Annotated in this window: 57 protein-coding genes (2 of these 57 cut by a window edge); 20 read left to right on the forward strand and 37 right to left on the reverse strand. The window is 72.9% G+C overall.

The genetic code is table 11. The features are described 5' to 3' along the window. Positions 1-183 carry the 3' portion of an SRPBCC family protein gene (locus FJQ57_RS02205; RefSeq protein ID WP_139977606.1) on the forward strand. The gene continues 546 nt to the left of window position 1, outside the view, so the window shows 183 of its 729 coding nt (coding positions 547-729); its start codon lies beyond the left edge, outside the window; it ends in the stop codon at positions 181-183. 91 nt (positions 184-274) lie between these two features. Here FJQ57_RS02205 and FJQ57_RS23515 read toward each other — a convergent pair whose 3' ends face one another. The 4 genes from FJQ57_RS23515 to FJQ57_RS02225 are packed head-to-tail and all read right to left on the reverse strand — an operon-like array spanning position 275 to position 3,159. Next, positions 275-2,047 (reverse strand): hypothetical protein, encoded by a 1,773-nt coding sequence (locus FJQ57_RS23515; protein WP_139977607.1) that lies wholly within the window; start codon positions 2,045-2,047, stop codon positions 275-277. A gap of 1 nt (position 2,048) precedes the next feature. Then, positions 2,049-2,426, reverse strand: a complete 378-nt coding sequence (locus FJQ57_RS02215; protein WP_139977608.1) for a hypothetical protein — start codon at positions 2,424-2,426, stop codon at positions 2,049-2,051. After that, positions 2,410-2,727: a YbaB/EbfC family nucleoid-associated protein gene (locus FJQ57_RS02220; RefSeq protein ID WP_139977609.1), complete on the reverse strand. Its 318-nt coding sequence runs from the start codon at positions 2,725-2,727 to the stop codon at positions 2,410-2,412. Before FJQ57_RS02220 ends, FJQ57_RS02215 begins: the two co-directional genes overlap by 17 nt. A gap of 48 nt (positions 2,728-2,775) precedes the next feature. After that, positions 2,776-3,159 carry a DUF2256 and DUF3253 domain-containing protein gene (locus FJQ57_RS02225; protein ID WP_211348722.1) on the reverse strand — a complete coding sequence of 128 codons (384 nt, stop codon included), beginning with the start codon at positions 3,157-3,159 and terminating at the stop codon, positions 2,776-2,778. Positions 3,160-3,261: 102 nt separating this feature from the next. Between FJQ57_RS02225 and FJQ57_RS23520 the strand changes: the two genes are divergently transcribed. Continuing rightward, a complete protein-coding gene (locus tag FJQ57_RS23520) occupies positions 3,262-4,380 on the forward strand; it encodes a TerD family protein (protein ID WP_281284216.1) in 1,119 nt (372 codons plus the stop codon). A 136-nt stretch (positions 4,381-4,516) separates the two neighbouring features. Here the strand turns inward: FJQ57_RS23520 and FJQ57_RS02235 are convergent, their stop codons facing one another. The 9 genes from FJQ57_RS02235 to FJQ57_RS02275 form a co-directional block, all read right to left on the reverse strand. Beyond that, positions 4,517-5,128, reverse strand: coding sequence for a maleylpyruvate isomerase family mycothiol-dependent enzyme (locus tag FJQ57_RS02235; RefSeq protein WP_139978934.1), 612 nt, complete (start codon positions 5,126-5,128; stop codon positions 4,517-4,519). A 19-nt stretch (positions 5,129-5,147) separates the two neighbouring features. Beyond that, entirely contained in the window at positions 5,148-6,020 is an 873-nt protein-coding gene (locus tag FJQ57_RS02240) for an aldo/keto reductase (RefSeq protein ID WP_139977611.1), read from the reverse strand. Continuing rightward, positions 6,020-7,474 (reverse strand): NADP-dependent phosphogluconate dehydrogenase, encoded by a 1,455-nt coding sequence (gndA, locus tag FJQ57_RS02245; RefSeq protein WP_211348724.1) that lies wholly within the window; start codon positions 7,472-7,474, stop codon positions 6,020-6,022. The genes FJQ57_RS02240 and gndA overlap by 1 nt, the downstream gene beginning before the upstream one ends. Further along, positions 7,471-7,857 carry a LapA family protein gene (locus tag FJQ57_RS02250; protein ID WP_139977612.1) on the reverse strand — a complete coding sequence of 129 codons (387 nt, stop codon included), beginning with the start codon at positions 7,855-7,857 and terminating at the stop codon, positions 7,471-7,473. Before FJQ57_RS02250 ends, gndA begins: the two co-directional genes overlap by 4 nt. A gap of 74 nt (positions 7,858-7,931) precedes the next feature. Beyond that, positions 7,932-8,552: an alpha-ketoglutarate-dependent dioxygenase AlkB gene (locus FJQ57_RS02255; RefSeq protein ID WP_139977613.1), complete on the reverse strand. Its 621-nt coding sequence runs from the start codon at positions 8,550-8,552 to the stop codon at positions 7,932-7,934. A gap of 64 nt (positions 8,553-8,616) precedes the next feature. After that, positions 8,617-9,366, reverse strand: a complete 750-nt coding sequence (gene ppgK / locus FJQ57_RS02260) for a polyphosphate--glucose phosphotransferase (protein ID WP_139977614.1) — start codon at positions 9,364-9,366, stop codon at positions 8,617-8,619. Further along, the gene (locus FJQ57_RS02265) at positions 9,363-9,812 is read right to left on the reverse strand and encodes an SRPBCC family protein (protein WP_139977615.1); all 450 of its coding nucleotides are present in this window, start codon (positions 9,810-9,812) and stop codon (positions 9,363-9,365) included. Before FJQ57_RS02265 ends, ppgK begins: the two co-directional genes overlap by 4 nt. Positions 9,813-9,822: 10 nt before the next feature. Beyond that, the gene (locus FJQ57_RS02270) at positions 9,823-11,286 is read right to left on the reverse strand and encodes a HAMP domain-containing sensor histidine kinase (RefSeq protein WP_139977616.1); all 1,464 of its coding nucleotides are present in this window, start codon (positions 11,284-11,286) and stop codon (positions 9,823-9,825) included. Next, positions 11,283-11,972, reverse strand: a complete 690-nt coding sequence (locus tag FJQ57_RS02275) for a response regulator transcription factor (RefSeq protein ID WP_139977617.1) — start codon at positions 11,970-11,972, stop codon at positions 11,283-11,285. The genes FJQ57_RS02270 and FJQ57_RS02275 overlap by 4 nt, the downstream gene beginning before the upstream one ends. A 138-nt stretch (positions 11,973-12,110) precedes the next feature. Between FJQ57_RS02275 and FJQ57_RS23525 the strand changes: the two genes are divergently transcribed. The 4 genes from FJQ57_RS23525 to FJQ57_RS02295 all read left to right on the forward strand — a co-directional run bounded on the left by FJQ57_RS23525 (position 12,111) and on the right by FJQ57_RS02295 (position 16,916). Further along, positions 12,111-12,722 carry a hypothetical protein gene (locus FJQ57_RS23525; RefSeq protein ID WP_139977618.1) on the forward strand — a complete coding sequence of 204 codons (612 nt, stop codon included), beginning with the start codon at positions 12,111-12,113 and terminating at the stop codon, positions 12,720-12,722. Between the two features lie 41 nt (positions 12,723-12,763). Then, the gene (locus tag FJQ57_RS02285) at positions 12,764-13,534 is read left to right on the forward strand and encodes an ABC transporter ATP-binding protein (protein WP_139977619.1); all 771 of its coding nucleotides are present in this window, start codon (positions 12,764-12,766) and stop codon (positions 13,532-13,534) included. 4 nt (positions 13,535-13,538) lie between these two features. After that, complete coding sequence (locus tag FJQ57_RS02290; protein WP_139977620.1) at positions 13,539-16,076, forward strand: ABC transporter permease; 2,538 nt, start codon at positions 13,539-13,541, stop codon at positions 16,074-16,076. Between the two features lie 123 nt (positions 16,077-16,199). After that, entirely contained in the window at positions 16,200-16,916 is a 717-nt protein-coding gene (locus FJQ57_RS02295; protein ID WP_139977621.1) for a GntR family transcriptional regulator, read from the forward strand. 148 nt (positions 16,917-17,064) lie between these two features. Here the strand turns inward: FJQ57_RS02295 and FJQ57_RS02300 are convergent, their stop codons facing one another. Next, complete coding sequence (locus FJQ57_RS02300; protein ID WP_139977622.1) at positions 17,065-17,442, reverse strand: hypothetical protein; 378 nt, start codon at positions 17,440-17,442, stop codon at positions 17,065-17,067. Positions 17,443-17,534: 92 nt separating this feature from the next. On the opposite strand from FJQ57_RS02300, the gene FJQ57_RS02305 reads away from it, so the two are divergent. Further along, a complete protein-coding gene (locus FJQ57_RS02305) occupies positions 17,535-18,218 on the forward strand; it encodes a copper homeostasis protein CutC (RefSeq protein ID WP_246081546.1) in 684 nt (227 codons plus the stop codon). Continuing rightward, positions 18,215-18,484, forward strand: coding sequence for a DUF4031 domain-containing protein (locus FJQ57_RS02310; protein WP_139977623.1), 270 nt, complete (start codon positions 18,215-18,217; stop codon positions 18,482-18,484). Before FJQ57_RS02305 ends, FJQ57_RS02310 begins: the two co-directional genes overlap by 4 nt. Here the strand turns inward: FJQ57_RS02310 and FJQ57_RS02315 are convergent. From FJQ57_RS02315 to FJQ57_RS02370, 12 genes are all read right to left on the reverse strand, one after another. Next, positions 18,481-19,080, reverse strand: coding sequence for an HD domain-containing protein (locus tag FJQ57_RS02315; protein WP_246081547.1), 600 nt, complete (start codon positions 19,078-19,080; stop codon positions 18,481-18,483). The genes FJQ57_RS02310 and FJQ57_RS02315 overlap by 4 nt on opposite strands. Before the next feature lie 32 nt (positions 19,081-19,112). Next, a complete protein-coding gene (locus FJQ57_RS02320; RefSeq protein ID WP_139977624.1) occupies positions 19,113-20,216 on the reverse strand; it encodes a hypothetical protein in 1,104 nt (367 codons plus the stop codon). A gap of 69 nt (positions 20,217-20,285) precedes the next feature. Further along, positions 20,286-21,128: an oxygenase MpaB family protein gene (locus FJQ57_RS02325; RefSeq protein WP_139978942.1), complete on the reverse strand. Its 843-nt coding sequence runs from the start codon at positions 21,126-21,128 to the stop codon at positions 20,286-20,288. Positions 21,129-21,183: 55 nt separating this feature from the next. Next, the gene (serA, locus tag FJQ57_RS02330) at positions 21,184-22,383 is read right to left on the reverse strand and encodes a phosphoglycerate dehydrogenase (protein ID WP_139977625.1); all 1,200 of its coding nucleotides are present in this window, start codon (positions 22,381-22,383) and stop codon (positions 21,184-21,186) included. Between the two features lie 65 nt (positions 22,384-22,448). Next, positions 22,449-22,664 carry a hypothetical protein gene (locus FJQ57_RS02335; RefSeq protein WP_139977626.1) on the reverse strand — a complete coding sequence of 72 codons (216 nt, stop codon included), beginning with the start codon at positions 22,662-22,664 and terminating at the stop codon, positions 22,449-22,451. Positions 22,665-22,795: 131 nt separating this feature from the next. Continuing rightward, positions 22,796-23,290, reverse strand: a complete 495-nt coding sequence (locus FJQ57_RS02340) for a hypothetical protein (protein ID WP_139977627.1) — start codon at positions 23,288-23,290, stop codon at positions 22,796-22,798. 68 nt (positions 23,291-23,358) lie between these two features. Then, positions 23,359-24,033 (reverse strand): RtcB family protein, encoded by a 675-nt coding sequence (locus FJQ57_RS02345; protein WP_139977628.1) that lies wholly within the window; start codon positions 24,031-24,033, stop codon positions 23,359-23,361. A gap of 219 nt (positions 24,034-24,252) precedes the next feature. Next, a complete protein-coding gene (locus FJQ57_RS02350) occupies positions 24,253-26,295 on the reverse strand; it encodes a GAP1-N1 domain-containing protein (RefSeq protein ID WP_139977629.1) in 2,043 nt (680 codons plus the stop codon). After that, entirely contained in the window at positions 26,288-27,172 is an 885-nt protein-coding gene (locus FJQ57_RS02355) for a TRAFAC clade GTPase domain-containing protein (RefSeq protein ID WP_139977630.1), read from the reverse strand. The genes FJQ57_RS02350 and FJQ57_RS02355 overlap by 8 nt, the downstream gene beginning before the upstream one ends. Positions 27,173-27,180: 8 nt before the next feature. After that, a complete protein-coding gene (locus FJQ57_RS02360; RefSeq protein WP_139977631.1) occupies positions 27,181-28,242 on the reverse strand; it encodes a TRAFAC clade GTPase domain-containing protein in 1,062 nt (353 codons plus the stop codon). Further along, positions 28,239-29,246, reverse strand: a complete 1,008-nt coding sequence (locus FJQ57_RS02365; RefSeq protein ID WP_139977632.1) for a GTPase-associated system all-helical protein GASH — start codon at positions 29,244-29,246, stop codon at positions 28,239-28,241. The genes FJQ57_RS02360 and FJQ57_RS02365 overlap by 4 nt, the downstream gene beginning before the upstream one ends. A gap of 35 nt (positions 29,247-29,281) precedes the next feature. Further along, positions 29,282-30,676, reverse strand: coding sequence for a metallophosphoesterase family protein (locus FJQ57_RS02370; RefSeq protein ID WP_170219238.1), 1,395 nt, complete (start codon positions 30,674-30,676; stop codon positions 29,282-29,284). 339 nt (positions 30,677-31,015) lie between these two features. On the opposite strand from FJQ57_RS02370, the gene FJQ57_RS02375 reads away from it, so the two are divergent. Then, positions 31,016-31,585: a hypothetical protein gene (locus FJQ57_RS02375; RefSeq protein ID WP_139977634.1), complete on the forward strand. Its 570-nt coding sequence runs from the start codon at positions 31,016-31,018 to the stop codon at positions 31,583-31,585. Positions 31,586-31,760: 175 nt separating this feature from the next. After that, on the forward strand, positions 31,761-32,258 hold the full coding sequence (locus FJQ57_RS02380) for a hypothetical protein (protein WP_139977635.1): 498 nt from the start codon (positions 31,761-31,763) through the stop codon (positions 32,256-32,258). A gap of 431 nt (positions 32,259-32,689) precedes the next feature. Here the strand turns inward: FJQ57_RS02380 and FJQ57_RS02385 are convergent, their stop codons facing one another. Genes FJQ57_RS02385 through FJQ57_RS02400 form a run of 4 tightly spaced genes read right to left on the reverse strand, consistent with a single transcriptional unit; the run spans position 32,690 to position 36,873 of the window. Further along, positions 32,690-33,349: a tyrosine-type recombinase/integrase gene (locus tag FJQ57_RS02385; RefSeq protein ID WP_139977636.1), complete on the reverse strand. Its 660-nt coding sequence runs from the start codon at positions 33,347-33,349 to the stop codon at positions 32,690-32,692. Then, complete coding sequence (locus FJQ57_RS02390; protein WP_139977637.1) at positions 33,280-35,067, reverse strand: hypothetical protein; 1,788 nt, start codon at positions 35,065-35,067, stop codon at positions 33,280-33,282. Before FJQ57_RS02390 ends, FJQ57_RS02385 begins: the two co-directional genes overlap by 70 nt. After that, entirely contained in the window at positions 35,064-36,275 is a 1,212-nt protein-coding gene (locus FJQ57_RS02395; RefSeq protein ID WP_170219239.1) for a tyrosine-type recombinase/integrase, read from the reverse strand. Before FJQ57_RS02395 ends, FJQ57_RS02390 begins: the two co-directional genes overlap by 4 nt. A 28-nt stretch (positions 36,276-36,303) precedes the next feature. Further along, positions 36,304-36,873: an RtcB family protein gene (locus FJQ57_RS02400; RefSeq protein ID WP_139977639.1), complete on the reverse strand. Its 570-nt coding sequence runs from the start codon at positions 36,871-36,873 to the stop codon at positions 36,304-36,306. Positions 36,874-37,024: 151 nt separating this feature from the next. Here FJQ57_RS02400 and FJQ57_RS02405 point away from each other — a divergent pair, with 151 nt between their 5' ends. Next, a complete protein-coding gene (locus FJQ57_RS02405; RefSeq protein WP_139977640.1) occupies positions 37,025-37,735 on the forward strand; it encodes a hypothetical protein in 711 nt (236 codons plus the stop codon). A 57-nt stretch (positions 37,736-37,792) separates the two neighbouring features. Here the strand turns inward: FJQ57_RS02405 and FJQ57_RS02410 are convergent, their stop codons facing one another. Then, the gene (locus FJQ57_RS02410) at positions 37,793-39,433 is read right to left on the reverse strand and encodes a DNA repair helicase XPB (RefSeq protein ID WP_139977641.1); all 1,641 of its coding nucleotides are present in this window, start codon (positions 39,431-39,433) and stop codon (positions 37,793-37,795) included. A 237-nt stretch (positions 39,434-39,670) separates the two neighbouring features. Continuing rightward, on the reverse strand, positions 39,671-41,938 hold the full coding sequence (locus tag FJQ57_RS02415) for a helicase C-terminal domain-containing protein (protein WP_139977642.1): 2,268 nt from the start codon (positions 41,936-41,938) through the stop codon (positions 39,671-39,673). A 24-nt stretch (positions 41,939-41,962) separates the two neighbouring features. Between FJQ57_RS02415 and FJQ57_RS02420 the strand changes: the two genes are divergently transcribed. From FJQ57_RS02420 to FJQ57_RS02435, 4 genes are read left to right on the forward strand one after another with little or no spacing between them, the layout of a single operon-like run. After that, positions 41,963-42,784: a PP2C family protein-serine/threonine phosphatase gene (locus tag FJQ57_RS02420; RefSeq protein ID WP_139977643.1), complete on the forward strand. Its 822-nt coding sequence runs from the start codon at positions 41,963-41,965 to the stop codon at positions 42,782-42,784. Further along, entirely contained in the window at positions 42,781-44,355 is a 1,575-nt protein-coding gene (locus FJQ57_RS02425) for an FHA domain-containing protein (RefSeq protein ID WP_139977644.1), read from the forward strand. The genes FJQ57_RS02420 and FJQ57_RS02425 overlap by 4 nt, the downstream gene beginning before the upstream one ends. A gap of 11 nt (positions 44,356-44,366) precedes the next feature. After that, positions 44,367-45,524 (forward strand): RDD family protein, encoded by a 1,158-nt coding sequence (locus FJQ57_RS02430; RefSeq protein ID WP_139977645.1) that lies wholly within the window; start codon positions 44,367-44,369, stop codon positions 45,522-45,524. Continuing rightward, complete coding sequence (locus FJQ57_RS02435; protein ID WP_139977646.1) at positions 45,521-45,931, forward strand: SRPBCC family protein; 411 nt, start codon at positions 45,521-45,523, stop codon at positions 45,929-45,931. The genes FJQ57_RS02430 and FJQ57_RS02435 overlap by 4 nt, the downstream gene beginning before the upstream one ends. 172 nt (positions 45,932-46,103) lie before the next feature. Here the strand turns inward: FJQ57_RS02435 and lepB are convergent, their stop codons facing one another. After that, the gene (gene lepB, locus FJQ57_RS02440; RefSeq protein WP_246081549.1) at positions 46,104-46,967 is read right to left on the reverse strand and encodes a signal peptidase I; all 864 of its coding nucleotides are present in this window, start codon (positions 46,965-46,967) and stop codon (positions 46,104-46,106) included. A gap of 68 nt (positions 46,968-47,035) precedes the next feature. Here lepB and FJQ57_RS02445 point away from each other — a divergent pair, with 68 nt between their 5' ends. Next, a complete protein-coding gene (locus tag FJQ57_RS02445; RefSeq protein WP_139977647.1) occupies positions 47,036-48,652 on the forward strand; it encodes an AMP-binding protein in 1,617 nt (538 codons plus the stop codon). A gap of 417 nt (positions 48,653-49,069) precedes the next feature. Here FJQ57_RS02445 and FJQ57_RS02450 read toward each other — a convergent pair whose 3' ends face one another. Next, positions 49,070-49,651, reverse strand: a complete 582-nt coding sequence (locus FJQ57_RS02450; RefSeq protein WP_139977648.1) for a GNAT family N-acetyltransferase — start codon at positions 49,649-49,651, stop codon at positions 49,070-49,072. Then, positions 49,648-51,843 (reverse strand): S8 family serine peptidase, encoded by a 2,196-nt coding sequence (locus FJQ57_RS02455; RefSeq protein WP_170219240.1) that lies wholly within the window; start codon positions 51,841-51,843, stop codon positions 49,648-49,650. The genes FJQ57_RS02450 and FJQ57_RS02455 overlap by 4 nt, the downstream gene beginning before the upstream one ends. Positions 51,844-51,954: 111 nt before the next feature. Between FJQ57_RS02455 and FJQ57_RS02460 the strand changes: the two genes are divergently transcribed. Next, positions 51,955-52,608, forward strand: coding sequence for an HAD family hydrolase (locus FJQ57_RS02460; protein ID WP_139977650.1), 654 nt, complete (start codon positions 51,955-51,957; stop codon positions 52,606-52,608). 55 nt (positions 52,609-52,663) lie between these two features. Next, a complete protein-coding gene (locus tag FJQ57_RS02465; protein ID WP_139977651.1) occupies positions 52,664-53,059 on the forward strand; it encodes a cold-shock protein in 396 nt (131 codons plus the stop codon). Positions 53,060-53,091: 32 nt separating this feature from the next. On the opposite strand, the gene FJQ57_RS02470 is transcribed toward FJQ57_RS02465, so the two are convergent. Next, positions 53,092-54,534 (reverse strand): MFS transporter, encoded by a 1,443-nt coding sequence (locus FJQ57_RS02470; RefSeq protein ID WP_139977652.1) that lies wholly within the window; start codon positions 54,532-54,534, stop codon positions 53,092-53,094. A 101-nt stretch (positions 54,535-54,635) separates the two neighbouring features. Here FJQ57_RS02470 and FJQ57_RS02475 point away from each other — a divergent pair, with 101 nt between their 5' ends. Then, a complete protein-coding gene (locus FJQ57_RS02475) occupies positions 54,636-55,427 on the forward strand; it encodes a DUF3027 domain-containing protein (RefSeq protein WP_246081550.1) in 792 nt (263 codons plus the stop codon). An 86-nt stretch (positions 55,428-55,513) separates the two neighbouring features. On the opposite strand, the gene FJQ57_RS02480 is transcribed toward FJQ57_RS02475, so the two are convergent. Next, positions 55,514-55,807: a DUF2530 domain-containing protein gene (locus FJQ57_RS02480; protein ID WP_246081551.1), complete on the reverse strand. Its 294-nt coding sequence runs from the start codon at positions 55,805-55,807 to the stop codon at positions 55,514-55,516. Between the two features lie 115 nt (positions 55,808-55,922). On the opposite strand from FJQ57_RS02480, the gene FJQ57_RS02485 reads away from it, so the two are divergent. Further along, positions 55,923-56,242: the 5' portion of an NCS2 family permease gene (locus FJQ57_RS02485; protein ID WP_139978948.1), read on the forward strand. It continues 1,087 nt past the right edge of the window; the window shows 320 of its 1,407 coding nt (coding positions 1-320); its start codon is at positions 55,923-55,925; the stop codon falls past the right edge of the window.

A 56,242-nucleotide genomic window follows, 5' to 3' on the forward strand; every position in this document is an offset into this window, starting at 1 on the left:
GCCACCGGTACGCCGCCGCCGCGGCCGGCTGCGGCGCCTCGGCCGGCCCCGGCCGCGGCGCCCCAGGACGACAGCCTCGACCTGGGGGCCGCTGTGCTGCCGGTGCTGGCGCGGTCCTACTGGAAGCAGGGAGTCGCCGGCCTGGCCGTCGTCCTGCTGCTGTGGCGGCTGCTCCGGCGCTGAGCATTGCCGGACGCACGACGAGGGGGTCGGGGCCACGTGGCCCCGACCCCCTTGGTCGTCGTCGGTCGTCGTCGGTCGTCGGTCGACCTGGTCAGGCGCGGCCGCCGGCCGGCGTCCCGCCCCGCGGCGCGGCCGCGGTCTGCGCCAGCACGACGTCCTCGTCGTCGTCGTCCTCGGTGCCGTTGAGGCGGGCCAGCCAGTCGCCCTGACCGCCGGCCTGGGCACCGCCCTGGCCGCCACCCAAGCCTGCGGCTGCGCTGCCGCCCGCGGCGGGCGCGCCGCCGGAGGCGCCACCGGCGCCGGACTGGTCACCTCGACCGGACTCGCCGGGACCGCCGGGACCGCCGGCGCCGCCGCCCGCGCCACCGGCCGCACCTGCGACCTGCTGGCCGGCCTGCTGGCCGACCTCCTGCGCGGCCGGCCGACCGGCCTGCTCGCCCGGCCCCTCGGCCCCGCCGGGGAACGGCGCCGCGCCGAGCGAGGCCGCGCCGCCCGCGGCACCGCCCTGTCCGCCGCCACCGCTGGCACCGCCGCCGCCCTGGGCGTCGTACTGGCCGATCGGCTGCGCCGACAGTCCGCCACCGCTCGTGCCCGGGGCCGCGGCCCCGGCCGGCTCGCCCACGCCGACGGCGTTGGTCTCGCCGCCGCCCTGGTCGGTCTGCCCGGTCGCCTCCGTGCCGTCGCCGGGCTCGGTCACCGTGACCGTCTCGGTGACGGTCCCCTCGGCGGTCTCGGTGACGGTCTCGGTCGTGGTGACCGTCTCGAGCACGGTGCCGTCGGGGGCGGTCGTCACGGTCTCGGTGACGGTGCCGTCGGCGGTCTGGGTGACGGTCTCGGTGACGGTGCCGTCGGCGGTCTGCGTCACGGTCTCGGTCACGGTGCCCTCGGGGGTCTCGGTCACCGTCTCGGCGACGTTCTCCTCGCCCTCGCCGGGCTCCTCCTCGAGCGGGGTGGCCTGGATCTCCTCCGCCTCCTCGCCGGACTCCTCCGACTCCTCGACCGGCTCCAGCTCGGCCTGCTGGCCCTCGAGGGTCGACTGCTGGCCGGGCGCGAGCTCGCTGCCCGACGACGGCATCCCGCCCCCGCCCCCGCCACCGGACGGGGCACCACCGCCGCCTCCGCCGGACGGCTCGCCGCCGCCCCCGCCGCCACCGGCCGGGACGCTCGACGGGGGAGCGGCCGCGCTCCCCCCGCCGCCGGGGTTGGCCTCGCCCGGCTGCATGCCGCCGGGGGCCTTCGTGGTGGGCGGGGTCGCCGTGGGCGGCGGTGCGTCGTCGGGGTGCCGCACCGGCAGCACCTCCATCAGCTCCTGGGCCTCACGCAGCGCCTCGGCCAGGTCGCCGTCGATGATCTCGGCCGCCTGCTTCCTGAGCTCGTCGAGGTCCTCCCGGGCCCGCTCGACCAGCTCGTCGTCGCTGTCGGAGACGAAGTAGCCGACCACGGAGAAGCGTGAGGCGTTGCGCAGCGCGGCGTCGAGGCCCTCGAGCTCGTCCTTGAGCCACTCCAGGACGTCGATGAACCCTTCCTTGAGCTGGATCGTCACGTCGGCGACGCCGGTCAGGGACTCCGCGATCATCCCGGTGGCCTGCTTGTCCTGGTGCAGGTGGTCGCGTGGTCCCTTGCCGAGGCCGTCGGACCCACCCGAGTCCCACCAGTCGACGAAGCGCGAGGCCGCCGGCCCGTCGTTGTAGGCCGAGACGTGGTGCACCCCGTCGTAGGACATCTCGTTGACCCGCGTCAGGGAGTCGCCGTAGTCGGTCCAGGCCTCCGCCGCGTCGAGCATCCCGTCCTCGTCGGCCGGAGGCCACACCTGGCCGGTCTTGCTCAGGCACTCCGCCAGGTGGCCCGGCAGCTCGATCCCCATCTCAGGCCTCCCGGACGTCGTTGTTCATGCGGCTGGCCGCCTCGCGGTTGGTCTCCTCGGTGTCCTCGGCGTTCTTGGCCCAGTTGTCCAACCGCGTCTTGGCCGAGCGGAGCAACGTCTCGTGCGTGCCGATCGCCCGGTCGGCGTGCTCGATGATGCCGTTGTAGAGACCCTCGTAGGTGTAGCTGTTGATGTCGCCGCCCCAGGGGGTCGGCACCAGGGTGCCCTTGGCCGCCGTCCGCTGGTGGCCGAGCGTGTCGGCGGCCCACCCGACCTGGTCGGCGCCGTGCTTGATGGCCGCGGTGTCGGTGACGACCTCGGCCCCCCAGCTCTCGGAGATGCCGCCTCCGCCGCCTCCGCCGCTATGCGCGTTGACCATGGATCCTCCTCCTCAGCTCGCTGGCCCGGGCGGCTGCGGCGTCGAGGCGATCCCGCGCCGGCGCCAGGGCCTCGCTGGCGGCCGCGCGCCGCTGCTCGCGGGCCCGGTCGTCCTCGCCCAGGGCCGAGGCCCTGGTGCGCAGGTCGCGGAAGGCATTCTGGATGGCCGCGGCGAGGTCGTCGGTGTCGAGACGTCGGACGCGGGGGTCGAGGGTGACCTCGAGGTCGCCGTCGGCTCCCAGCTCGAGCACCACCATCCCGTCGGCGGCCTCGCCGCGCACCCGTGGCTGGTCTGGTGTCATGACGGCCGTCCTCCCCGGTGCGGCCCGGGTGGAAACCTGCGGGAGCCGTCAGCGGGCGCGGCGGACGCGCACCGGTCCCTTGGCCGTCGAGGGGTCCACGACCCGGCCCTGCTGGGTGACCTCGACGTCGCCCGCCGCGACCAGCCGTCGGGCTGCCCGCCGCGCCGGCTCCATCAGCTCGCGCCACTCCTCGCCGCGCCCCTCCGCCGCGGCGACGGCCCGTGCGGCCTCCGAGGGGCAGATCGTGGCCGTGGCCGCGCGCTGGGAGAGCAGGTCGAGGATGGAGGCCTCCAGCGCCCGGTCGGTCGGCCCGACCTTGCGTCGCCGGCAGGCGTCGGAGCAGTAGCGCACCTGGTCCCAGTCGCGCTCCCACTTCTTGCGCCACTCGATGCGGCGACCGCACGACTGGCACGTCTTGGGCTCCGGGGTCACCGCTCCAGGGTGTCCGGCCCGCGCGCCCCGGCGTACCACCCCCGGGGTGGCCCGCCCCGCCGGCGGGTGTCGGCCCGCGGCTGCGTGGATAGGGTCCGAGACATGACCGGCCTGCGCGACACCGGCCTCCCGGCCGACCACCCCCGCTCCGTGTACGTCGACCACCTGCGGGCCGACGAGACCGTCACCTGGTTCAGCGAGCAGGCTCCCGTCGACGCCCTCGTCGACTACGTCCTCGGCCTGCTGCAGGTGGGTCGCGGCGACTTGCGGGCCGACCCGCGCGGGTTCGCCCGCACCGCCGACGGCGCGCTGCGGCTGACGGCCGTGCAGGGCGGGCGCGGCTGTGCCCTGACCGTGCACGGTGCCGACGTCACCGGCGCGACCCGCATCAACGACGCCATCGCCCGTGAGTCGCACGCCATGATGGCCGCGCTCGGCCGCGGGGAGCCCGGTGGCAACCCGGTCCAGGCGCGCTGGGCCCCGGTCGTGCGCGGCGAGGTCCGCGAGGACTTCGTGGGCTCGCCGGTGCTGCAGGTGCTCGACGGCGCCGACGTCGTGCCCCTGGGGGGCGCGCCCGCGGCGTCCCCGGCCGCCCCTCCGCCGCCCCCGCCGTACGCCGGGGGAGCGGGGGCCGCGCCGTCGGCCGGTCCGGTGCGGTTGAGCAAGGGGGGCAACGTCTCGCTGACCAAGCAGGTGCCGGCGCTGGCGCAGATCCGGGTCGGCCTCGGCTGGGACGTGGCCGCGACGACGGGTCACGACGTCGACCTCGACGCCTCGGCGATCATGTGCGGCAGTGGCGGGCGGGTGCTCAGCGACCAGCACTTCGTGTTCTTCAACAACCTCACCTCGCCCGACGGCACCGTCCACCACACCGGCGACAACCTCACCGGCGAGGGCGACGGTGACGACGAGGTGATCGAGGTCGACCTCGCGCGGATGGCCCCGCAGGTCGAGCGCATCGTCGTCGCGGTCTCGATCTACGACGCCGACGCCCGGCGGCAGAGCTTCGACCAGGTCGCCAACGCCTTCATCCGCCTCGTCGACCGGGCCGACGGTCGCGAGATCGCCCGCTACGACCTGTCCGAGGACGCCACCGGCGAGACCGCGATGATCTTCGGTGAGGTCTACCGCCGCGACGGGGAGTGGAAGTTCCGGGCCGTCGGCCAGGGGTACGCCTCCGGGCTGCACGGCATCGCCAAGGACTTCGGGGTCAACGTCTGAGCCGGCGCTCGCGGGCGCCGACTCCCTCACCGCCGAACCCTCTTCCCCGCCCGAATGCGGGCGGGGGAGTGCGTCGGACGGTGAGTTGCATGCGTGACCGATGCCGACCGATGCCCCCGGGGGTGTCGAGGGGCGGTCAGTCGAGGCGGGTGCGGAGGCGGTCGGCGCCGGGGCCGGTGAGGTCGGCGGCGACGCCCGCGCGGCCGGCGAGGGCCATCAGGACGGCCTCGCCGGGGCCACGCGCCTCGGGTCCGCGGCCGTGTGACCAGTCGACGTCGGTCGCGACCAGGCGGACGCCGCGGGCGTGCCAGGCGCCGCGCACGGTGGGGGCGGTGAGGGTGAAGCCGAGGGCGAAGCGCAGCCGCTCCGGCGGTACGACGCGGGGCAGGCCGAGCGGGCGGCGTACGTCCTGGTGGTGGACCAGGGTGTCGGTCAGGCCGATGCCGCCGCCGAACCCGGCCGTCAGCCCCGTCGGCCGGGCGTGCTCGCGGAGCAGCCGCACGAGCTCGGCGGGGGAGGCGTCGGCGAGCGCGGCCAGGGCGAGGGCGTTCATCCGGTCCGGGGAGCCGAGGCCGCGGGCGCCGAGGCGCGCCAGGTCGGTGACGCCGAGGCGTTCGTAGCTCACGACGTGCGCGGCGACGTCGCGCACCGACCAGCGGGAGCACAGCGACCGGGTGGCCCACTGCGCGGGCGTCAGCGACTCGAGCAGGTCGGCCAGCTCGAGGCGCTCGGCGGTCGCCTCCGCCATCCGGTCCACGCCGAGGAGGCTAGTCGCCCAGGGCGGTCAGGGCGGCGTGCTCCTCGTCGGTCAGCTCGATGCCCGCGGCGGCGGTGTTGGTCTCGAGGTGCTCGAGCGACTTCGTGCCGGGGATGGGCAGCATGACGGGAGAGCGGCGCAGCAGCCACGCGAGCGCGAGCTGCGAGGGCGTGGCGCCGTGCTCGCGGGCGGCGTCGCCGAGCACGCCGTCGTCGCCGGACAGCTCGCCCGTGGCGAGCGGGAACCACGGGATGAAGCCGATGTCGTGGGTCTCGCAGAAGTCGAGCAGGTCCTGGGCGTCGCGGTGGGCGAGGTTGTAGAGGTTCTGCACCGTGGCGATCGGGGCGATGGCCTGGGCCATCTCGAGCTGCTCGACGGTGACCTCCGAGAGCCCGATGTGGCGGATCTTGCCCTCGTCGCGCAGCTTGACCAGCTCGCCGACCTGGTCCTCGAGGTCGACGGCCGGGTCGATGCGGTGCAGCTGGAAGAGGTCGATGCGCTCGACCCCGAGGTTGCGCAGCGACAGCTCGCACTGCTGCCGGAGGTAGGCCGGCACGCCGACCGGCGTCCACACGCCCGGGCCCTGGCGGGTCAGGCCGGCCTTGGTCGCGATGACCACGTCGTCGGCGTACGGGTGGAGGGCCTCCTTCAGCAGCGCCTCGGCCACGACGGGGCCGTAGGAGTCGGCGGTGTCGAAGAAGGTGATGCCGAGCTCGACCGCACGCCGCAGCACGGCGACGGCGTTGTCGCGGTCGTCGGGCCAGCCCCAGACCCCGTCGCCGGTGAGCTGCATGGTGCCGTAGCCGAGGCGTACGACGTCGAGGTCGCCGCCGATGCGGAAGGTGCCCGAGGCGCCCGCCGTGGTCTCGGTCGTGGTCGGCATCAGGCCTCGCTCTCGCTCAGGTCGCCCGCCCAGGCGGTGTGGAAGGTGCCCTCGCGGTCGATGCGCTGGTAGGTGTGGGCGCCGAAGTTGTCGCGCAGGGCCTGGATGAGCGAGGCGGGGAGGCGCTCGCGGCGCAGGCCGTCGAAGTAGGACAGCGAGGACCCGAACGCCGGGACCGGGACGCCGCCCTGGGCCGCGGTGGCCACCACGTGGCGCCAGGCGTCGACGCCCTCCTTGACCGCGTCGGCGAAGAACGCCGTGGTCAGCAGCGTGGTCAGGTCGGGCTCGTCGGTGTAGGCCTCGGTGATGCGACCCAGGAAGCGGGCGCGGATGATGCAGCCGTCGCGCCAGATCTTGGCCACCTGGCCGAGGTCGATGTCCCAGCCGTGCTCCTCGGCCCCGGCCTTGATCTGGTCGAAGCCCTGGGCGTAGGCGACGACCTTGGAGGCGTAGAGCGCGGCCTGGACGTCGTCGACGAACGCCTCGCGGTCGACGTCGACCCGCTGCTCGTCGGGGTCGGTGGTGAAGACCTTGCGCGCGGCGGCGCGCTGCTCGCCGTGGCCGGACAGGCTGCGGGCGAAGGTCGCCTCGGCGATGCCGGTGATCGGGACACCGAGGTCGAGGGCGCTCTGCACGGTCCAGCGGCCGGTGCCCTTCTGCTCGGCGGCGTCCTTGACCACGTCGACGAACGGCTGGCCGGTGCCCGAGTCGGTGTGGCGGAGCACGTCGGCGGTCATCTGGATGAGGAACGACTCGAGCTCGCCCTCGTTCCAGCGCCCGAAGACGTCGGCGATCTCGGCCGGCTCGAGCCCGCCGATCGAGCGCAGCAGGTCGTAGGACTCGGCGATGAGCTGCATGTCGGCGTACTCGATGCCGTTGTGGACCATCTTGACGAAGTGGCCGGCGCCGCCCTCGCCCACGTGGGCGCAGCAGGGCTCGCCGTCGACCTGCGCGGCGATGGACTCCAGGATCGGGCCGAGTCGCTCGTAGGCCTGGTCGGTGCCGCCGACCATGATCGAGGGCCCGTTGAGCGCGCCCTCCTCCCCGCCGGAGACGCCGGTGCCGACGAAGTGCAGGCCGTGCTCCTGCAGCTGCTCGGTGCGGCGCATCGTGTCGGCGTAGTGGGCGTTGCCGCAGTCGACGACGATGTCGCCCTCGTCGAGCAGCGGCACCAGGTCGTCGATCACGGCGTCGGTGCCCGGGCCGGCCTTGACCATGACCAGGACGACGCGCGGCTTCTCGATGGCCTGCACGAACTCCTCGAGCGACTCGGTGCCGACGAAGTCGCCCTCGTCGCCGTGCTCGTCGAGCAGGTCCTGCATCTTGGCCGTGGTGCGGTTGTGGACCGCGATGGTGTGGCCGTGGCGGGCGATGTTGCGCGCCAGGTTGCGGCCCATCACCGCCAGGCCCGTCAAGCCGATGGTGGCGCGGGCCGTGCCCGCCTGCTCGCTCACTTGCCCCGCTTGTTCTCGCGCTTGACCCGGCGGCGCAGCTGCAGGATGCGCAGGCTGCCGACCAGGGCCACGACGACCATGCCGGCGACCATCGAGATCAGCAGCGCGGCGGCGAGCGGGAACTGGCCGTCCAGCCACAGGAACTGGATGCGCGCGTCGGCGGTGTTCTGGAACACGAAGATGACCAGCAGCACGATGAGGACCGCGGCGGCGATGACCGCGGCGTACGCCCCGCTGATGCGCGAGCCGCGCAGCGGGTCGTCGTGGCGCTCCTCGGTGGGCGGCGGCGGGGGCGGCGGCGTGGTCTCGTCCGTGGGCTTCGTCGAGGCCGGCTCCGCGTCGGTCGGAGGGGTCAGCGCGGGGTCGGACGGGGTCTGGCTCATGCCTCCGACGCTAGACCTCGCCGTCGGGGGTCGGTCCACCCTCGCGGGCTGCTCGGGTCCTCGCGGGACGTGGGTCAGAACACGTTGAACGGGCGGTACTGCACGGAGATGCGGGGCCCGGCGTGGGCCACCTTGGGCACGGCGTGCTCCCACGTGCGCTGGCAGGACCCGCCCATCACCACCAGGTCGCCGTGGCCCATCTCGACCGAGGTGCTCGGGCCCCCGCTGCGCGGTCGCAGCTGCAGGCGTCGGGGGTCGCCGAAGGAGACGATCGCGACCATCGTGTCGTGCGTCGAGCCGCGGCCGATGGTGTCGCCGTGCCAGGCGACCGAGTCGCGGCCGTCGCGGTAGTAGCAGCAGCCGGCGGTGCGGAACGGCTCGCCCAGCTCGTCGGCGTAGTGGGCCGAGAGCGCGTCGCGGGCCTCGGTGAGCACGGGGTGGGGGAGCTCCTCGCCGATCATGTAGGTGTGCAGCAGGCGCGGCACGTCGACGAGGCGGTCGTACATCTGGCGGCGCTCGGCTCGCCACGGCACGTCGCGCACGAGGGTCTCGAGGACGTCGTCGCTGGCGGGCACCCAGCCGGGCAGCACGTCGAGCCACGCGCCCTGGCCGAGCACGCGGCGCTCGAGGCCGGCCAGCGCACCGACGGCGCTGCCCGGGGAGGGCGCCTCGAAGAGGGTGCTCTGGAAGTCCACGGTCCCGACGGTAGCACCTCCGTCGAACACGTGTTCGACGGATCGTCGGGTCAGGCCGGTGCCCTCAGCCCTCGCCGGCGGCGTGCAGGGCGGCGCCGACGATGCCGGCCTTGTTGCGCAGCACGGCCGGGATGATCGGGGTGTCGATGCCGATCATCGGCAGGAACTTGTCGGCGTGCTTGCTCACCCCGCCGCCGACGACGAACATCGACGGCGAGAGCAGGCCCTCGATCGTGCGGTAGTAGACGGTGAGCCGCTCGGCCCACTCCTCCCACGACAGGTCCTCGTCCTCGCGGACCTTGTTGGCCGTCCACTGCTCGGCGTCGTGCCCGTCGATCTCGACGTGGCCGAGCTCGGAGTTGGGCACCAGCACGCCGTCGTGCAGCAGGGCCGAGCCGATGCCCGTGCCCAGCGTGGTGACGACCACGAGGCCGTGCTGGCCGCGCGCGGCGCCGTACCGGCTCTCGGCGAGGCCGGCGGCGTCGGCGTCGTTGAGGGCGACGACCGCGCGCCCGGTGGCCCGGCCGAAGACGGCTGCGGCGTCGGTGCCGATCCAGGAGTCGTCGATGTTGGCGGCGGTGCTGACGACCCCGTCGCGCACGACGCCGGGCACGGTCACGCCGACCGGCCCGTGGCCCTCGAAGGAGGACACGAGCTCGGCGAGGACCTCGGCCACCGCCTCGGGCGTCGACGGGTCGGGGGTGGGGATGCGCTCGCGGTCGGCGGCGAAGTCGCCGCGCTCGAGGTCGACGGGTGCGGCCTTGATGCCGGACCCGCCGAAGTCGACGCCGAGCGGGTGGTCGGGGTGGCTCATCGGTCCTCCAGGGTGCGGACGATGCGGTCGACCGTCTCGTCGGCCAGGTCGTCGAGCCGGCCCCGTCGTACGACGAGGGGCGCGACGAGGCGCACCCAGCCGTGGAAGGTGAAGTCGGCGCGGTAGTGGATGCAGGTGGTCTTGCCACCGGCGTCGGTGAACGTCATCGAGTCGGTGGCGGTCGAGGCCTTGTTGCGACCGCGGACCTGCACGGCCTCGGGGCGGCGGAAGGTGATGGTCTCGTAGACCAGCCTGACCCGACGGCCCAGGAACTCCGACTCGTTGTCGTACGTCGTGCCGAGGCCGCCGTCGCCCGAGGTGCGGCGGGTGGTGACCGTGCCCGGGTCCCAGTGCTCGGTGTGCTCGAAGTCGGCCAGGAAGTCGAACACCTCGGCCACCGGTCGGCGGACCGTGAACGTGCGCTCGACGAACACCGACCAGGACATGGCGGGGAGCCTACGGGTGCGCGGCGCCGGGCTCGACCACCGCGGTGCGCGGGAGGGAGAGGCGGAAGCGCGCGCCGCGGCCGCCGTCCTCGTCGCGGGGCGGCAGGCAGGCCAGCGTGCCGCCGTGCCGCTCGGCGATGCCCCGGGCGATGGGCAGCCCGAGGCCGGAGCCGGGGTAGCGGGCGCGGCTGTCCTCCAGGCGCACGAGGCGGGCGAAGACGCGCTCGCGCTGCTCGGCCGGCACGCCCGGGCCGTCGTCGAGCACCTCGACCACGGCGGAGCCGGACCCCGGGTCGTCGGCCAGCACCACGCGCACCGCGGTCGACGGGCCGCCCGCGCGCACGGCGTTGGTGACCAGGTTGGTCAGCACCTGGGCGACGCGGTCGCGGTCGGCGGTGACCGGGGCGGCGTGGCCGGTGGCCTCGAGCCGGGCGTCGGGGTGCAGGTCGGCCAGCGCGGCCAGCACGTCGTCGACGACGGCCCGCAGGTCGGTCGGGGCGAGCTCGAGCGGCAGGCCCTCGTCGATGCGCGCCATGAGCACGAGGTCGTCGACCAGGCGGCCGGCGGTGCGGGTCTGCCGGATGAGCCCGACGAGCACCTCCTCGCGCTCGGCGCGCGGCGGGTCCTCGCGCAGCAGGTTCTCCGCCGAGGCCTGGACGGCCGCGACGGGCGTGCGCAGCTCGTGCGCTGCGTCGGAGAGGAACGCGCGGAGCCGGCCCTCGGAACCGCGGGCCCGCTCCTCGGCACCGACCACCGCGTCGAGCATCTCGTCGAAGGCCTCGGCCGTGCGGCCGAGGTCGGTGCCGGGGGAGACCGGGCGCAGCCGCTTGGCGCGGTCGCCGCGGGTGATCTCGCGGGCCACGTCGGTGATGCGGCCCAGCGGCGCCAGCGACCGGCGTACGACGAGGGGCACGAGGGCCGCGGTCAGCAGCAGCACCGCGGCGGCCGCGAGCAGCAGCACCAGCCGGACCTGGGTGACGGTCTCGCGCACCGACCCCGCGTCGGCGAGCAGCAGCACCCGGTCGCCGCCGGGCAGGTTGCGCACCACGGTCAGCCGGTCGCCGTCACGGTCGACGGCGTCGGTGCCGGGCGGCCCCCCGGGCGGCGGGCCCGGGCCGGGCGCCGGGGGCTGCGGCCCCTCCGAGGGCCCGGCGGGGTCGTCGGAGGTGACCGCACCGCCGGCCAGCGGGCCCTCGGCGTACGTCGCGCCGTCGGCGGTGACCAGGACGACCGAGATGCCGTCGCCCTCCAGCCGGCGGGCCAGGTCGCGCTCGTCGACCTGGTCGGCCAGCGCCTCGGCGACCTCGGCCCGGTCGAGCAGCCGGTCGCGCAGCTGGCCGTCGAGCCGCTCGCGCAGCGCGACGTCGGTGGCCAGCACCAGCACGACGAGCACCACGGCCACCATCGCCACCACCACGACCGTCAGGCGACGCCGCAGCGACGGCGTCCGCAGGCCCGCCTCCGGGGCGGTCACGGGGCCGCGCGCAGGACGTACCCGAGACCGCGCTCGGTGTGCAGCATCCGGGGCCCGTGCGCCTCGAGCTTCTTGCGCAGCGAGCTCACGTGGACCTGCACCAGGTTGTCGGCGTAGGTGTCGTAGCCCCAGACCTGGCTCAGGATCTGGGTCGACGACAGCACCCGGCCGCGGTGGTGGGCCAGGAAGACCAGCAGCCGCAGCTCGGTCGGCGTCAGCACCACGGGCTCGCCTGCGCGGGTCACCCGGGCCGCGTCCTCGTCGACGACGAGGTCGCCGACCTCGATGGTGCTGGGCAGGGCCCCGGAGCGGCGCAGCACCGCCCGCACCCGCGCCACCAGCTCCTCGACCACGAACGGCTTGGCCAGGTAGTCGTCGACGCCCACGCCGAAGCCGCGCAGCCGGTCCTCGACCGACTCGCGCGCGGTCAGCATCACCACGGCGGCCGCGCTCCGCCGGCGCACGACGGCCACGAGGTCGGGTCCCTGCCGACCGGGCAGCATCCAGTCGAGCACCACCAGCGCGGGCCGGGTGCGGTCGAGCTCGTCCTCGAGCCCGGACCCGTCGGCGAGGGTGCGGACCACGAACCCGGCCGCGCCCAGCGCGCGCTCGAGGCCGGTCCGCAGCTCGGGGTCGTCCTCGACCACCAGGAGCGGCACCCCCGAGGCGCTGGCGGTCGTCGGCACGGCCCCAGTGTGCCGACGCCGACCTGAAGGGGACCTCAAGAAACCGGGTTGGCCGCGGCTTCTTCAGGTTGCCCGCAGGTCCGGTGGCCACCGTCGGTGGAGTCCGAGAGACAGCCCGACCGACACCGGAGGAACCCGATGGACCAGCCCCACGACCCCTACCGTCCCGAGCACGACGACACCCAGCCCCTCGCCCTCGGCGCGACCGGCCCGCTGCGCACCCGGCGCGGGCCCGCCGTGCTCGCCGGGCTCGGTGTCGCCGCGGTGACCGTGCTCGGCCTGGCGATCGCCGTACCGGCGCTCGCCGACGGCGACCGCGCCCCGCAGGCCACCCGTGACCTGACCTCGGTCAGCAGCGACGCCGCCCCGGCCGACGCACCCACCGACGCACCCACCGACGCGCCCACCGACGCGCCCACCGACGCGCCCACCGACGCGCCGGACGCTCCGGATGCTCCGACGGGTCCGGCCGCCCCGGGTGCCGGCGAGGCGCCCCGGGGCCCCGGCGGACCGGCCGGCGGACCCGCCGACGGTCCGGGCTGCGGTCCGGGCGGCGCCGAGGCCCCCACCCCGCCCGCCCCGCCGGCCCCGCCGGCCGACGGCAAGGCCCCGACCCCGCTGGCCCCGCCGGCCGACGGCGAGGCCCCGACCCCGCCCACCCCGCCGACCCCGCCCAGGGACGGTGAGGCGCCGACCCCGCCGGAGGGAGCGCCGACCCCGCCGGCGGCGCCCACCCCTCGGGGGTCCTGACCCGGTAGCGGCGCCGACCGGGGGCAGGGGAGGCTGGAGCCATGAGTGCGCCGGTCACCCCCGCCCCCGACCGCGCGGTCGCCGCCCGCGTCAGCGGTCTCACCAAGACCTACGGACGCGGCGAGGCCGTCGTCCGGGCCCTCGACGACGTCACGCTCGACCTGTACGCCGGCGAGTTCACCGCCATCATGGGCCCGAGCGGCTCGGGCAAGTCGACCCTCATGCACGTCTGCGCCGCCCTCGACCGCCCCGACGCCGGCGACGTGGTCGTCGGCGAGCGCTCGATCGGCCGGCTCAAGGACAAGGAGCTGACCGTGCTGCGGCGCGAGGAGATCGGCTTCGTCTTCCAGTCCTTCAACCTGGTGCCGACCCTCACCGCGCGGGAGAACATCCTGCTGCCCCTGGCCATCGCGGGCCGCAAGCCCGAGCCCGACTGGTTCGAGACCGTCGTGTCGACGGTCGGGCTGGGCGACCGGCTCTCCCACAAGCCCAACGAGCTCTCCGGCGGCCAGCAGCAGCGGGTGGCCGTGGCCCGCGCCCTGATGAGCCGCCCGCGCATCGTGTTCGCCGACGAGCCGACCGGCAACCTGGACTCCCGCTCGGGGGCCGAGGTGCTCGAGCTGCTGCGCGCGAGCGTCGACGACCACGGCCAGACCGTCGTCATGGTCACCCACGACCCGGTGGCGGCCGCATGGACCGACCGGGTCGTCTACCTCGCCGACGGCCGGGTCGTGGAGGAGCAGCGCGACCCCGACCGCGACGCCGTGCTGCAGACGATGGACCGGATGGCCCGGCTGGCCGAGGAGGCGTGAGGCGGTGATCCGCGCCGCCCTCAAGAGCCTGCTCGGGCGCAAGGTGCGACTGCTGATGAGCACCTTCGCCATCGTGCTCGGCGTCGCCTTCGTCGTCGGCACCCTGGTCTTCTCCGACACCCTCAACCGCAGCTTCACCGCGCTGTTCGCCTCCACGGTCGGCGACGTCGTCGTCGCCCCCGAGGACGCCCAGACCGCGCTCGGCCAGTCGACCAAGACGATCCCGGCCCCGCTGGTCGCCCAGCTGGCCGAGCTGCCCGGGGCTGCCCGCGCCGACGGCAACGTGACCGCGCAGGGCGTCTACGTCCTCGACCCCGAGGGTGACGTCGTCGGCGGGTCCGGGCCGCCGGGGCTGGGCGCGAGCTACAGCGACGCCCCCGCCGCCGGTGGGCCCGGCCTGCAGCTGGTCGAGGGCCGCGCACCCCAGGGCTCGGGCGAGGTGGTGCTCGACGAGCGCACCGCCGAGCGGGCCGAGGTGGGCGTCGGCGACCCAGTGCTCGTGCAGGTGCCCGAGGGCCGCCCCGCCCAGCAGCGGGCCCAGGTCGTGGGCCTGCTCGGCTTCCCCGACGGCGGCTCGCTCAACGGCGCGACGTACGTCGCCTGGGACACCCCGACGGCGCAGGCGCTGTTCCTGGGCGGGCAGGACGCGTTCACCGACGCCTGGGTGACCGCCCGCGACGGCGTCTCGCAGACCGCCCTCGCCGACCAGGCCCGCGCGGTCGTGCCCGACGGCGTCGAGGTGCAGACCGGCGACGACGCGGCCGACGAGCAGGCCAGCCAGCTGCTCGAGGCCATCGGCTTCCTGACCACCTTCCTGCTCATCTTCGCCGGCATCGCACTGGTCGTGGGCTCGTTCCTGGTCGTCAACACCTTCTCGATGCTGGTGGCCCAGCGCAGCCGCGAGCTCGCGCTGCTCCGCGCGCTCGGGGCGTCCAAGCGCCAGGTCGTCCGGTCGGTGCAGGTCGAGGCGCTCGTGCTCGGCGCCATCGGCGCCACGCTCGGCATCGGCCTCGGGGTGCTGCTCGCCGTCGGGCTGAAGGCCCTGTTCGCCAGCCTGGGGCTCGACCTCACCGGCCAGGACCTGGTCTACCGTCCGCGCACCTTCGTGGCGGCGTACGCGATCGGGGTGCTGGTCACGATGGCCGCGGCCTACCTGCCCGCCCGCCGCACCAGCCGGATCGCGCCGGTGCAGGCGATGCGCGACGACGTCGCCCTGCCCGAGTCGTCGCTGCGCCGGCGGTTCGTGCTGGGCCTGGTGCTCGCCGTGCTCGGGGGCGGCGCGATGGCGCTCGGTCTCGGGGTGGCCGGCGACGTGCCGCGGGCGGGCTGGTGGATCGGCGGCGGCATCCTGGCCGTCCTGCTCGGCGTCACCGCGATGAGCCCGGTGCTGGCCGCGCCGCTCCTCGGGCTCGCGCGGGCGGCGTACGCGCGGGCGTACGGGCCGGTCGGCAACCTCGCCGGCCAGAACTCCCTGCGCAACCCCCGTCGTACGGCGGCCACCGCGTCGGCCCTGATGATCGGCCTGACGCTCGCCTGCGCCATGGCCATCATCGGCTCCTCGGCCAAGGCGTCGGTCGACCAGACGGTCGAGGACAACTTCGTCGGCGACTACGTCGTGCGCGGCACCGGGTTCGGGGCGTTCTTCAACGCCTCCGTGGCCGACCAGGTGGCGGCTGTGCCGGGCGTGCGCGAGGTGGTGCGGCAGCGCTTCCAGCTCGTCGACCTCGACGGCGACACCGAGGCCGTCTCGGCCCTCGACCCCACCCGGGTCGGCGTGTTCGGGCTGCGCACCGTCGCGGGCGACCTGGGCACGCTGGCCGACCGCACCGTCATCGTCTCCGCGGACTGGGCCGACGACGGGGGGTACGCCGTCGGCGAGGAGCTCCGCGCCGACCCGCCGTCGGGGGAAGAGCGGTGGCGCATCGTCGGCACCTACGAGGACAACCCGCTCGTGGGCGACGTGGTGACGACCCTGGCGACCTTCGAGGCCGGCGGCTACGAGCCGGTCGACGCCTCGCTGACCGTGGTCGCCGACCCCGGTGCGGGCGACCTGGAGGAGCAGCTGGAGCAGGCCGTCGACAACCCGACGGTGGTGGTCAACGACCAGGCGGAGTTCGCCGCCGAGCAGCGCGAGCCCATCAACCGGTTCGTCTACATCATCTACGCCCTGCTCGGCCTGGCCCTGCTCATCGCGGTCATGGGCATCGTCAACACGCTGGCGCTGTCGGTGGTCGAGCGCACCCGCGAGGTGGGGCTGCTGCGCGCCATCGGCCTCACCCGCGGGCAGCTGCGCTGGATGATCACGTTGGAGTCGGTGGTGATCGCGGTGCTCGGGGCCGTGCTCGGGGTCGTGCTCGGCGTCGGGTTCGGCCTGGCCATGATGGCGGCGGTGCGCGAGCAGGGCCTGGAGGTCGTCGACGTGCCTGCGGGGCAGCTCGTCGTCTTCCTCGTCCTCGGCGTGGTCATCGGCGTCGTGGCCGCTGTGCTGCCCGCGCGCCGGGCGGCGCGCCTCGACGTGCTGCGGGCCATCGCGACGGAGTGACGCCCCGGAGTGACGCCGCGGAGTGACGCCGCGGGTGACCGGTCGTGCCCAGCCTGGTAAAGGCTCGGTGACATCGCGCCGTTTCGCGGACGCGGGCGCCTCGGGTTCCCTACTGTTCGGGGCGTGGAGGACGTGCTGATCAGCGACGGACGCTCGCTCAAGCACGTCGCCGTGCGCGAGTACGTCCGCGGTCTCGTGGCGGGCAACGCACCCGGTTCGCCCGCTCCCTCGGAGCGCGAGCTGGTGCACCGCTTCGGCGTCGCCCGGATGACCGTGCGCCAGGCGCTCGACGCCCTGGTCACCGAGGGGCTGCTCGAGCGCATCCCCGGTCGCGGCACCTTCGTGGCCCGGCCGCGCCGGGTCGCCTCGCGGATCACCGGCTACACCGAGGAGATGACCCGCCGCGGCCTGCTGGCCGAGTCGCAGACCCTCCTGGCCCGCCGCGAGCAGGCCGGCCCGGGCGTCGCCCGCGCCCTGAGCATCTCCGAGGGCGACGCCGTCATCCATTGGCGCCGCCTGCGCCGCGGCGACGGCGCGGTCATCTGCATCGAGGACAACTACCTCAACGAGGTCCTGCTCCCCGGCTTCCTGCAGACCGGCATGCCGACCAGCCTGTACGACGCCCTCGACGCGCGCGGCCTGCGCCCGACCTGGGCCGAGGACTCCATCGCCGCCGACACCGCGGGCGACGAGGAGGCCCTCCTGCTCGAGGTCGACCCCGGCACCGTCGTGCTGCGGCACTCCCGGCGCGGCATGGTCGGCGACAAGGTCGTCAACGTCTCCCGCAGCGCCTACCGCTCCGACCGCTACACGATGTGGATCCAGCTCGGCGACGGTTGAGCGGTTGTTCGGGGGCGGGTCGGTCTCGGCGTTCGTCCCGGCAAAACCTCCGGTTAACTGGTGAATCTGCCGCTTCTGGGCGGTAGTTCCCCACCATGAGTGGGAGTTTCTCCGCTTAACCGGAGAATCTGCCGCCCATGCGGCCGACTCACCCCGACAACCGCCCCCGCGCGGCCGAGGGCCGGCCGAGGTACCCCAGCGCGGCGGCGACCTCACCGGTCTCCTCGCACACCCACACCGGGTCGGGGCCGCCGAGGTCGGGGGAGATGTAGAGCGAGTGGACCGGGCCGTCCTCGCACGCGAGGCACAGCGGCCAGCGGGCCATCGTCTCGAACAGCGCGTCCTGCACGTCCTGGGCGACCAGCCCGGCGACGTACGGCGCGCCCTGGGGCCACTGGGAGGCCCACCACAGCCGGCTCTCGCAGGCGTCGTCGAGGGCCGAGACGGCCGGGGCGGTCGCGAGCTGGCGGGCCGTGAGGTCGGCCAGCACGCGGGCTCGTGCTTCGAGCAGCAGGCTGTCGTCCACCTGTCCATTGTCAGGGTGGCTCAAGGCCGACGCACCCCGGCGCGGAGCGGGAGGTGCCGCCCGGCGCCCCGGCCGCCCCCTAACCTGGCCGGGTGGGGTTGCTGCTCGAGGTCGTCGTGCACCGCGTCGAGGACGTCGCGGGCGCGGTCGCGGGCGGGGCCGACCGGCTCTGCCTCGAGGTCGACGGCCGCGCGCCCGACCCGGCCACCGCGGCCGCGGTGCTGCGGGCGAGCGACGTGCCGGTGCGGGTCCTGGTCGGCGGCGACCACGGAGCGGTCGCCGACGCGGCCGCGCTGGGCCGCGAGCTCGTCGGGCTGGGCGCCGAGGGCGTCTGCTTCGGGTTCCTCGACGCCGACCTCGACGTCGACGTCGAGACCACCGCGGCCCTCGCCACCGCCCTGCCCGACGTGCCCTGGACCTTCCCGCGCGTCGTCGACGACTGCCTCGACCCCCGGCGCGCGTGGCGTCGCCTCGTCGGGCTGCCCGGCCTGACCGCGGTCGCCACCGCCGGCTCCCCGCAGGGCCTCGCGCACGGGTACGACGACCTGCTGGCCCTCGCCTCGGCCGACCCCGCGGTCGCGCGGCTGGTCATGCCCGCGGGCGGTCTCGGCGCCGACCAGGTGCCGTGGCTCGCGCGGGCCGGGGTCACCCAGGTCCAGGTCGCCGAGCAGGTGCGACCGGGCGGCTCGGCCCGGGCCTACGTCGACGCCGCGCTCGTCCGCTCGTGGCGGCTCCTCCTCGACGGCCCGGCCGTCGCCCGGGCCGCGGCCCGGTGATCCTGGTCGACCCGCCGCTCGTCGCGGCCCACGGGCGCCTCTGGTCCCACCTGGCCAGCGACACGTCGTACGAGGAGCTGCACGCGTTCGCCCGGACCGTCGGCATCCCCGAGCGCGGCTTCGACCGCGACCACTACGACGTCCCGGCGGAGTGGTACCACGAGGTCGTGGCCGCCGGCGCCGTGCCGGTCAGCTCGCGCGAGCTCGTGGCGCGCCTCGTCGCCGCGGGCCTGCGCCGCCGCAAGCCGCGGCCGCGCTCGGGCTAGAGCCGGGCCAGCTCGGCGGTCATGTTGGACCGGGCCCGCTCCTCCCACCTCACGAGCGCGTGCGCGGTCTGGAACAGCCGTGGCTTGGCCAGCAGGTCCTCCAGCACGGTGCGACGTCCGGCGGCGAAGGTCGCGTCGTCGAGGTGGGCGTACTCCGCACGGACCGCGGCCGCGTAGGCGGCGTAGCGCTCGGCGGGCGCGGCGAGGATGCCGAGGTCGGCGTCGGAGAGCACGCAGCCGTTGAGGTCGGCGTCGTCGGGGCGGTGGGTCTCGGTCAGCCGCACCAGCCGGGCCACCTCGGCCACCACGTCGTCGGCGACCAGGCCCGGCAGGGCGTCCTCGGCCCACGCGGCCGAGCGCTCCTCGGCGTCGCGCTCGCCGTCGTAGACCGCGTCGTGGAACCAGCCGGCCAGCCGCACCGGCACGCCGTCGAAGGCCAGGCCGGCCGCCTCGAGCTCGTCGACCCGCCCGAGGACCTCGGTCAGGTGGACGGTGTCGTGGTAGTGCCGCCCCGGGTCGTCGTACGCCGCCCACAACTCGTCGCGCACGGCGTCGCCGTCGGGCAGGGGCCAGGCCGGACCGGCAGGTGGAGGCACCGCCCCATCTTCTCCCACGGCCGCGGGCGCGGTCAGGCGTGGGGCAGGCGCGGCGGGGTGGCCGGGGCGCGGCGGGCGCGCCAGACCGCGGCCGGCCCGCCGACCGGCAGGGCGAGGTCGGCCAGGTGGTGCCGCACGCCGGCGTACGTCGCCAGGTCGGCCACGGCGGCCCGGGTGACGTGCAGGGTCTCGGGGCCGGTGGTGGCGACCACGGTCAGGCCGGCGCGGACCCCCAGGCCGCGGCCGAGCTCGAACCGACCGGCGGGGTCGGTGCGGGTGCGCTCGACCTCGCGTCCGTCCTCGTCGACGAGGGCGACGACGGCGGCGTGCTGGGGTCGCCGGCCCTGGACGACCCGGCCGGCGACGGTGGCGCCGACGGGCACCGTGACGCGGGGCGCGACGACCGAGCCCGGCCCGGCCTCGACCGGGGTGACGGCGCCACGGTGCCCGACCGAGGCGGGGACGACGACGAGCAGGGTGCCCGGCCGCAGGCCACGGAGGTCGGCGACGCCGTCGCGCAGCGGCGCCCGGGTGGTGCGCCCGAGGTCGTCGGTGACGAGCACGTCAGTGGCGCGGACCGGTCGTCGGTCGGTGCCGCCCACCTGCACGAGCAGGCGGGCCGCGGGCAGGGTCGGGACGAGGTCGACCGCGGTGCGGGAGCCCGCGGCCAGGTCGACGGTGGCGGCGGGCGACCACAGGTCGCGTCGCCGGTCGTGCGCGGCGACGACCCACGCGCCGGGGCGCAGCCCGGCCAGCACCGCCCGGCCCTCGCCGTCGGCGCGGGTCTCGACGAGGCCGGCGGCGCCGGCGCACGAGGCGGCGACGACGGCCCACGGTGCCGTCGCGACCGCCACGACCGCCCCGGGGCTGGGCCGCAGGGCGATGCGGGCGCCGGCGGCGGGGACGACGAGGTCCGCGGAGGCCGGGGCGAGCCGGGCCGGGTCGTGGGGCGCCCGGTCGTCGGTGAGCGTGAACCGGTAGCCGCCGGCGGGCAGGTCGAGGGCGACGCGGGAGTCGCGGACGCGTCGGCGGCGCACGGTGCGGCCGGTGGCGTCGTCGACGCGCAGCGCGAGGATGGAGGGCGTCGGGACGAGGACGTCGACGACGACGGCGGTGCTGCAGGGGGGAGTCGTCACGAGCCCGAACCTAGGAACGCGGCCTCAACGCTGCTTCAAGCCCGGGGCGGAGCCCAGGACAAGATCGGCTCAAGCGCCCGGCGACATGGCCCAGCGGATCGTGCCGGTGGCGGCCGACCCCAGGGCCCGCACGACCGTGCGCTCGGTGACCGGCAGCCACGGCAGCCGCAGCGGCACCCGGGTCCACCCCGGCATCAGGCCCACGGCGGCCGCGACCAGCACGAGGTACGGCGGCCGGGCGGCCAGCGGGAGCGGCGGGTGCACGAGCAGGTAGCGCACGGCCTCGCGTGCCTCGGGCGTGCCGTGCAGCTCGGGACGGTAGGCCGCGATGCACTCGGCCAGCTCGGCCTCGGTCTGCGGCACGTCGGTCGCGCCGAGGCGGGTGGCCACCTCGCCGACCTGCCGGACGTACTCGTCGCGGCCCGCCTGGTCGAGGGGCTCCTTGCCGTAGACGGTGTGCGCCCGCAGGAAGCTGTCGACCTCGGCCACGTGCACCCAGCGGAGCAGGTGCGGGTCGGAGGCGGCGTACGTCGAGCCGTCGGGCATGGTGCCGTTGACGCGCCGGTGGATGGCCTTGACCACGGCCACGATGCGCTCGGCGTCGTCGGCGGTGGCGAAGGTGGTGGCGGCGAGGAACTCGCTGGTGCGGTGCAGCCGGCCCCACATGTCGCCGCGGTAGCCGGAGTGCTCGGCCACGGCGCGCATGGCGGCCGGGTGCATGGTCTGCACCAGCAGGGCCCGGATGCCGCCGACGAACATCGAGGCGTCGCCGTGCACGACGGTGATCGGGCTGCCCGCCTCGAACCAGCGCGGGCCCTCGGTGCCGTGGATGCGGTCGCGCTTGGCCGGCCCCTCGGGCCCGGCGACGCGCTCGAACAGCACCTGCCCCAGCCGGTCGCGCACTCCACCCATCACGCCTCCGAGCCTACGGAGGCCCCGTTCACCCTCCCGGCGGCGCAGCCCCGGCTCAGGCCGACCAGGTGCGCAGCCAGATGGTGTGGTCGGAGGCGGCGATGGCCCGGGCGGCGGCCTCGGAGAGCGGCTCGGCGACGTCGGTGACGACGTACCCCTGCTCACCGCGGGTCGCGAGGTACTGGGCGCTGATGTTGACGCCCTGCTCGGCCAGGCGGCCGTTGAGCTCGGCGAGCACGCCGGGCACGTTGACGTGGAGGAACCCGATGCGCGAGCCGGTGGTCAGCTGCGGGGCGAGGACGGCGGGCAGGTTGACCGACAGCTCGGTGCGGCCCTCGAGCGAGAAGCCGCCGAGCTTGCCGGCGACGAACCAGCCGATCTCCTCCTGCGCCTCCTGGGTGGAGCCGCCGACGTGGGGGGTCAGGATGACGTTGTCGAGGCCGCGCAGCGGCGACTCGAACGGGTCGCCCTGGGCCTTGGGCTCGGTCGGGAACACGTCGAGCGCGGCGCCGGCGATGTGGCCGGACAGGATGCACTCGCGCAGGGCCTCGGTGTCGACGACCATGCCGCGGGCGGCGTTGATGAACAGCGAGCGGGGCTTCATCTGCGCGAACTGCTCGGCGCCGAAGAACCCCGCGTTGCCCGGCCGCCCGTCGACGTGCAGCGTCACGACGTCGGCCTCGGCGAGCAGCGCGTCGAGGCTCGGCATCCGCCGGGCGTTGCCGTGGGCGAGCCGGTCGGCGGTGTCGAAGAAGATGACCCGCAGGCCCATCGACTCGGCCAGGTTGGACAGCTGGGTGCCGATGTTGCCGTAGCCGACGATGCCGAGCGTGCGGCCGCGGACCTCGTGGCTGCCCTTGGCCGACTTGTCCCACACGCCCGCGTGCATCTTCTCGGTCTTCTCGGTCAGCCGCCGCGCCAGCGCGATGATCTCGCCGATGACGAGCTCCACGACGCTGCGCGTGTTGGAGTACGGCGCGTTGAAGACAGCGATGCCCCGGTCGGCCGCCGCGGCGAGGTCGACCTGGTTGGTGCCGATGCAGAAGCAGCCGATGGCCAGCAGGTCGGCGGCGTTCTCGACGACCTTGGGCGTGATCGTGGTGTTGGAGCGGATGCCGAGCAGGGAGACCCCGGGCAGCGCCTCGAGCAGCTCGTCCTCCGACATCGCCGAGCTGCGCAGGTCGACCTCGAAGCCGCGGCGCTCCAGCGTCTCGACGGCGACCGGGTGGATGTTCTCGAGCAGCAGCGCCTTCACGGCTCCAGCCTACGGAGGTCGGCCGGTCGCCCTCCACGGACCTCCGCCCCGTGGGACCGGCGCCGTCAGGTGCCGGAGCGCACCAGCCACCCCAGCGCGAGCAGCACCGCCATGACCACGACCAGCAGCAGCCCGGGACTGCGCTGGGGGACCGGGCCGATCCGACCGCCGACGAACGTCGCCCAGGGTGGGGCGTAGGAGAGCTCGGTGGTCCGGCCCGCGACCAGGTCGACCCCGAGCCCGGCGTACCCGTCGGGCCGCGCGCGGCCCGGGCACTCCACCTCGACGAACCACCGTCCGGCCTGGCGCAGCGTCTCGGCCTCGGCGGGTCGAGCGGGGCGCTCGGCGGGTGGTTGCTGAACGGCAGGGTCACGGGGTGGGCGGCACCGACGGGCCGCCCGCGACGCCCCGGTCAGCCCAGGGAGGCCAGCAGCGGGATCCCGACGACGAGCAGCAGCAGCACGAGGACGAAGCCGACCAGGAAGCCGGTGCCCTTGCGCTTCTGCTTCTCGAACCCGATCGACCCGGTCGTGAACTGGTGCCAGGGCCCGGCGTAGAACACCTGCACCGTGCCGCCCGGCGGCACCTGCACGTCGATCGCGGCCTGGCCGTAGGTCTTCAGCCACTGCGCCTCGACGTCGACGTGGATCGGTCCGGCGGTCACGGGCAGCGCGTTGTCGCCGTACGACGTCGGGACGGGGTAGCCGTTGAGGCGCACCGACGGGCTGATCATGTTGCTGGTCAGCACGCTGCCCTGGAGCGTGACGACCAACGTGCCCATCGGCTGCCCGCCCTGGCCGCCCTGGCCCGCGGGTGGCTGGTGCTGGTGGCCGCCGCCCGGCGGCCCCCACCCGGGCGGCGGTCCGGGCGGCGGGGGCGGGAGCGGCGGTCCGGGCGGCTGGCTCATGGCCCGAGACGATAGGCCAGCCGCCACCCGTCCCGCCGCCCCCGCGGGGTGGCTCGTCGACGCGCGGGTCAGTCGCCCTTGACGTTGACGACCTGCCGGAGCACGTGGCGCACCTCGACCAGGCTCGCGGCGTCGGCCATCACCTGGTCGATGTCCTTGTACGCCGCCGGGATCTCGTCGAGGAACGCGTCGGTGTCGCGGTACTCGATGCCCGCCATCGCCTCCCGCAGCTGCTCGCGGGTGAACGTCTGCCGGGCCCGGGTCCGGGAGTACTCCCGGCCCGCGCCGTGCGGGGCGGACTCCAGCGACATCCGGTCGCCCTTGCCGACCACGACGTACGACGCGGTCCCCATCGAGCCCGGGATGAGCCCCGGCACCCCGGCGCCGGCGTGGATCGCGCCCTTGCGGGAGAGCCACACGTCCTGCCCGAAGTGCCGCTCGCGCTCGGTGTAGTTGTGGTGGCAGCTGATCTCCTCCACCCGCTCGAGGTCGTCGTCGCCGACCCACGCACCGAAGCAGGCCACGACCCGGTCCATCATCTCGGCCCGGTTGAGCAGCGCGTAGTGCTGCGCCCACCGCATCTCGCGGATGTAGGCGTCGAACTCCGGGGTGTCCTCGACCAGGTAGGCCAGGTCGCGGTGGGGCAGCCGCACCCACCACCGCTCGCACAGCTCGCGGGCGATGGCGATGTGGTTCTGGGCGATCCGGTTGCCTTCTCCGGACTTTCTGGGCCGCCGGGTGATCGCTCACTGGCCTACTCGGGTGGGTCGAAGGCCTGCTTGACGCCGCGGAAGACCTTGCCGCCCGAGGCGGGCGACACCTGTACCCGGGAAGTCCTCAGGCGACCGGTGCGTGGTGCGCCGCCTGGTTCCTTCGCGCGGGCTCTTCCTCCCACCCGACGATGGTCGTCGGGACGTCAGTCGTAACGACTGAAACTGCGATCGCTCGAGTCGAGCCTCCACCTATGTGAACATCTTCAACATCTGCTTGAGCCAGTGGTCCTTCTTCTTCTTGGCGGCCCGCTCTTCAAGAAGAACGACGAGCGCAGCCGAGTCAGGAGAAGACGCGGCCACGATTGCTCGAACATCATCAGCGGACCACCGATCCTTCTTGATCTCTTGCGCCACACCCCTTCGCAATCGATTGCACTTATCCCAAGCGGCCCCAGCCGGGAGCGTGGACGCGAGTAGAGCCCATGCCTCGGAATCAAACGAGTCCGAGCGGAGCGCTGCGTGCAGGTACGGATAGCAAGTGCGCCAACCACGGGTGCGATGCTCTGCCGATCCGCTCTGGATCGCTGCGACGAGGGCGACCGCCATCAACCGTTCGTGTGCGGCCCTAGGAACACGGCCGTTCTCTCGGCCGCGCATCTGCGCTGCGGCTCGGATCCAGTCCTCCGGAGCAGCGCGGCGCCAAAGCCCAGCGGTCAGTTCGGCTGCCAGAACAAGAGTCATCAACTCGTTGGCGTTCTGTGGCCTGACCGGCGGAGAGTTCAATGCGGCCGTCCCGAGACGCACCAGCGACGCACGCAAGGTGCGTGCACGTTGGTAGAACGAAGAATCGTCCCGCCGGGCCGATCTGAGCAGGAGCGCCCACCATTCGTCCGGGTCAGCGCCGCAGATGCTGGCGATAGGCGAATCAGCGTCCTGGTCTAGGAGTTGGTCGAGCACGAACTCGCGTAGGCCATCTGATCTCGGATCGTCGAGCAAATCGATGAGCAGATCTACATCCAGGTGCTCCCAAATAACGGGCGAGGCAAGGATCTGCTTGTTCCGCGCGGCAATCAGTAGGCCCAGATCGGGCTGCGATATTGCGACGGCCACGGCTGTAGCAGAATCCGCGCGAGAACTGATGCCGCCCACAAGCGCCTCGACATTGCGAACTGTTAGCAATTCGAGGTCGAGGTCAGGAAGATCGGCGTGATCAGGGTCAGTTCGGTACAGATCCACGAGACGAGCACCCAAATCAATTTGATCCAGGTCCAGCCATCTGGCAGCCCTGACCGCGAGGGGGATCCTGTCCTTCTCGGCCTTCGGCCACTGGGCGAGCGCTTGGATCGACCGTGACTGCTCACGTGACCCACTCGCGGCGTCAGCGAACAGCACTCGCTTTAGCCCGCGCTGCTCCTCCGGATCTGGGAAGTTCAAAGCGATTAGATCTAGGACTTGGGCGGGTGTGCCCCTCGGACTGGAGACCGCCTCGTACATCTGAGTCAGCGGACGAAAGTCACGACGACCCGAAGAACTCTCGGCCCCGCACATCTGAAGGAACTGGCGATACCCCGCGTCGACGTTCCCCAGATCTGCGGATGCGACGCTGGCCCAGCCGCCCAAGATCGCCCTTGAGTCAACGTGCTGAGCGCCCCTGCTCGGAACCTGCTCGACAAGTTCGAGGTCCATCTGAACGCTAGTAGAGCGTTGCCTAGTGCGGCACGAGAAGTTGCGCCGCAGTCGCGGCCATTGCTGCTCGACGAGGGCCAACAGGAGGTCCTCGTATCTGCTCGCGTCCGAAACGCGTATCCGTACCGGCTCTTCGCTTTCGTACAGGCCATGGAGCACTCTCGCGAGGATGGCTGGATCGATCGCGGACGGTGGCATCTCGACGAATCGGTCGGTAGGGATCGCTAGCGGTCGCTTGAAGACCGCAATTTCATTGGCCTCGAGCGACAAGCCCCTAGGCATTGGGCGGCGAAACGCTTTGGCGATACCCCCCAACCCCTGAAGCCGACTAAGATTAGGCAGGTCGACGAGCAGGACGTGCGACCATACGCTTCCAGGTCGCGTCCATGGGTCAGCGGGCCAGGTCTTGATGAAAGCCTGCGCCTGCTGGTTCGGCACCGGGCAGATTGTCAGATACGACTTGGCTTTACCATCGAACGCTACGTCCGTGAGCGATCGAAGTGCCCGCTGAGCACCGTCGTCCAGTCGGGTCGAGCCAGCCACGAGACGATGGCCCTCCACGTATCCGTAGAGCGCTTGATGAACTGGGATCCGGCTCTCAGGCATCGCCCAACGCCCACAGCAGGGGAATGTGAACCCCCACTGACTGTCCGGATGCGTCGAGCACGAAGGCGCGCTCAAGTAGCGTCCTTTCGGCGAGTTCCTCAATCGCCGCATCGTCGTCGTAGTCGCCACCCTGGGCACTCACGCCGTAGATCCGGGTTCTGACTTGAGATTCATTGCCCTGGAGGAATTGCGCCAGGAGCGGGGCGTTCTCCTCGACCCAAGCCGACGGTGAAGTACTCGCGTGGTCGACGGTGTCGTAGGCCGAAAGCACGATGCTGAGATTGAAAGGGCCGTCATGCAATTTCGACAGGATTTGAATCAAATCGACCAGGACCACTTGGGTTGCCGAGGGCGCCTCGCCGTGAACGACGTGCGAACCCTCCTTCCAGTCTTGGCTCTCTTGCCCGAGCAGAGCGGCGGCCTGCCTGCCCTCCTCAATGGTCGGTGATCCCTCGAAGTCTGTCACGCTAGCGAATAGCATGAAACCAGCCGCGGTCGCAGCGTCCTTCCATATGCTCTCGTCCAACACGCGCTCGACATGCGCCACCTCCCATGTCTCGCCCGACAGGTCGGGCACGGCCAGGCCCATGGATCGCTTTCCTTCAGGCATGCTGATGATGAGCGAGAGGCCCTGCTCGTCTCCGACCTGGGTTCGGTCAGCGGCCTCGCACCGCTGAAGTTTCTGGGCGATGCGATTCAGGTAGGCGCGGTCCTGCTCGAATGCGGTAAGTGTTGGTCCGTTGCCATCGGGGTCATGAACGAGCGCTAGAAATAGAAGCGCAAGAAACGACGTCTTTCCGGTTCCTGGCAGTCCGACCATAAGGGTCTTGGCCGGGAGCGGCTCCTCTGCTGCCTGGGCGCCCTCCTGCTCGCTCAAAGATGTCGTCATGCTGATCCCGGCTCCTTAAGGAAGTGTCGTCCGGTGCTTGGCGGCGTGTAAGTCAAACCCAGATTGTCCTGCTCGGCCCCCGAAGACGCCCTTAGCCAGTCAAGGACTTCGACCAACCCCGTGATGTCGCTGGCTGGTGGACCAGGTCGCACGGACAGCGTGAGGACTATCGGCTCATGACTATCGCCAGCCGCGAAGGACGCGATCCTCTCTGCCTCGAACCGCACCGACTCCTGGCGCTTAGATTCGACTAGGTCCCATTTTGTGCACAACACGGCAACCGGGGTACCGGCGGAAAGTGCTGACCGAAGGCCACCGGCCAACTGGCGCGCTTCGGTAAAGACGGCGTCTCTTTGTCGCGGGTTCGCCGCACGCTCGCCGTCTACCACGATGAGGCAGCGGTCGACCCGACGCACGAGAGGGATCTCCCTCTGAACCGATTCGCCGTCGATGACGTTCTCGAAGAACTCACCTCGCACGTCCGAAAAGAGCAGGTTGTGATCACTGCCTCCGGCATTGAGTCGGAGATGCAACAGTCGTAGGTCTTCGTCCGACGTGCGGGTGGTTGTTGGCGAGACCCCTCCTGACTTCTCAAGTGCCGGAAAGTGCCGCGAGTCGAGGGCTCGCAACGTCTCGGATCCGGAGAAGGTTGCTCCTGCGAATGGCCCGTAGAGGAATCGCGCGTACAACTCAACCACCAGTGTGGTCTTTCCTGATCCAACAGGCCCGGCAATCAGCACGATCGTCCCGGCCTCGCGTTCCAAGAACTCGGTTACATCCTCCATGCTGAATGCAAGTCCACCGCCAAGTTCGAGCAGATTCGCGGAAGGCGATCCTGGTATTGAGGCGTATTCGTCGTCGTCGACATCATCGACGTCATCATCGACATCGGCGTCACCGGTCGGGTCGAACGTCTCGCCGTTAGGGCCCACGTCTAGAGCAGCCTTCTTGGTGAACGGACAACCTACAAAGTCGTCGAAACCCTCCAGACATTGCTGTTCGTCCGGAAATGGGCACCCGTCCTGGGTACAGGTGAGCTCGGCGGTATCGGTAGTCACACGATCATCTCCAGGGACTTCTCGACCAGAAGTTGTTCGGCAACTTCAAGTGCGGACTTGCTCCAGGTGTCGTCAAGGTTCAGGCTCTCAGCGAGTGCCTGCTCGCGCTCCCGGTCGTTGTCGACCTGCTGATGAGCGACAGCGGCCGCGTTCAAAGGACGTAGAAGGGCTGACTCCCCGTCACGTGCTTGATGCGCTGCGCTGCGTGCAGAGACGGCCGCGGCAATCTCAACTATCCCGAAGCGAGCGTCAGCGTCCGAGCCTGACGTCACCGACCGGAGTAGAAGCGCGTGCGCTGGCGCCATAGGGGCAAGCCGCAACAGTGAACCGATCTCCAGTCCGGCGAGCACACCTCGGTCTAGGGGATGGATGTCTGCCCAGACCTCGCCGCTCAACCATGACGAGGCGCTGTTGGCCCACCACAAGGCGTCAACCTCCTCCTCCACCATCGACGTGTAGGCATGCTGACTCGCGATCAGTTGATCTACACGTCTTTGCAGAGCCGAGATGGTGGAGTCCCGCAGCGCTAGTTCAGACTTCAATTCGGCCACCGTAACGGAGTCGGAATCGGCTCTCTCTAGAGACTTACGACGCTTCGGCGCGACGGGCGCGAGCGTTGGACGACGCCTTACGTTGACTCCCGCCTTCCTCACACACGCATGGGCTTGCTCGGGCAATTCGGCGATGGTTGGTGCGAGCCCGACGAAGGCAGCCGAGCGGATGAAGAGCCCCGCTGCCGCCGAATCCTGGTCGTCGTCGCCCATCAAGCCCATCAGGACGCAAGCCGCAAGCCTGCTGACCAGCGCCTTTTTACCTCCCGGCACATAGCCGACATCCGCTGTGACCAGGTGTTGTTCCAATTCGGCGAGAAGCCGTTGGGGCAACTCGGCGTGCGCTGCGAGGACGAGCGTCCCGAGATCAGCGTCCGATTCGCTCAGCGCGGCGACCCAGGCTGCACAGCGTTCGAACTCAACAGCATCTAATCGCGTCAGTGCTGGACGCATCCACCTCGCGAGGAGTTCCGTGTCTGGCGCTGCCATTAGGCACCAGCCGTCTTCGCGGCAAGTTCTTCGATCAGGCCGCGCTCGCGTACCCGTTCAAGGATCAGTGCGTAGAGATCGCCTTCATGGTCGGAACCAAGGTCCGAGTCTTCAATCACGCCCAACTCCAGGCCAATTGCCACGCGTCGCGTCGCAGGCCTGGACATGTACTGGGTTGCTATCCGCCGTAGGTCGGGCCTTGCGACAGTGGGCGGCCCTTCATGGCCGCTGTCGTTGTCTGCTGCGAGGGGAGAAGCGGAGGACGCAGACGATGCTGTCGACTCGTCCGTCGCCTGCCCGCCAGGCGCACCTTGGCTTGTGTCCGTGGTGTCGTGGTCTTGCTCCGGAAGGGCAGGGACGCGCATAACCTCATAGTTCTGCTCGCCGCTCGGGTGCTCCACGAATCGAGTCTGCCGCAGCGACCAGTAGCGAGGCTGAACTCTGATCGCCAGCATCTCATCGTCGGTCCGACTCAGTGTGATGACGCTGTAGGCAGGGACGAAAGGTTCCGTCTCGCCCCCTTCGTCCAGTTCAGGTCCGACCGCGCCGGCGGACAACTGGACCGAACCGTAGGCAACTGTCTGTTTGGCGCTGTACTCGTGCTCGTGTCCGAAGAGCCACAAGTGCCCGCGGCGCATGTAAGGCTCGACGATGTCCCAATCGCGGATCCATTCCGGGGGGTGATGTGCCATGACCACGTGGATCGTGTGTTCTGCGCGGGGGATGCGGCACTGTTCGGTTCCAAGCACCAAGGCGGGCAGGTCAGACGGTTCACGTTTGTCGTGAGCGTGCGGGCTGGCTGCGGACGCCCTCTGCTGGAAGTTGTGGTCATCCCAATCGCTCGTAAGCGCCGAGTTAAGCCCCGTGAGCCGAACGGTCCACCCGTCGACTTCGAGTGTCGTGTCGTCGAACCAGTGTGGTTGTGTCGGCGTCGACCGACAGATGTACTGCTCGGCGAAGTCGTTGTAGGCCTTGAACGGTATAAAGAGCCCCGATGCGGCTGGGTCCGCCGACATCCGCACGCGCAGGATCTCGTCGACGGCCGTCGCTGCGCATTCGCGGAGGTGGCCACGGAAGTCCTGCGCGATGTGACAGTCGTTCAGAACCGCCCAACTCACATCATGATTGCCAGGTACTGTCCAGACAGCGCTGTCATCGATCCCCCCGCAAACGGCAACGAGATCAGATAGCCACCGGCGAGCCGTGTCGTACTCCTCCGGCTCCGCGCTGAAAGCGATGTCACCGCCCACGAGGATCGCGTCCACTGGGCCCTCGCTGAGGACGATGTCTTTCAGGTCCGAGATCAGTTCTTGCCGCTGATCGCGGTTCGCGTCCCACCCGTAGGTGTCCTTGTGGAAGTGGATGTCGCTGACATGCACGATACGCAGTGGCACGCATGCTCTCCTGATCTCGATGCTGGAGCGACTCCAGCGGCGTTCTCAACCGTTCCGATCATCCCACGCGGGCGCCGCGGGATGGCTGTCAAACGACGAAGTCGGCCGGGGATCGAACGCCAAGGTCCAGGTACGACCGTGTGCGACCCGCAGTACGCGGCTCGTCAACTACAGGCGTGCTGCGCTTCCCTCGTGGGTGACGTCCCGCGTCGTCCCCGCGGAGCGAGCGACTCGCCAGGGAGTGCAAATATTGAACTGCCTGAGGTCAGGACGCACATCCATGCTCCTCGCCAGCACTTGACGGGCTAAGGGGGCGGCGGCATGCCCCAGGATGCTGGCGTGGAGAAGACACCAGGCGCTTGGCCCCTGGGCCTGGCGCAGTGGCTGCGGTGGGCGGACGAGGTCGGGTTGGAGCCGCGGAGGCTCGTCGTCGAGCAGGTGATGGCCTGGCCCGGGAGCGAGGTGGCCGAGGCCGAGATCGACGCCGCCGTCGATTGCGGGCTCTTGTCAGCCGCCGAGCAGCACGTCATTACTCTGCGCCGAGTCGGCGTCGAGGAGCAGGAGGCGTACGCGGGGTGGGACGGATCGGGCCGCGTGATGGTCATTGATGCACGCTGGGTCTCTGGGCTGCACCCGACCTACCAGTGCGCGGGACGCGGCTGCTGGATCCATCATCCGAGCAGCCACGGCATGGCCGGATGGCCCGCGACCTACTGCGACGTGCATGCTGTGGCGCACCGGGTGTGCACCCATTGGCACCTGCACCCTGACCCCGACGACGCCGCGTACCGGCGCTCGCTGGGAGACGACTGGGTGGCGCATGGCTGCCGGTGCGCGCAGCATGTGGACGCCGGACGCTGGAGCCCGACGGCGTGCCCATGCGCATGCTGCGAAGGGACGACCTTGTGATCGGCGAGCCGGTTCTCGATACGGCCCGGGGCGGCAACTGGCCGCGTCTCAGGGGCTGCGGCCTCCTCGCTGCCGTCGGTGCGCGAATGCTGATCTGGCGCGGCGATCCCCACTTTCCACCGAGCGTAGACCGGTGGAGGGCGACATTGCAGGTCAGGTCAATCGAGGCGCTCCGGTGAGCGACAACCTGCGGCCGTTGCCGAACCACCCGCCGAGCGGCTACTGGGCCTTGCCGGGTTGGGCCCAAGTCGTGTCCGCCGACGTCGCCTATCTCGACGAGGTAGATCCCGGCTGGCGTGTCTACGAGGTTAGGGAGAAACTGGCGCGCCTCGAGATGCGAGTTGCCGTAATCAACGACCCGGAGATTCACGCTCGGGTCGAGGAGATCTGCGACCGGGCCCAGCACGTGTGCGATGTCTGCGGCCGAGAGGGGCGTCTGCAAGAGGGTGAGTGGCTCCGGGTCCGGTGCGACGAGCATGCTCGCCTGCATTGGAGGGCTGGGCCGACCGATTACCCGGTGCGGGTACCTGGCCCGGGGGCCGGTCAACGGAGCGACCTGGGCGAACCGCCCATGCCGTTCGACGACCTGCGCAGCGACGCCAATGCGAGCCGAGGCGCTCGCGAACGGCCTGTGGCGTGTGATGACGGAGAATGGGACGCGGATCCACATTGACATCGATCGTCAGAGGTGGACCCGAATCGCGGCGCCGGGACGCGTGGCCGAGCCCCTCTATGGTCTCTGGGTTCAACTCGGCCACGGGCCCTATGAGGTGCCGCCTCGCCAGGCAGGGCATGCCTACGAGATCCCTAAACCAGGAACCGGGAAGGACGTCGTCCGCGTCGGCCGGAGTATCGCGCTCGGCCGCTCGATGGGTGAGCACCACTACTTGTCGATTGTGGTCCGTGTCGAGCGCGTGGGCGACGAGTCAGCCCTCAACCCCAGCGAGCGAGGGGCGCTACGAGATCGCAACTAGCCTGCCGAGTGGCATTCGCTCTCTACGTGTTGGTTCACTGCTCGTCACTACAGACGGCGTAGGTGGGCTGAAGTCGACGACGTGAGCAGCGACCTGACGATGTGGTTGGTGAGGTTGCGGAGGCCTGCCGCTACTCGGCGGATGTCTTCGCAGAGCCGACTCTCGGAAGGCCGAGATATGTCGGCTCGTTAGGCTGATCCGCGAGCCGCGATAGCCGATCGATCTTGTCCTGGGCCGCGAGGAAGGAAACCTCCAGGCCCTCCACCTCGCCTAGCCATCCGTTGTCCCTGGCTTCCTGGATTCGCGTGGCTATGTTGTCGCGAATCTCGATGAACCGTCCCAGCGCTTCTGGGTCCGGGCGCAGGAGGCTGCACCGCACGCAGGCGTGCTCGTGGTCGCAGGCGGACCCCCAAGCGCGACCGCATGAGCCCAGGCTCAACTTCCGCTCAACGAAGTGCTGCTGGAACGCTTCCCACTCCTCGTCGGTGATGTCTCGCTGGTCCGGCTGCGGGGTGCTGGCGCGGCGACGGGCGATGAAGTTGTTGTGTGCGCGGATGACGTCCTCGGCGTACACCGCTGCGTAGACCGCGGTTGTCTCGATGGACCCATGGCCCAGGAGCGCAGCGATGACGTGGATGGGCACGCCGCTGCTCTGGGCATCTGTGGCGAAGATCCTCCGTAGGTCATGTGGGCGAAACTTCAGTGGAGCGCCGTCGGCGGCTACGAGCCTGGCCCACTCTCCGGCTTGTCCATCAGGCCATAGATGTACTGGTACGACATCGCGTTCCATCGCGCTCGACGCCGCTGGAAGAGCAGCGGCGCTGGCGGGAGCGTCTTCTTCTCCTGAGTGTCGTACCTGACCGTCAATGGGAGGGTGCCGTCGGATTGGCGCAACCGGTGGACGACCCTGGCGAGGACGTGAACGAGTTCGGGCGACGCCGCCAACAGGCGCTCGGCACCGCCCTTGGACGGGTAGACGTGAAGGAGGGGGATCACCTCGCCGGTCCTTGGATGCTTAAACCGCTGGATCGAGAACTGGTCGAGTTCGAGTAGTTCCTCGATGCGTAGGCCGGTCTGGTGAAGGAGGTGCACGGTCGCCCACGCCCAGAAAGCCTCCTCCTCGCGGGCGCTCAGGTTGATGTAGTCCTTCTGAGATACCGAGCCCAAGGGGCGGAGGATCACAGACGTCGTTCCGATCCGCTGGCTCTCGACACCCTCGAACTCGATGATGGTGCCGACCGGTAGCGCTTCCATGTCGGAGCGCCATCCCGAAGCAAGGCGCAGGCGGTCCTCCGTTGCTCGCAGCAGGCGGTCCACCTCCGGGGCTCGTTCACGCGTTCGCTGGTGCGAACGGGCTTTGGCCTCCCGTTGCTGCTTCCCATTGGCGGCGACGTCCGCTTCGTTGATTGGCGACGGTGCGGCCCACTGGATCCAGTAGGAGTCGCTCAGAGCCCAGGTAGCGATGTCCAGATACATCGCCCGCACCTGCATCATGACGTTGAATCGACCGCGGCGCTCGGTGCCGTCGCTCTTGACTGCGAGGCGTCGCTTCCACGCATCGGCTATGTCCTCGCTGATGGCGAGAGAGTCAGCGCCGGGGTCGTGGATCTCGATGTCTCGCCAGAACAGCCCACACAGAGCCGCGACGAGAGTCTGGAGTGAGGAGTAATCCAATCGGCCTTCGCGGGCGCGTAGGTAGCGGATCAAGCACTCGCGGACGCGCTCCGAGGCGATCCCGTGCCGGTCTACCAACTCTGTGACGGTGAGTTGCCCCTGCAACTGGGCAAGTCGGAGCGTCTCAGCCGGGTGGTCGAGCGTCCCCATCGCGCGCAGGCAATCCCACGCGTGGTGCACACCGGCGACCTTGACCTTCGTGCCCTGCTCTCGCAGCCCACGCATGGCCTGCTGGTAGGCGAGAAGGTCGCGGCCGGTGATTTCGAGTGGCCCTTTGCCTGTGCGGCAGGCGATGTGGGCAAGGACGACGACGGCTGCACGGTTGTCGTAGAGGTTCTTGCCGAAGTGCTCGAACGCGGCCACCAGTCGCTCGTAGCCCACCCGGTCGCGGAGCGACACTATGTGGAACCAGGTCTTGAACTGGTTCGCCTTCAACCATGCGTAACTGGGCCTGACGACACCGAGAACGAGCAGCATGTGCAGACCGTGCGTCGTCATCTGCTTGGTCCCGGCGATCGAGGTCCAACGCTTATGGTCCTCCTCATGCCCGGCAGCGATCCATCGCTCCTGCCAGGAGTCGCCAGGGTGCTCGGCCAGGTGGTTCAGCATCCGGCGAAGGCCCGGTATGCGCTGCGACTCATTGCTCAGTCCACGAACCAGAGGACGAGCGCGCGCTTCGAGTTCTGCGATCGCAGCGGTGTTCGCGGCCCAACTGTCCGCGCTGTGATGGGTTCTGAGCAGTGCGTCATAGTCGGTCTGCGTGCTGGCTCGGCGAACCGCCTCGTCCGGCCCGCCACGGGGGACACGACGGGTAGCGATCGCTGCTTCGGTCATCGACCTGCTCCTCCGAACAGGATGTCCAAGTCGTCCGTGTCGTATGGGAGCGGCTTGACTGCCGAAGTGATTTCAGGCGTCCGGTCGCGTGTCGCCCGAACAGCAGCGACCATGTCGTCGAGCCTCGGCACCGTGTAGACCTCCAAGGTCTCCAGGGTCGCGTGTCCGAGGACCTCCTGCACCGTGCGCGGGGGCGTTCCGTCCGCCAGCATTCTCGTAGCGGCGGTGTGGCGCAGGTCGTGTGGGGTCCAGTTGGTGCCGTTCTTCCGGTTCGCTCGCTTGAACATCGCCCGCAGGGCGTCAGGACTCAGCCGCCTCGGCTTGCCCCGCAACGTCCTCCATGCCGGGTCGCTCGGGGCCGTGTGACCAACGGCGCCCTGGTAGATGCGGTACCAGGAGACGGCGTCCCAGGAGATCGGCACGTCCTGCACGTTCCCGCCCTTGCGCGTGACGGTGATGATGCCGTCGGGCAGGTTGATGTCACCGACGTCGAGGTTGAGCACCTCGCTCGGACGCGCGCCGCTGCTCACGTACATGGATACCAACGCGCGGTCCCTGTCGTTGCCCAGTGCCTCAAAGAACGCCTCGAAGTGATCGTCGGGGATGCTCCGAGGCAGGCGCTTGGGTCGGCTTCCCTGCCGGTTGCTCGCCTGACGACTGCGGCGACGCTTCTGCAATGGGTTGTGGTGCGCATGGCTACGTCCGTCCTCCGGGCGGCCACGCAGGACCGGGTTGTAGAGAATGTGGCCCTTGCGCCGCAGGAATTCGTAGAAGAGGAACAGCACGGTCTCGTTGTGGTCCATCGTCGATTGAGAAAAGGAATCTCCGACGTATGGCTTCCCGGTAATCGCATTCCGCGAAATGCGAGGGTCACGGGTCCTCTTGTTCTGGTTGCCGTTGCTCTTCTTGGCGTGCTTCATCCAGACGAAGAAGTCCGTGACTTCCGTCGAGGTCGCGTCCTCCCACTTCACGTCGACCGCAGCCAGAAACCGGAACCAGCGCTGGAGGTCGTAGGCGTAGGAACGAACCGTGAGGTCCGCGCGATGGGAATGGACCTCACGCAGGAAGGACCGGCAGACGTGCGTCGCACGCTCGTCTGGAAGCAGGAGATCCCACGGTGGGATGGTGCTGGTGACGACCTCGCCGAGGGCGGAGATCGTCAGACCGTTGAGGTCCCTGACGACTTCTTCCTCGTGCGCAGCATCCATGTCCTCCAGCGTGCGGACTGATCCCATCTCAGAGGGCTACGACACGCCGAGATAGTCCGGTTAACATGCCGACGCCGCGCGAGCCCGAGTGCAGGAACAGCCACGCCGTGCCGGTCTCGTCGACGGTGACCTCGATGAAGTGGTTGCCGGAGCCGAGCGTGCCCAGCTGCAGCTCCCACCTCGCGGCGTACGACGCGGGGTCGAACCCGGCCTCCGCGGCGAGCGCCCGCAGCTCGACCAGGCGCGCCTCGGTGTGCTCGCGGGTCACCGCCTGGTTGGCCGCACCGGCCGACAGGGGCACCGCACGCTCGATCGCCTCGCGCAGCGCGCGCCGGTCGGCGGGCAGGTCGGCGACGTCGTGGGTGGTGCGGACCGCGATCATGCCGCAGCCGATGTCGACCCCGACCGCGGCCGGCATGATCGCGCCGCGCGTCGGGATCACCGACCCGACGGTCGCGCCGAGGCCGAGGTGGGCGTCGGGCATGAGCGCGACGTGCGGGTGGATGAACGGCATCGTGGCCGTCGTCTCCGCCTGCGCGCGCGTCGTGTCCTCGAGGATCGACGCCCAGCTGACGAGCGTCTTCGTGATGTGCTCCATGGTCCTTTCCCGTCCGTGCCGCGGCCGGGCGCCGCGGGCGGTCCGCCAGGCTAGGAGGACGCAAACGGCTTGCACGACGGGTTTGCCGCGTGCCCGGCGATGGCCCGTCCGGGCCATGGACCGGCACCACCCCCGTTCCTAGCGTGCTGCGATGACCTCACGCACCCCGACCCGCCGCCGCCCGTCGCCCCTCGCGCTCGCCGCCCTGGCCGTCAGCGTGCTCTCGCTGCTCGTCGCCGTCGGCGCGTCGTCGTACGCCGCCGGCCTGGCCCGCGGCTCGGTCGGGACCGTCCAGCTGCGGACGGGCGCGGTGAGCGCGGCCAAGATCAAGGCCGGTGCCGTCACCGGCCCGAAGATCAGGTCCGGCGCCGTCACGGGCGCCGCGGTGCGCGACGGGTCGATCGGCCGGGCCGACCTGGGCGCAGGTGTGCTGCCCCCGCGCCCGACCTACGTGCGCCGGACGATGACGGTCGGTGACCCGGGGGTGCGCCTGGCCGCGGTCAACGGGGTGGGGTACGACGTCCGCTGCCAGCCACAGGGCGGCAGCGGCGCCCTCGCCGTCCTCGACGTGGCGGCCGTGGCTCCCGGGGGGACCCTCAGCCCGCTGACGGCCACCTTCGCCGTCGTGCGCCGGGACGCGGGCTCCTCGGCGCCCGAGGTGTCCACCGCCGGGGCCAGCGACCCGTTCTCGTCCACCCAGCTCCTGTCCTCCACCGCCGGCGCCGGCTCGGGCCAGACGTCGCTGTCGGGCGTGGTGCAGTACCTCGACCGTCCGCCCGCCCGGGTGGACCTCGGTCTGTCCGCCGTGGGCGGGTCGCCTGGCAGGTGCCGCGTCACCGTGCTCGTCGAGCCGCTGGGCTGACCCGGCCCCGGTGGCCGGCGCGCGGCGCAGCCACCGGCGACGGGGTCGGACCCCCGCTCAGGCGGGCAGGTCCTCGGCGTCGACGATGCGGTAGGCGTAGCCCTGCTCGGCCAGGAACCGCTGCCGGTTCTGGGCGAAGTCGGCGTCGACGGTGTCGCGGCTGACGATCGTGTAGAAGTGCGCCGAGCGGCCCTCGGTCTTGGGCCGCAGCAGCCGGCCGAGGCGCTGGGCCTCCTCCTGGCGCGACCCGAACGAGCCGGAGACCTGGATGGCCACCTCGGCCGAGGGCAGGTCGATGGAGAAGTTGGCGACCTTGGAGACCACCAGCAAGCCGATCTCGCCGGAGCGGAAGGCCTCGAAGAGCCGCTGGCGCTCCTTGACCGGCGTCTCGCCCTTGATCACGGGGGCGTCGAGCTTCTCGGCCAGCTCGTCGAGCTGGTCGATGTACTGCCCGATGACCAGCGTCGGCTGCCCGGGGTGGGCGGCGACCAGGTCGCGCACCACCTGCACCTTCTCGTGGGTGCAGGACGCCAGTCGGTAGCGCTCCTCGGGCTCGGCCACGGCGTAGGTCAGCCGCTCGGAGGTCGGCAGCGTCACGCGCACCTCGACGCAGTCGGCGGGCGCGATATAGCCCTGGGCCTCGATGTCCTTCCACGGCGCGTCGTACCGCTTGGGGCCGATGAGGCTGAACACGTCGCCCTCGCGGCCGTCCTCGCGCACCAGGGTCGCGGTCAGGCCGATGCGGCGGCGGGCCTGCAGGTCGGCGGTCATCCGGAAGATCGGCGCCGGCAGCAGGTGCACCTCGTCGTAGACGATGAGGCCCCAGTCGCGGGCGTCGAGCAGCTCGAGGTGGCGGTAGGCACCGCCGCGCTTGGTCGTCATCACCTGGTACGTCGCGATGGTGACCGGCTTGACCTCCTTGACGGTGCCGGAGTACTCGCCGATCTCGTCGGGGGTCAGCGACGTGCGGCGCACCAGCTCGTCCTTCCACTGCCGCGCGCTCACGGTGTTGGTGACCAGGATGAGCGTGGTCGCCTGGGCGTGCGCCATCGCGGCCGCGCCGACGATGGTCTTGCCGGCGCCGCAGGGGAGGACGACCACGCCCGACCCGCCGTGCCAGAACGACTCCGCCGCCTCCTGCTGGTAGGGCCGCAGGCCCCAGCCGTCCTCGGCCAGGGCGATGGGGTGGGCCTCGCCGTCGACGTACCCGGCGTAGTCCTCGGCCGGCCAGCCCAGCTTGAGCAGCGCCTGCTTGAGGTTGCCGCGCTCGGAGGCGTGCACCGCGACGGTGTCGTCGTCGACGCGCTGGCCGATCATCCCGGCGACCTTCTTGGCCCGCAGCACCTCCTCGAGCACCGGCCGGTCGGTGCTGGCGAGCACCAGGCCGTGCACCGGGTGCTTCTCCAGCCGCAGCCGGCCGTAGCGGGCCATGGTCTCGGCGACGTCGACCAGCAGGGCGTGCGGCACGGCGTACCGGCTGTAGGTGAGGAGGGTGTCGACGACCTGCTCGGCGTCGTGGCCGGCCGCGCGGGCGTTCCACAGCCCGAGCGGCGTCAGGCGGTAGGTGTGCACGTGCTCGGGCGAGCGCTCGAGCTCGGCGAACGGCGCGATCGCCTTGCGGCACTCGACCGCCTGCTCGTGGTCGACCTCGAGGAGGAGGGTCTTGTCCGACTGCACGATGAGGGGTCCGTCTGGCACCCCGCAACCCTACGGAGGAGCCGGGCGCCGTCGGGGTGGGCGGCGGTGAGGAACACCCGGTCGACCGGGTGTTCCGTCATCTGGGCGGGGAGAACATGCGCTGGACGGGCAATGCATTGCCCACCGAGCGCGTGTTCTGCCCGTCCAGGTCGGGGCGAGGAAACCCCGGTCGACCGGGTGTTCCCGCGCTGGGCGCCCGCTCCCGGCATACCCCGGGGGGTGTGCGCCCCCCCAGGCTCAGTCGGCCTCGACGGGTCGCACCGTCGTGATCCGGTGCACGGCAAAGGTGCGGACGTCGTCGACGCGGTGGTCGTGCGCGGTCAGCGAGCCGCCCTCGACCGAGACCGGGTCGACGAGCCGTTCGGAGGAGACGCCCTGGTTGTCGACGTACCCGATGAGCACGGTGGCGCCGGTCTCGACCGCCTCACGCAGGGCGGCGAGCGCGCCCGAGGGCGTCAGCGGGGTGCCCGGGGCCGACGGGCGCACGGCAGCGGCCCGGTCGCCCGAGCGCACGGCGGCGACGACGGCGGAGACCCGGGCGCTCTCGCGCACCGAGCGGTGGGAGGGGCCGCGGTCCTTGGGCGTGCGGGCGCGCAGCACGTCGGGCCGCAGCACCTGCACGGTGCCGTCGGCGGCCTCGACGACGGGCGCGGCGCCGAGGTCGCGCAGCCGGCCGAGCAGCACGTCGACCGGTGTCGAGCTGACCAGCACCGTCGGCGCGAGCCGGCGCAGCCCGAGCGCCGCGGCCTTGGGGTGGTGCAGCAGCTCGCTCAGCGCGGCCTCGTCGTCGGCGCGCAGGAACGACTCCGCCGCCCCCACCCGCACCGTGCCGAAGGTGCGCACCGCGTCGTCGACGAGGTAGCTGAGCGGCTGCGGCACCGGCGTGCGCGAGACCGAGGCCAGGAACCCGTGCACCTCGACCGCGGTCCACCCGACGTCGAGCGCGCGGCGCACCGACCCCGGGGTGAACCGGTAGACCGTCGCGCCGCCGCGCGACTCCACGTCGGCCACCAGCTGCAGCTGCCGGGCCAGCGCCGACTCGAGCGGCCCCGGCGCCACCGCGGTCAGGTCGGCCTGCAGCAGCACGTGGTCGACCGGATCGGGCAGCAGCGCGGCCAGGGCCTGCTCGGGGTCACCGCCCTCGACCAGCACTCGGCTGTACGACGCCAGCCCGTCGAGCCCGGTCACGCCGAGCACCGCGGCCTCGGTGGTGGTCCAGGCGACCTGGTCGGCGCGGCTGCGGGGCCGGCGCGGCCGGTGCCAGGCCACCCGCTCCACCAGCGACGGCAGCCCGGTCGCCCCGGCCAGCACCTCGCCCGGCGCCAGCCCGGCCAGCGCGGCGAGGGTGCCGGCCCGGCTCTCGGCCACGGAGTACGACGACAGCTCGGGCGACAGGGCGTTCCGGGTCTTGCCCTGGGCGTCGCGGGTGCCGACCAGCGCGGGCAGCCGGTTGCTGGCCAGCCACGCCCGCACCAGCACGACCCAGCGGGCCGCCGGCGGCTGCTCGAGCCAGGAGTCGAACGCGTCGGTCGGGCAGAACACCTCGTCGCCCACCGCGTCGGCGCGCGTCGAGAGCAGCCCGGCCGCCGAGGCGGTCTCGACGACGAGCGCGGCCGTGGGCACGTCGACGCCGAGCAGCTCGGTCGTGGCGCGCATGTCGCGCACCGCGAGGCCGCCGCTGCGCAGCACCGCCGGCGGGTGGCTGCCCCAGTGGTCGAGCAGCAGCTCCACCCGGCGCACCACCTCGTACGCCGCGCCCGCGGCCGCGGTGTCGACCAGCCGGGCGGGCCGCTCGCCCGTCACGACCGGGGGGACCGCGTCGACCGGCTCGGTCGTCGTACGACCTCCACGCAGGGCGAGGCCGACCTCGCCCGGCAGCTGCACGGTGCTGCGGCGCCCGGGGAGGGGCACCAGCAGGCGTCGGGAGATGAGCTCCTCGGCGGGGGTGGCGGCGTCGGCGGGGGAGACGGTCATCCGGGCCGAGCCGGCGTCGGCCTCGCCGCCGTGGGCCGCGACGTGCTCGAGCATGGCCCGAGCGGGCTTGCCGAGCCCGGCCAGCCGGGTCTCGACCTCGGCCGCCGGTGGGGCGTCGGGGGAGCGTGGTCGCAGGCCCGAGGACCCCGGGCCCGAGCCCAGTGCGTCAGCGACGCCCGAGACCGCGCGCAGCCCGCCCCGGCCGTGCCAGGCCAGCGCCAGGTCCACCAGGCGGGCGAGGGTGGTGTCGACCGCGCCGGGCTCGGCCAGGATGATGCCTCGCACGTCGTCGGCCGTGGTTTGGCCGGCGACGACCAGGGCATCAAGGACCGAGAGCTCGAGCAGGGTCAGGGTGTCGAGCGCTCGCGCCAGCGAGGCTCGCACCGTGGCTCGCGAGGCGAGCTGACCGAAGTCGTGAGGGGCGGGAGTGGTGAGGTCAGGGCGGGCCGACAGCAGCCCCGCGAGCCGGTCGTCGTCCCAGCTGCGCAGCTGGTCGGCGAGCGACCGGAACCCCGTCTCCTCCGTGGCCACGTCCGTCACGCTAGTGGGCGCGCCGTGACGGGGGTCGAGCTGCACCACGGGGCGGCCACCGACGTCGGTCGGGTCCGCGAGGTCAACGAGGACGCCTACCTCGTCGCGCCCCCCGTCTTCGTCGTCGCCGACGGCATGGGCGGCCACGACCGCGGCGACGTCGCCGCCCGCATCGTCGTGGAGGAGTTCGCCGCGCTCGCCGACGCCGGCTACGACCCGCGCCGCGGCCCCGAGACCGTCACCGAGACCCTGCGGGCCGCCCAGGCCCGCATCGCGTCGTACGACGCCGAGCAGCGCGCGCGGGGCGCCCGCGACTTCTCCGCCGGCACCACCGCGGTGGTCGCCCTGCTCATCGAGGAGGCCGGCGAGCCGAAGTGGCTGCTGGCCAACCTCGGCGACTCGCGCATCTACCGGCTGCTCGGCAGCGAGCTGGAGCAGGTGAGCGTCGACCACAGCGTGGTGCAGGAGCTGGTCGAGTCCGGCGCCATCAGCCCCGACGACGCCGCCGTGCACCCCGAGCGGCACATCATCACCCGGGCGCTCGGCGGCCGTGGCCGGGCCGACGCCGACTTCTTCGTCCTGCCCCTGTCGGGGGCCGAGCGGCTGCTGCTGTGCTCCGACGGGGTCAGCGGCATGATCGACGACGAGCAGATCGGCAAGATCCTGCTGACCACCTCCGACCCCCGCGACGCCGCCGACCAGGTCGTCGCCGCCGCGGTCGTCGCGGGCGGCCGTGACAACGCGACGGCCGTGGTCGTTGATGTGGTGGGATTGGCCGACGACCGACCCTACGACTCCGACGCGCAGCGGGTGAGTCTCGAGCAGAAGCTGGGAGCGCTGCCATGACCGAGCAAGCCACCGCAGACCCGACCCGGTCCTACCGACCGGGCACCTGGTTCGGCGTCTTCGGCGCCGCCACCACGTTGCTCCTGCCCGACTCGGAGAAGGCCCGCGTCGGCGAGCTGTGGGCCCACGTCGACGACGGCGCCGGCTTCGACGAGGTCCTCGACGCGCTGCTGCGCTCGGGCCTGGCCACGCTGCCCGGCTTCGTGCTCGTCGGCTCCGGCGAGGGCCCGACCCGCCTGCTGCTGCGCGGCGCCTCGGTCCGCGCGACTGTGGTCACCGCCGACGAGACGGTCGAGCTCGACGGGTCGGCGGCCTCGACGTGGGTCGAGCGCACCCTCGACGGCGTGACCGCCCTGACCGTGCAGGTCGACGGCGGCGGCGCCGAGGCCGACGGCTCGGACGCGGGCGACCTGCCCATCCACGGTGGGCTCGTGCGCGTCGGCCGGATCGACCAGCCGGCCGCCACGGCCGCGGCGCCCGCTCCCGCCGGCGCCCCGGTGATCGGCGGCGCAGCCGGCGAGACCGGTGCCGCGGACGAGCAGTCGACCGACCAGCCCGACGACCTGCCGGCCGACGAGCCGCTCGGCGCCCCCGCCGGCAGCCGGCCCGCCGGGAGTGCGCCCGTCGTGCCCGACGTCCCCGACCACGACCCCGCGAGCGGGGTCCCGGCCGGCGAGGCCCCCCTGCCCCCGGCCCCGCTCGCCCCGCCCGTCGGGCCGCCGCCGGTGGGCCCGCCGCCGCCCACCGACCCGCCGTCGTGGTCGCCCGACAAGACCGACGCCCCCGTCGTCGACGCCGACCCCGAGCCGGCCCCGGTCGACCCTCCGGCCGCCTTCGACCCGGCGCCGGTCGACGTGCCCCCGGGTGAGCCCGAGCCCTCGCCCGCCGAGACCGAGACCGAGCTGCTCGAGATCTCCGACGAGCAGGACGTGGCCGACCAGCGGCCCGACCCCCTGAGCGACCCGCTGAGCGCCCCCCTCGATGCGCCGTACGCCGCCTCCACCCCGCCCCCGCCGCCGGCCGACCCGTTCCCGTCGGCCGAGGCGGCACCGCCGCCCCCGCCGCCGTTCCCCGCGGCCCCCGAGGGCTCCTCGCCCTTCTACGCGCCGACCGACGACAGCGACCACGACGGGCTGACCCAGGCGGGCGTCGACGCCGACGAGTTCTCGCGCCCGCAGACCGGGCTGCCCGGCCAGCCGCTGCCGCCCGACGTGGGGCCCTCGGTGGCCCGGCTCGCGATCTCCCACGGCGAGACGGTCGAGGTCGACCGCGTGGTCCTCGTCGGCCGCGCGCCGGAGGCCCGGCGGTTCACCACGACCGACCAGCCCCGCCTCGTCACGGTGCCGAGCCCGCTGCACGAGATCTCCTCGACCCACATCGAGGTGCGCCCCGGGTCCGGCCCCGACCACGGCAGCGCCGTGGTGACCGACATGGGGTCGACCAACGGCACGATCCTGGTCCAGCCCGGCCTCTCGCCCGAGGAGCTCAAGCCCGGCATCGCCGTCCAGCTCATCCCGGGGGCGACGATCAACCTCGGCGACGGGGTCACCATCCAGGTCCTCAACCCCTGACCGACCGGCCCGTGAGCACCACCCCGGTCGGCCCGACCTCGCACCCGGTGGCCGAGCTCGACCGCCGGTTCTACGCCGCCGCCGTCGACCGGCTCGTGGCGTGGGGGATCGTCGGCGGCGTCGGGTTCCTCGCGTGGTGGACCCTGGTGCGTGACGACCGGGTCGTCCTCGGCGTCGCGGTCGTCCTCGTGGTCGCCGTCGCGGTGCTGCTGGCCCAGGCCGTCCTGCTCGGCGTCGCCGGTACGTCGCCCGGCAAGTCGGCCCTCGGCCTGCGGGTGGTCCGCGCCGACGACGGCCGGCCGCTGGGCCTCGGCAAGGCCCTGGTGCGGGTGCTCGTCCTGGCCGTCCTCACCCTGCCGACGGCGGGCATCGGCTTGGCGACCCTGGCCTGGACGGCCGTCATGGACCCCAGCGGACGCCGCCGGGGGGCCCACGACCGCATGAGCGACGCCGTCGTGGTCGACGTGCGGCCGGTGCCCGGCGAGGTCGAGGCGTCCCCGCAGCCCCGGGCCGTGGTCAACCTGACCGCGATGCGCCTCGTGCCCGCCCCGGCGCCGACCCCGGCGCCGGCCCCGGTCGCCGCGCCCCGTCCCGCCCCGGCTCCCGACACCGTGACCATCGAGGTCGGCGCACCGACCGCACCTCCACCGCCGCCCCGGCCGGCGCCGCCGCCCCCGCCGCCCCGCACCCCGCCGACGGCGAGCCGCCCGACGGCCCCGCCGGGCGCGCCGCCCCGCCCGGCGTCAACCGGGGCCCCGTCGTCGGAGTCCACCGTCATCCGGCCGGCGCCCGGGCGCGACGGGGGGACGGCCGAGCGCGGCCGGGGCGACCGGCCGCAGTGGCGGGTCAGCTTCGACACGGGCGAGTCGTTCCTGGTCGAGGGCCTCGCGCTCGTGGGTCGCCGCCCGGAGGCCCGCGCCGGCGAGGACGTCGCCCACCTGGTGCCGCTGCGCTCCTCCGACATGTCGCTGTCCAAGACGCACGCACAGTTCACCGTCGTCCCCGACGGCGCCCTGGTGGTGATGGACCGCGGCTCGACCAACGGCTCGGTGGTGCTGCGCCAGGGCGTGCCCAAGTCGCTGAGCCCCGGCCGCCCCTCGACGCTCCTGGACGGCGACACCGTCCGCTTCGGCGACCGGTCCATGACCGTGGCCCGGGAGGTCCCGTGACGTTCGAGCACACCGCCACCGCCACCACCGACGCCGACCCGCCCGCGGTCTGGACCCTCTGGTCGGACCCCTCGAGCTGGCCCGGGTGGGACCCGTCGGTCGTCGCGGTCGCCCTCGACGGGCCCTTCGCCGCCGGCACGACCGGCACGATGACCCTGGCCGGGCCGGTCGACGTACCGCTGGAGCTGGCGGTGGTCGAGACCGGCCGTCGCTACCTCGACGAGCTGCGCCTCGGCGACCTGGTCATCCGCATCGACCACGTCGTCGAGCCCCGGGCCGGCGGCGGCAGCACCATCACCGTCACCACCACGATCACCGGCCCCGGCGCCGCCGACGTCGGCCCGATGGTCACCGCCGAGGCCCCCCTCGCCCTCGCCGCCCTCACGGCTGCGGCGGAGGCGCCGTAGGGGCCGACCTGCTGCGGGCGGGGGTCCCAGACGTCGGCGCGGGGGCGTGCCGTGATCGGAGGCCGACGGCGTCGGCCGGGTGCGACCGCGGGTGTCAGGTCGAGCGCAACCGGTCCGACGGCGTCGGCATCACGGCGCGCTCACGGGACGACGGCCGGCCGCCCGCAGCAGGTCAGTCAGACGCAGCGTCCGGCACGGCCTCGAACACGTCGGGGCGGCCGATGAGCTCGGCGTGGTCGAGCGGCCAGACGAGGCTGAACACCTTGCCGACGACGTTGTCGAGCGGCACGAACGGCCGGTCGGGGTCGCGCTTGGGCAACGACGGCTCGTCGGGGTCGCACTGCGCGGGCTGGCGCTTGCAGAGGCGGTCGGAGGAGTCGGCGGAGGCGGCCCGGTTGTCGCCCATGACGAACAGCCGGCCCTCGGGCACGGTGACCGACCAGTCGCGCGAGCAGCCGTTGACCATCGGGCCGTCGCAGTCGGGCTGGTCGCGGATGAAGGAGTCCTCGTCGACGGGGACGCCGTTGATGATCAGGCGGCCCTGGTCGTCGCAGCACTCGATGGTGTCACCGGGGGTGCCGATGACGCGCTTCACGAGGTGGCCGCCGGTGGGGTAGAGCCCGACCCGGGCCAGGCCCTTGGCGACGATGCCCTGGGGTCCGGTGCCGGGGTCGACCAGCCAGCTGCCGGGGTCCTCGAAGACGATGACGTCGCCGCGCTGCGGCTCGCCGCCGAACCAGTAGGAGACCTTCTGCACCAGGATCCGGTCGTTGGCCACGAGGCCGGGCTCCATGGAGGCCGAGGGGATGTAGAAGGCCTGGACGAAGAAGGTCTTGATGACCAGCGCCATGCCCAGGGCGACCACGAGGAGCACGATCGTCTCCAGCCACAGCGGCGCCCGACGCTTGTCCTCGGGGTGCACCTCGACGGGCTGCTCGACGGGCTGCTCGACGGGCTCGCCGGCGGCCGCTGACCCGTCGTCGCCGGGCACCGTCTCGTCGGCCGCGGGCCGGCGCACTTCGTCCTTGTCGGGCACGACGTGGAATGTACGCCAGCGCCCGCGAGCCCTGTGCTTCGAGGCGCAGTCGTGGTTGTGTCGGCGGCATGGAGTCCTACGCCCGGGGTGAGACCGACCAGCCGCTGCTCGAGGAGACGATCGGGGCGTCGTTCGACCGCACCGTCGCGACGTGGCCCGACCGCGAGGCGCTGGTGGAGGTGGCGACCGGACGGCGGTGGACCTGGGCCGAGCTCGGGCGCGACGTCGACGCCCTGGCCCGGGGCCTGGTCGCCTCGGGGCTCGAGGCGGGTGACCGGGTCGGCATCTGGGCTCCCAACTGCGCGGAGTGGACGATCACGCAGTACGCCACGGCCAAGGCGGGCATCGTGCTCGTCAACGTCAACCCGGCCTACCGCACGCACGAGCTCGCCTACGTCGTGCGCCAGAGCGGGCTGCGGTGGTTGCTGGCGACCCGCGCGTTCAAGACCAGCGACTACCGCGCGATGATCGCCGAGGTCGCCCCCGAGTGCCCCTCGCTCGAGCGCACCGTGCTCGTGGACACCGAGGACTGGGCCGACCTCGTCGCCGCCGGCGCCGACCTGCCGGCCGACGCGCTCGACGCACGAGCCGCCGGCCTGGGGCCGCACGACCCGATCAACATCCAGTACACCTCGGGCACGACCGGCTTCCCCAAGGGCGCGACCCTCAGCCACCGCAACATCCTCAACAACGGCTGGTTCACCACCGAGACGATCAACCTGACCCACGAGGACCGGCTGTGCATCCCGGTGCCCTTCTACCACTGCTTCGGCATGGTGATGGCCAACCTCGGCTGCACCACCCACGGCGCGACGATGGTCGTCCCCGGCCCCGCCTTCGAGCCCGCGACGACGCTGCAGGCGATCGAGGACGAGCGCTGCACCGCGGTGTACGGCGTCCCGACGATGTTCATCGCGATGCACGCCGACCCGACCTTCGGCGACCGCGACCTCTCGACGCTGCGCACCGGCATCATGGCGGGCTCGATCTGCCCGGTCGAGGTGATGAAGCGCTGCGTCTCCGACATGCACATGGCGGAGGTCTCCATCGCCTACGGCATGACCGAGACCTCACCCGTCTCCTGCCAGACGCGCGTCGACGACGACCTCGAGCGGCGTACGGCGACGATCGGCCGGGTCCACCCGCACGTGGAGGTCAAGGTGGTCGACCCCGTCAGCGGCGCCACCCTCGAGCGCGGCGAGCCGGGCGAGCTGTGCACCCGCGGCTACTCGGTGATGCTCGGCTACTGGGACGAGCCCGAGAAGACCGCCGAGGCCGTCGACGCCGACGGCTGGATGCACACCGGCGACCTCGCGGTGATGCGCGAGGACGGCTACTGCAACATCGTCGGCCGCATCAAGGACATGGTGATCCGCGGCGGGGAGAACATCTACCCGCGCGAGATCGAGGAGTTCCTCATCGGTCACCCCGACGTCCTCGACGTGCAGGTGGTCGGCGTGCCCGACCAGAAGTACGGCGAGGAGCTGTGCGCCTGGGTGCGGCTGCGTCCCGGCGCCGAGCCGCTCGACGCCGACGCGGTCCGCGCCTTCGCCACCGGTCGCCTCGCGCACTACAAGATCCCCCGCTACGTGCTGGTCGTCGACGAGTTCCCGATGACCGTCACCGGCAAGGTCCGCAAGGTCGAGATGCGCGAGAAGTCCGCCGCCGAGCTCGGGCTGTCCTGATTGGTCGACTCCGGCCAGGCCGGGTCTCGCTGGCCGCCCTCCGCTGGATGGTCGACTCCGGCCGGGCCGGGTCTCGCTGGCCGCCCCTGCCTGGGCACGCTGCCGCCGGTCTGGGTGGCGGCCGCCGAGCCCCGGGGCCTGGCCTGCGTCTCCGTGCGCCCTGTGGTGGGCCTGGGTGGGGGTTGGGGCGCCGTTCTGCTGGTCGGGTCCGGCTCGGCCAGGTCTGCTGGCCGCCGCCTGGGCGCCCTGCCGCCGAGCCCCGGGGCCCGGTCTCCGTCTCCGCGCGCCCTGTGGTGGGCCTGGGTGGGGGTTGGGGCGCCGTCCTGCTGGTCGGGTCCGGCCCGGCCCGCCCCGGGGCGGTAGTCCCTGGCAAGGATCACGCCCGGGCGCCCTCGCACCCGTGATCCCTGCCAGGGACTACCGCCGGCTCGGGGTCACCCACTCCGCGCGGAGCACGGCATGGATGGCGGTGTCGGTCCACGCGCCGTCGTCCCACCAGTCCTGGCGCAGGTGGGCCTCGTGGGTCATGCCGAGCCGGTCGCACAGGCGGGCCGAGGCGGTGTTGCGCGGGTCGAGCTGCGCGGCGACGCGGTGGCAGCCGAGGGGGCCGAAGCAGAGGTCGACGGCCGCGCGGGCGGCCTCGGTGGCGAGGCCCCGCCCGGCGACGGTGGGGGAGAAGACCCACCCGACCTCGGCGATCGAGCGCGCCGGCCCGGCCTTGAGCCGCACCATCACGTCCCCGACCACCCGACCGTCGAGGTCGGCGACGAGGGTCAGGGGCCAGTCGCTGTCGAGGTCGGCGTCCGGGCCGGCGGCCGCGGCCTCGAGCCACTGCGCCATCCGGGAGACCACGTCGTCGCGGCCCTGCGGCGGGAAGGGCAGGTAGCGGCACACCTCGGGATCGCCCCGGTAGGACAGCAGGTCGTCGACGTCGGCGTCGCGGGCCAGCCGCAGCACGAGCCGCTCGGTGCGCAGCGGCAGGTCCAGCGCGAGCGTCACCGCGTCAGCACCACCGGCACGCGGGTGGTGGTGCCGGTGGCGCCGCGCCACACGACGTACCCGTCGTCGACGCGGCTGCCTCGTCGCGGCCCGGCCGTCACCCTGAACGTCGCGCTCTCGCCCGGCCCGAGACGCAGCGCCGCCGGTGACACCCGTACGTCGCGGCGGAACCCGACCGCGCTGGAGGAGAAGTAGAGGCGGCGGCCGGAGACGTTGGTGACCCGCCGCGTCGTCGTACGCCGTCCGCCGGCGAGCACCACGGTGGGGCTGTTGAGCCGCACGGCGTCGCCGTCGAGCCAGGCGCGGTAGGCCGCCGGGTCGGTGAGCACGGCGAGCCCCGGGCGACGGGCGGCGCGGGCCCGCACCAGTCCGGCGCCGGCGCGGGTGACGGGGCTGCGCCGCAGCGGGCGGGCGGTGGTGACCAGGGCGGAGCGCACCTGGGCGGGGTCGGCGCCGCGGGCGAGGAGGGTGGCGGCGACGCCGGCCACGACGGCCGCGGCCGCGGAGGTGCCGGCGTCGACGTCCCACGAGCCCCGCTCGGCGGGCACGGCGGCCAGCACGTTGGTGGCGGGGGCGACGACGTCGGGGTCGACGGTGTCCGAGCCGGTGCCGGACCCGGAGAACCCGGCGACCCGGGCCGGGCGCTGGGCGGTGCCGCGGGGACGCAGGGCGACCCGCAGGCCGGGCCGGTCCGCGAGGGCGCGGCGCAGCACCCGACCGGCGCCGGCGGGGAGGTGGACCGTCGGCACGCTGTGCACGTCGGCGTCGACCGAGCCGCGGTCGCGGTTGAGCAGGACCATGGCGACGCCGTCGGCGAGGGCGACCGTGCGCGACTTCACGACCCGGCCGACCTGGCCGCGGTCGCAGACGACCACGGCGCCCGCGACCTCGCGGGCATCCAGCGACCCGGGGGCACAGACGCGCGCCTCGGCCGCGCGGACGCCGGTCGCGGCCGCGTCGGCGGCCCGGACGACCCGGGTCGGGCCCCGGCCACGGCGCGAGGCCATGGCGCCGGCCAGGCGCTGCCCGCCGGGCAGGACGACCTCACCCCGGCGCACGGCGCCGGTCGAGCCGCCCACCGAGAGCACCCACGGCGAGGAGTGCGCAGCGCCACCGGCGCCGTCGTTGCCGGCGGCCGCGACCACCACGACCCCGGCCTCGGTGGCCCCGAGCAGGGCCCGCTCGAGCACGTCGATCCCGGACGGCCCACCGACGGCGAGGGTGAGGACGTCGACGCCGTCGCGCACCGCGTCGTCGACCGCTGCGACCAGGTCGGCGACCGAGCAGCCGTCGTCGCGGGGGTCGGGGGCGTTCCAGCACGCGCGGTAGACCGCGAGCGAGGCGTCGGGGGCCTGGCCGCCGAAGGTGCCGAGGCGCTCCTCGCCCACCACCACGGGCACGCGGGCGTTGCCGACGGCGAGGGAGGCGGTGCGGGTGCCGTGGCCGTCGCGGTCGCGCGGGGAGATCGGCGTCGCGGCACGCACCGCGTCGACGCCGAAGCCGTCGACGTAGGTGCGGGCGCCGACCACGCGGCCCGAGCACGCGGAGGCCGGCCAGTCCGGCCCGGTCTCGCAGGCGCCGCCGAAGCCGGGCGGTGCCCCGGCGCTGGACCGGGGCGCGAAGACCGGGCTGTCGGGCGCCAGCCCGGTGTCGACCACGCCGACCACCACGCCCCGGCCCCCGCGGCGCGGTCCGGGCGGGGCGAGGGCGGCGGAGACCTCCTCGGGCAGGGCGGCGCGGGACGACGCGGGTGTCGGGGTCGAGGCGAGCGGCCGCACGGTGTCGGCCACCACGTCGAGCACCGCGGGCTCGCGGGCCAGCGTCGCCGCCTGCTCCTCGTCGAGCTCGACCGCCATCCCGTTGACGGCGGTCGTCCAGCGGTAGACGGGCTCGGGCGAGCCGACGGCCTCGAGCACCCGGTTCTGCTCGGCGAGCTGCCGCAGCGCCGCCAGCGGTCCGGGCAGGACCGCGCTGGCCCTCCCCGACGCCGTGCCGGGGGAGCGGAGCGTCACCAGGTGCAGCGAGGTCTCGGAGGACCCCGACGCCGGGGCGGGCGCCGGGTCGTCGGCCGCCACCGGTGCCGCCGGCAGCAGGGCGACCGCGGTGGCCAGCGCGGTCAGCGCCGCGCCCACCGCCGTCCCGGCCCGGGAGCCGGCCGGTCGCGTGCGGGCAGGGCGGAGCCGCGGACGCACGGCTCGTCCTGGGCGCACGGGCACCTCCGGTGGGGGATGGGTCGACCATTCTGGCCCACCCGTCCCACCCGCCGCACCCGAACCGGTGACCCCTCCACCTACGCTGGCCGGGTGAGTGCCGCTCCGGTGGTCGGGTTCGACCTCGACATGACCCTGATCGACACCGCACCCGGCTTCCGCTCCGTCCTGCGAGCCCTCGGCGAGGAGCTCGGCGTCGACTTCCCGGTGGCCGAGATGACCCGGGCCCTCGGGCCGCCGCTCGACCACCTGCTGGCGCCCCACCTGCCGGCCGCGGAGGTCGGTCCGGCGGGCGACCGCTTCCGCGCCCTGTACCCCGACCACGCCATCGCCTCCGTGCCGCTCCTGCCGGGCGCGGAGGCCGCGCTCGCCGCCGTACGACGGCACGGGGGGCGGGTCGTGGTGGTCACCGGCAAGTACGAGCCCAACGCCCGGCTGCACCTGGACCACCTCCGGCTCGAGGTCGACGCCCTCACCGGGTGGCTGTGGGGCGCGGGCAAGGCCGACGCGCTGCAGGCAGAAGGCGCCTCGGTGTACGTCGGCGACCACGTGCACGACGTCGAGGGCGCCCTCGCCGCCGGGGTCACCAGCGTCTCGGTGCTCACCGGCGGCTGCACCCGCGAGGAGCTGGTGGCCGCGGGCACCCACGTCGTCCTCGACGACCTCCACGCCTTCCCGGCCTGGCTCGACCAGCACCTGGCCGGGGGCACCCCCACGGACGCCACCGGGTCCACGCCGGTGGCATAGGGTGGCGCTCGCCCACGGGACGTCCCCGTGGGTGCGGTGCGTGGAGGGCAGTGCGGTGCCGAACGGCAAGGTCAAGTGGTACGACGCCGGCAAGGGCTTCGGCTTCCTGTCGCAGGACGACGGGCCCGACGTCTACGTGCACGCCGACGCGCTGCCCGAGGGCCTGACCGCCCTCAAGCCGGGCACCCGGGTCGAGTTCGGCATCGCCCAGGGTCGCAAGGGCGACCAGGCGCTGCAGGTCAAGGTGCTCGACGCCCCGGCGTCGGTCAGCCGCAACCAGGCCCAGGCCCGTCGCAAGCGCCCCGAGGAGATGGTCCCGATCGTCGAGGACCTCATCCGGGTGCTCGACGGCGTCGGCGAGGCCTACCGGCACGGGCGCCACCCCGACGCCAAGGCCGCACGCCCCGTGGCTAAGCTGCTGCGCGCCCTGGCCGACCAGCTCGAGGCCTGACCGCCCGACCGTCGCCACCCGCGCCGGGTCGCTCAGACGACCCGCGGCTCCTTCGCCGGCGTCGGTCCCACCGGCCGCCCGCCGCGTCCGCGGGGGCGCGAGGACAGCACGAACAGCGTCCACGCGGCGAGCACGGCCAGCGCGACCCCGAGCCCGAGCCGCGGCACCTGGGGGAGTGCGATGCCGACGAACCCGCCGACCACCCAGGCCAGCTGCAGGGTGGTGTCGGAGCGGGCGAAGGCGCTGGCCTGCACCCTCACCGGCACACCGGACTGGATGGTGGAGTCGAGGGAGACCTTGGCCAGCGACTGCGCCAGGCCGGCCACCAGCCCCAGCCCGGCCAGCGCCAGCAGGCCGTAGAACAGCGTGCCCACGAGCACGATGCCGACGTCGGCCAGCAACGCGAAGGTCACCGTCACCGCCGGGTTGATCTTCTTCAGCACCGAGGCCGCGAAGATGCCGATGGCGTTGCCCGTGGCCGCGCCGCCGATGACGATGCCGACCAGCGCCGCCTGCTTCGTCTCGGTCTCCCAGCCGGGCAGCGGGTGGTCGCGCAGCAGGAACGCCATGTACATGGTCAAGAAGCCCGAGAGCCACCGCGGCCCGAGGTTGGCCCGCAGTGCGTAGGCCACCTGCGGCGGGATCTGGGTGCCCTTGCGGTCGTTCTCGCCCGGTCGCAGCGAGACCTGCTGCTCCCCGGCGGTGGAGTCGACCTTGGCCGGCAGCAGGATCGCCGCCACCGTGCCGACCACGAAGACCAGGAACGCGTAGCGCAGCGACCACGACGCCCCGAAGTACGCCGCCGCGCCGGCCAGGGGCGCCGAGATGCCGCCGCCGACCAGGCCGGCCAGGGAGACCCGCCCGTTGGCCTTGACCAGCGTGAGGTCGTCGGGGAGCAGGCGCGGGATCGCGGCGGCCCGCGTGACGCCGTACGCCTTGGACGCGACGAGGACGCCGAGGGCGGCGGGGTAGAGCAGGGCCGAGTCGGCTGCGACCGCCCCCGCCAGCACCCAGCACAGGAACCCGCGGATCGCGAACGTCGCGCCGATGGCCCACCTGCGACCGTGGCTGAACTTGTCCAGGAACGGGCCGATGAGCGGCGCCACGATGGCGAACGGCAGCATCGTCAGGCCCAGGAACAGCGCCACCTGGCCGCGGGCCTCGCTCGTGGCGCCGGCGAAGAAGACGGTGGTGGCCAGCGAGATGGCCACGGCCGCGTCGCCGGCGGCGTTGGCGGCGTGGAGGTAGATGAGCCGGTTGAGCCCCGACTGCTCGGCGCCCTGGGCCCCGGCGGCCCGCCTGGCCTGCGCGACGGCGTACCGCCCCGCCCGGCCGGTGACCCGGGCCGCCCCCCGGGCGCCACGGGCGGTCGCGCGCGCCCCGGTGCCCAGGCCCCGGCCGACGCCCTGGCCCACGCCCTGGCCGCCGCGGGGGCGCTCGGTGCGCGCCTCGTCGTGGTCGGGGCCGGAGGTCATGCGGACCATCCTGCCCCGCGGGCGCGCGGGTGCACGTGCGGACCCGCCCGACGCGCGACCCGACCTGACAGCGCCACCGCCGATCCGTCACACTGGCGCCCGTGACGACCTCCGGCACCCTCGCGCGCACCCAGCCCGACTCCGTGGCCGCCCGGGCCGTGGAGGTGGCCCGCGCCGCCCTCCTCGAGGAGGTCCCGGCCGCCGAGGTCGGCGAGCACCTCGGCGTCGAGGCCGAGGTCGAGGCCGACCGCACCGTCACGCACTTCTTCGCCTGCAGCCGTCCGGGGTACGTCGGGTGGCGCTGGGCGGTCACCGTCGTGCGGGCCTACCGCCAGCGCACCGTCACCGTCGCCGAGGTCGTGCTGCTGCCCGGCTCCGAGGCCGTCACCGCTCCTGACTGGGTGCCCTACCGCGAGCGCATCCGCTCCGGCGACCTCTCGCCCGGCGACCTGCTGCCCGTCGACGACGACGACCCGCGCCTGGTGCCGACGTACTCCTTCGGCGACGACCCGCTCGACGCCGACGAGAAGGCCCAGGTGCGCCAGGTGGCCCAGGACCTCGGCCTGGGCCGGGTCCGCACCCTCTCGCCCGAGGGCCGCGACCTCGCCGCGCAGCGCTGGTACGACGGCGACGGCGGCCCCGACAGCCCGCTGGCCCAGGCCGCCCCGCAGTCGTGCAGCAGCTGCGGCTTCCTGGTCCGGCTCGCCGGCCCGCTCTCGCTGGCCTTCGGGGTCTGCGCCAATGCCGAGGCCAACGACGACGGCCGCGTCGTCTCGATGCAGCACGGCTGCGGCGCCCACTCCGAGGTCCGGCTGGCCAAGAAGCACGAGCCCCAGCCGCTGCCCGACCACGTCCTGGACACCATCGGCACCGACGACTTCGAGTCGTTCTGACGAGGGTCGGGCGACACGGTGGTCGAGGAAGGCGCCCCGGCGCCTGACCCGAGGCCACGCCGCCGCGGCGGTGGGGTCGACCCGGCCTAGGCGTCGGTCTCCGCGTCGCGCTCCTGCCGTGCCCGGCGCCGCCGCCGGCAGTACTCCATGCCGAACAGCCCGAGCCCCACCCCGGCCAGGCACATCCACAGCCACCAGGTGTGGCCGTCCTCCTCGAGGCGCCCGTAGAACGGCAGCAGCCCGAGGAAGGCCAGCAGGAAGATGCCGGTGCCGACCTCGACCGTGCGCACGCCGTCGACGTCGAGGGGCTCCACGTCGGCCAGCACGTAGACCTTGTCGCGGAACTCGTGCTGCATCGGCTGGTCGTCGCGCAGGTCCACGGACCGATCGTAGCCCGCGTCACCGACCGAGCGACGAGACGCAACCCGCCCGTGACCCACGCACCCCCTCGCGACTGAGAAGGTGTGCGTCGTGCCTGCGATCGACCGCTACTTCATGATCACCGAGCGTGGCTCCACGGTGGGCCGGGAGGTGCGCGGCGGTCTCGTCACGTTCTTCACGATGGCCTACATCGTCGCGCTCAACCCCCTCATCCTCGGGTACGCCGCCGACGCCGACGGCAACTTCCTCGGTGCCGCGCCCGGGTCCGGTCCCAACCTGCCGGCCATCGCGGCCGGCACCTCGCTGGTCGCGGGCGTCATGTGCATCCTGATGGGCGCCGTGGCCCGGTTCCCGCTGGCCATCGCCACCGGTCTCGGCCTCAACGCGTTCCTCGCCGTCGCGGTCGCCTCGCAGATGACGTGGGCCGACGCGAT

Source organism: Nocardioides litoris (assembly GCF_006346315.1).
GTDB lineage: Bacteria > Actinomycetota > Actinomycetes > Propionibacteriales > Nocardioidaceae > Nocardioides > Nocardioides litoris.

What these genes read in the sequence shown, in the direction of transcription:
- FJQ57_RS23515 (WP_139977607.1), bottom strand. Translation starts at nt 2,047, where the DNA reads ATGGGGATCGAGCTGCCGGGCCACCTGGCGGAGTGCCTGAGCAAGACC.
- FJQ57_RS02215 (WP_139977608.1), bottom strand. Translation starts at nt 2,426, where the DNA reads ATGGTCAACGCGCATAGCGGCGGAGGCGGCGGAGGCGGCATCTCCGAG.
- FJQ57_RS02220 (WP_139977609.1), bottom strand. Translation starts at nt 2,727, where the DNA reads ATGACACCAGACCAGCCACGGGTGCGCGGCGAGGCCGCCGACGGGATG.
- FJQ57_RS23520 (WP_281284216.1), top strand. Translation starts at nt 3,262, where the DNA reads ATGACCGGCCTGCGCGACACCGGCCTCCCGGCCGACCACCCCCGCTCC.
- FJQ57_RS02235 (WP_139978934.1), bottom strand. Translation starts at nt 5,128, where the DNA reads ATGGCGGAGGCGACCGCCGAGCGCCTCGAGCTGGCCGACCTGCTCGAG.
- FJQ57_RS02240 (WP_139977611.1), bottom strand. Translation starts at nt 6,020, where the DNA reads ATGCCGACCACGACCGAGACCACGGCGGGCGCCTCGGGCACCTTCCGC.
- FJQ57_RS02250 (WP_139977612.1), bottom strand. Translation starts at nt 7,857, where the DNA reads ATGAGCCAGACCCCGTCCGACCCCGCGCTGACCCCTCCGACCGACGCG.
- ppgK (WP_139977614.1), bottom strand. Translation starts at nt 9,366, where the DNA reads ATGAGCCACCCCGACCACCCGCTCGGCGTCGACTTCGGCGGGTCCGGC.
- FJQ57_RS02265 (WP_139977615.1), bottom strand. Translation starts at nt 9,812, where the DNA reads ATGTCCTGGTCGGTGTTCGTCGAGCGCACGTTCACGGTCCGCCGACCG.
- FJQ57_RS23525 (WP_139977618.1), top strand. Translation starts at nt 12,111, where the DNA reads ATGGACCAGCCCCACGACCCCTACCGTCCCGAGCACGACGACACCCAG.
- FJQ57_RS02285 (WP_139977619.1), top strand. Translation starts at nt 12,764, where the DNA reads ATGAGTGCGCCGGTCACCCCCGCCCCCGACCGCGCGGTCGCCGCCCGC.
- FJQ57_RS02325 (WP_139978942.1), bottom strand. Translation starts at nt 21,128, where the DNA reads ATGGGTGGAGTGCGCGACCGGCTGGGGCAGGTGCTGTTCGAGCGCGTC.
- FJQ57_RS02340 (WP_139977627.1), bottom strand. Translation starts at nt 23,290, where the DNA reads ATGAGCCAGCCGCCCGGACCGCCGCTCCCGCCCCCGCCGCCCGGACCG.
- FJQ57_RS02350 (WP_139977629.1), bottom strand. Translation starts at nt 26,295, where the DNA reads ATGCCTGAGAGCCGGATCCCAGTTCATCAAGCGCTCTACGGATACGTG.
- FJQ57_RS02365 (WP_139977632.1), bottom strand. Translation starts at nt 29,246, where the DNA reads ATGCGTCCAGCACTGACGCGATTAGATGCTGTTGAGTTCGAACGCTGT.
- FJQ57_RS02385 (WP_139977636.1), bottom strand. Translation starts at nt 33,349, where the DNA reads ATGGAACGCGATGTCGTACCAGTACATCTATGGCCTGATGGACAAGCC.
- FJQ57_RS02390 (WP_139977637.1), bottom strand. Translation starts at nt 35,067, where the DNA reads ATGACCGAAGCAGCGATCGCTACCCGTCGTGTCCCCCGTGGCGGGCCG.
- FJQ57_RS02395 (WP_170219239.1), bottom strand. Translation starts at nt 36,275, where the DNA reads ATGGATGCTGCGCACGAGGAAGAAGTCGTCAGGGACCTCAACGGTCTG.
- FJQ57_RS02400 (WP_139977639.1), bottom strand. Translation starts at nt 36,873, where the DNA reads ATGGAGCACATCACGAAGACGCTCGTCAGCTGGGCGTCGATCCTCGAG.
- FJQ57_RS02405 (WP_139977640.1), top strand. Translation starts at nt 37,025, where the DNA reads ATGACCTCACGCACCCCGACCCGCCGCCGCCCGTCGCCCCTCGCGCTC.
- FJQ57_RS02425 (WP_139977644.1), top strand. Translation starts at nt 42,781, where the DNA reads ATGACCGAGCAAGCCACCGCAGACCCGACCCGGTCCTACCGACCGGGC.
- FJQ57_RS02445 (WP_139977647.1), top strand. Translation starts at nt 47,036, where the DNA reads ATGGAGTCCTACGCCCGGGGTGAGACCGACCAGCCGCTGCTCGAGGAG.
- FJQ57_RS02470 (WP_139977652.1), bottom strand. Translation starts at nt 54,534, where the DNA reads ATGACCTCCGGCCCCGACCACGACGAGGCGCGCACCGAGCGCCCCCGC.